This window comes from Kitasatospora sp. NPDC056076 (assembly GCF_042266305.1).
GTDB lineage: Bacteria > Actinomycetota > Actinomycetes > Streptomycetales > Streptomycetaceae > Kitasatospora.
In genome coordinates this window covers 50,577-104,265 of record NZ_JBHJWG010000026.1, presented here as the reverse complement: position 1 = coordinate 104,265, position 53,689 = coordinate 50,577, and the positions used below count along the sequence as shown (strand labels likewise).

Sequence of the window (53,689 nt, the reverse complement as noted above, 5' to 3'; positions counted from 1 at the left end):
CGCGACTGCCCGGGTTCATGGTCCCGGCCGAGCTGGTGTTCCTCTCCGAGCTGCCGCTCACCCGCAACGGGAAGATCGACCGCGACCGCCTCGGTGACCCGGCCCTGCGCGTCGGCGCGGCCGCCGGAACGAGCGGGGCGGTCACCGGCCGGAGCGTCACCGAGCTGGTCGCCGCCCAGGTCCGGGCCCGGCCCGAGGCCCCCGCCGTCCAGGACCCGGTGACCGGCGCCGCTCTGACGTACGCCCAGCTGTGGCACCGGGCCGGCGTGCTCGCCGACCGCCTGACCGCGGCCGGGGTCGGTCGAGGCGCGGTCGTCGCCGTCGACCTGGACCGGTCGGTCGAACTCGTGGTGGCCTTCCTCGGCATCGCCCGCAGCGGCGCCGCGTACCTGCCGTTGGACGCCGGCGCCCCGGCGGACCGGGTGGCCGACATCATCACCGGCTCCGGCGCGGCTGCCGCCGTGGTCGGCAGCCGACGGCGGATGCCCGCCGGGCTCACCGTGCTGACCGCGGACGCCGACCCGGGCGCCGACGAGCCGCAGCCCGGTGAGCCGGGGTCCGGCACGTCGCGGCCCGGCCCCGCACACCCGACGGCGGGTGGCGAGGACCCCCTCTACGTCTGCTACACCTCCGGCTCCACCGGCCGTCCGAAGGGCGTCCTGGTGCCGCACCGCGCGGTCGTGCGCCTGGTCGAGGGGGCCGTCTACTGCCCGATCGAACCCGGCGACCGGGTGGCCAACACCTGCAACCCCGCGTTCGACGTCACCACCTGCGAGATCTGGTCCACGCTGACCTCCGGCGGCACCGTCGTCCCGCTGCCGCTCCTCACCGACCTCACCCTGGACGAGTGGACGGCACTGGTCCGCGAGGCCGGGATCGCCACGATGTTCCTCACCACCTCGCTGTTCCACACCGTGGCCTGGGAGCAGCCCGACGCCTTCGCACCGCTGCGCAACCTGGTGGTCGGCGGCGAACAACTGGACCTGGCCGCGAGCCTGCGGGTGCTGGCCGCCGGGCCGCCCGCCCGTCTGGTCAACGGCTACGGGCCCACCGAGGCCACCGCGTTCGCCACCTGGTTCGAGTGCACCGCCAAGAGCCTGGCCGACCGCCGGCGGGTCCCGATCGGGCACCCGCTGCAGCAGACCACCGCGTACGTGCTCGACGACGACCTCGCCCCGGTGGCTCCGGGCACGCCCGGAGAGCTGTGCCTCGGCGGCCCCGGCGTGGCGCTGGGCTACCTGGGCCGCCCCGAGCTGACCGGCGAGCGCTTCGTCACCGAACCGCGCACCGGCGAGCGGATCTACCGCACCGGCGACCTGGTCCGTGAACTTCCCGACGGTGCGCTGGAGATGACCGGCCGCCGGGACCGTCAGGTGAAGCTGCGCGGGTTCCGGATCGAGCTGGAGGAGATCGAGCAGGCCGCCGTGGCGACCGGGCTCGTCGAGGCCGCCTTCGTGGAGAAACTGGGCGAGGGCACCGCCGCCGAGCTGGCCGGCTGCGCCGTGGTCGGCGCCGCCTCGGAGCCGACCGGCGACGACCTGCCCGACACCCTGTCGGCCCGGCTGGCCGACCGGCTGCCCGGGTACATGGTCCCTGGGCGCTGGCTGGTGCTCTCCGAGCTGCCGATCGGCCCGACCGGCAAGGCCGACCGGGCCCGGATGCTCGAACTCCTGGAGCGGGCCGGGACGGTGGCCGAACCGGCCGGGCAACCGGACACCCCGGGTCGCCGACTGACCACGCCCACCGAGCTGTTCCTCGCCGAGATGTGGACCGAGCTGCTGGAACGGCCGGTCACCTCGGGTGACGCCTCCTTCTGGTCCCTGGGCGGCCACTCACTGCGCGGGGTCACCCTGCTGGCCCGGATCCGCGAGCGGTTGGGCGTGCGGTTGAAGCTGCGCGACCTGTTCAAGCACGGCGTCCTGTCCGACCTCGCGGCGCACATCGACGCCCAGCGGGGCGCCGCGGCCGCACCCGCCGCGCCCGCCGCCGCGCGCGAGGAGTCGGCGGCCTCGGGCTTCCAACAGCAGATCTGGCTGGCCGAGCGGCTCGACCCCGAACCCGGCCGCTACAACGTGCCGTTCGCCTGGCGGCTGACCGGTGAACTCGACCGGGCGCGGCTCGCCGAGGCGCTCGCCCGGGTCGTCGAACGGCACGAGGCGCTGCGCACGACCTTCGAGCAGAGGCCGGACGGCGTCCGCCAGCTCATCGGCGCGCCGTGGCGACCCGAGGTGCACCGCGAGCGCTGCGCGAGCGCGGCCGAACTGGACGGGCTGCTGCGCGCCGAGGCGGACCGCCCCTTCGACCTGACCACCGGGCCGCTGCTGCGGGCGGGGCTGGTCGACACCCCGGACGGCCAGGTCCTCACTCTGACGATCCATCACATCGTCTTCGACATATCTTCGTTGCCGCTCCTGCTCGCCGAGATCCAGCGCTGCTACCAGGGCGCCGGGGCCGCGCCGGGCCAGCAGTACCGCGACCTGGTCGCGGCCGTGGAGCAGAGCGACCCCGCGGGCCTGGACCGCTGGGTGGAGCGGCTGACCGGTGCACCGAGCCGGCTCCCGCTGCCGGCCCCGCACGCCCCGCAGCCGCACGGCAGTGTCGCCCTCGACCTACCCGCGGACCTCCTCCGGCGGATGCGTCCGCTCCAGGAGGAGCTGGGTGTGTCCTGGTTCATGGTGGCCGCCGCCGCCCTGATCGGCACCCTGCACCGCTGGACCGGCAGCAGCGACCTCACCTTCGGCTTCCCGACCGACACCCGGACCTCGCCCGAGTTCCAGGACGTCATCGGCCCCTGCCTGAACACCGTCGTGGTGCGCTCCCGGCACACCGACGGCGACACCCTCGCCGACCTGCTCGAAGCCACCCGGGACGGCATCCTGGACGCGCTGGACGACCAGCACGTTCCGTTCGGGACGGTGGTCACCGCGCTCAACCCACCGCGATCGGCCGGGTCCACGCCGTACCTCGACGTGGTGCTCGCCCCGCAGGCGCACGCCGAGACGCCCGCCCGGCTGGGCGACCACGAGCTGCTGCCCCTGACGGTCGGCGAAGGCACCGCGACGGTCGGGAAGTTCGCACTGACCCTCGGCCTGACCGTGGTCGGCGAGCGGATGACCGGCTCGCTGCTGTACCGGGGCGATCGGCTCTCGGCCGAGTCGGCCGCGGAGCTGGCCCGGCGGTACGCGACCGTGCTGGAGGCCGTCCTGGACGACCGCACCCGCTCGCTCGTCGGGCTGGTGCCGAACGCGCCCGCCGTCGCCGCCCCTGACTCCACAGCGCCGGCCACCCCCACCCCTGGCGGGGCCGCTGCGGCTGTTCCCGCCTCGCCCGGCGAGGACGTGGTCGAACGGGTCACCGCGCTCTGGTCGACGGTGCTCGCCACCGCCGACCTCGGTCCGGACGACAACTTCTTCGACCGGGGCGGCAACTCGCTCAAGCTGGTGACCCTGCACGCCGAGCTGTGCCGCGCCTTCGCGGTGGAGCTGCCGGTCCAGCGACTGTTCGAGAACTCGACGATCCGGACGATGGCCCGCTTCCTCGCGGCCGAATCCGGCTCGGCAGGCGCCGCCCAGGCCGCGCCCGCGCCGGCCGCCGCCCCGGGTCTGGACGCGGACGCGCGCGGCGCCGCCCGTCGGAAGATGCGGCCGCGCGCCGCGGGAAGGTGATCGTGGACACCGAAGCCGAACTCGCCGAGGGGGCCGTCGCCGTCGTCGGCATGGCCTGCCGCTATCCCGGCGCGGAGGACGTGAGCTCCTACTGGGCCGCTCTGCGGTCCGGCACCGAGGGGATCACCCGCTTCGACCCGGCCGCCCTGGTGGCGGCCGGGGCCGACCCGGAGCTGGTCCGGCGGCCCGACTACGTCCCGGCCCGCGGGGTGCTGCCGGCCTCGCGCGGCTTCGACTGGTCCTTCTTCGGCTACAGCCGCGCCGAGGCCGCGACCATCGACCCGCAGCACCGGATCTTCCTGGAGTGCGCCTCCCAGGCCGTCGACGACGCCGGGATCGACCCGACCCGCTTCCCCGGCTGGATCGGCGTCTTCGCCGGTGCCGAGGGCACCACCCTGCCACCGCGCGACGACATCGACCCGATGGCGCAGGTCATCGGCGCCCGGCCGGACTTCCTCACCAGCCGGGTCGCCTACCGACTGGGCCTGCGCGGCCCGGCGATCACCGTGCAGACCGCTTGCTCCACCTCGCTGGTGGCGGTGCACCTGGCCGTCCAGAGCCTGCTCGCCTACGAGTGCGACGCGGCGCTGGCCGGTGGCGTCTCGCTGGCCCCGCACGGCGAGTTCGGCTACCTCTACCAGGAGGGCGGGATCCTCTCCCCCGACGGACACTGCCGGCCCTTCGACGAGGAGTCCGCGGGCACCGTGCCCGGCGAGGGGGTCGGCGTCGTCGTCCTCAAGCGGCTGGAGGACGCACTGCGCGACGGCGACCGGATCGCCGGCCTGGTTCTCGGCTCGGCGCTGAACAACGACGGCGGGGACAAGATCGGGTACACCGCGCCGTCCATCCCCGGCCAGCGGGAGGCGATCCTGCTGGCCCAGAAGGTGGCCGGGATCGACCCGGCCGACCTCGACTACGTCGAGGCCCACGGCACCGGCACCCGGATCGGCGACCCGGTCGAACTCCAGGCCCTCACCGACGCGTTCCGCCGCTCGACCGACTCCGTCGGCCAGTGCTGGATCGGCGCGGTGAAGAGCAACCTCGGCCACACCGGCTCCGCATCCGGTGTGGCGGGGATGATCAAGACGCTGCTCATGATGGAGCACGGCGAGCTGGTCCCCACCCTGCACTACCGGCGGCCCAACCCGCTGCTGCGGTTGGCCGAGACGCCGTTCCGGATCGCCGACCGGCTGCGACCCTGGCCGGAGCGCGGCAGCAGGTTGGCCGCCGTCAGCTCCTTCGGTGTCGGCGGAACCAACGCCCATGTGGTGCTGGGTGGTTCGCCGCAGCGCAGCCGTCCGGCCGCCCGGTCCGGGCACCGGCTGCTCGCGGTGTCCGCCGCCTCCCCGGACGGACGGGACCGGCTGCGCCACGCCCTCGCGGACCGGCTGGAGTCCGACGCCGCCGCGGCCGAGGGCGGTGCCGAGCCCGGCACCGGGTCCGTCGCCCTGGCCGAGGCCGCCCGCACCCTCGCGGGGCGTCGTCGGCACGACTGGCGCCGGGGCGTGGTGGCCGGGAGCCCGCAGGAGGCGGCCCGCCTGCTCCGGGAGGCGCCCGCCGCCCGGACCCCGGCCGCGATCGACCGGGTCGCCTTCCTGTTCCCCGGCCAGGGAACCCTGACCGGACCGGCCGGAACGGCCGCGTACCGGCTGCTCCCCGGTTTCCGGGCTTCGTTCGACGAGTGGTCCAGCGTGGTCCGGGAGACCTGCGGGCTCGACCTCTCTCCCGTCGTCACCCCCGGGCCGGCACCGGCCGGCTGGTTCGTCGACACCGTCAACCAGCAACTCGGGCTGCTGGCCCTCGGCCACGCCCTCGGACGGCAGCTCGCGGACTGGGGTCTCACCCCCACCGCGATGCTCGGCAACAGCATCGGGGAGTACGTCGCCGCGACCCTCGCCGAGGTCTGGACCCCGGCAGAAGCAGCCCGCCTGGTGCACGCCCGGGCCACCGCCATGCGGGACACCGAGCCCGGCCGGATGGCCGCCGTCACCGCCTCCCCCGAAGAGGTGACCCGCCGGATCGGCAGCGGGGGCTCCGTGACCCTCGCGGTGGCCGGCCCCGAGCGGGTCGTGATCTCCGGACCGGCCTCCGCGGTGGACGAACTCCTGGCCGGCGACGCCCTGGCGGGCCTCGACGTACGGCTGCTCGACGTCGGCCGCGCGTTCCACTCCGCGGCCATGGAGCCGGCGAGCCGGGCGCTGCGCGAGGCCGTCGCCGCCGTCCCGGGCCGGGAACCCCGGCTGGGTCTGGTCTCCAACACCACAGGCGACTGGGCCGACCCCACCGCCGTCCGCACGCCCGACTACTGGGCCGAGCAACTGCGCCGCACCGTCCGCCTGGACGACGGCCTGGCCACCGTGCTCGCCGCGGACTGCGACACCTTCCTCGAACTCGGCCCCGGCACCTCGATGACCGGAGCCCTGCGGCGCCACCGCGACTGGGACGCCGCCCGCACCGCCCTGCCGCTGCTCGGCCGGGGCGGCGGGGACGGCGAGCGCGAGCTCCTGCTCGCCGTCGGCGCGCTCTGGGAGCGGGGCGCCGACCTCGACCCGGAGGAACTGCTCGGCGCGGACCGGCCGTTCCGGACCTCGCTGCCGGCGCACCCCTTCGACTCCCAGGACCCGGCCACCGAACCGGTGCGCCCCTCCCGAGCGCGCGCCCGGACCACCGCGGTGGCCGGGCCCGTCCACCAGGTCCTGGAACGGCTCTGGCGGACGGCACTGGGCGTGACGTCCGCGGCCGAGGGCGACGACTTCTTCACCCTCGGCGGCGAATCGCTGATGCTCGTGAACCTGATGAGCGAGGTGCGCCGGCACACCGGGGCCGCCGTCCCGGTCGCCGACTTCACCGCGACGCCGACCTTCGGAGCGCTGGTGAAGCTGGTCGAGCAGCACGCCGCCGAGAGCGCGCCCACCCCGCCCGGCCTGGTGACACTCCGCTCGGGCGTCGGCCGGCCGCTGTTCCTCGCCGCCGACGCGATGGGCAGCACCGGCAGCTACGCAACCCTGGCCTCACTCGTCGACACCACCCGCCCGATCCTCGGACTGGAACCCGACGGGCCCGGCCGACCGGCGGGCGGCACCGGCCGGTTCGGCCGGCCCGTGACCATCGAGGCCGTCGCCGCCCGGAACGTCGCACTCCTGCGGCAGGCGCAGCCCTCCGGCCCGTACACCCTCGGCGGCTGGTCCTTCGGCGCGGTGGTGGCGCACGAGACGGCGCGGCAACTCATCCGGGCCGGAGCGGAGGTCGACGTCCTGTTCTGCCTCGACGGCTTCGCGCCCGACCGGCGCGGCCTACCGATCGCCACCGACCCCGGCTTCCTCGCCGGGAACCTTCGGCTCCAGCTCGACGCCGTACTCGGCACCGGCACGGTCGGCGGCCGGCTGCGCCGACTCCCGGCGCTGCGGCGGCAGTTCGTCGCCAACATCGGGGCCGTGCTGCGCTACCGGCCGCGCCCGATCAGCTCCCCGGCAGTGGTGCTCAAGGCGGCCGCCGACGAGCGGACCGCGGCCGTGCTGCAACGCGGCCTGCGGCAGCTGTACACCTCCGTCGAGGTGTACCCGGTTCGCGGCGACCACTGGTCGGTCCTGTCCGAACCCGATGCCCGTCCGGTCGCCGCGCACCTGGCGACGATCCTGGCCGGGACCACCGCCGTGAACCGAGATGAGTGACCCCGTGAAGCCCGTCGAACCCGATGCCGCCGAACCCGATGCCGCCGATTCCGGTGCTTTCGAGCCGGGCACCGCCGAACCTTCGGACCTCGCATCGGCAGTCCCCGCAAGCGCCGCCCCGGCCTCCCCCGCCCAGGACGTGCCGCTGATCCGCAACCGCGACTTCCAGGCGCTGTGGATCAGCCGCTTCCTCGCCAGTGTGGGCAAGGAGTCGGCCGAGGTCGCCTATCCGCTGTTGATGCTCGCCATCACCGGTGAGGCCGCCTACGCCGGCGCCCTCGGTGCGACCCAGCTCATGGTCACCGGAGCCGTGTCGATCGCCGGCGGCACCCTCGCCGACCGGATGGACCGCCGGAAGCTGCTGATCGCCTGCGACGCCACCCGGGCCCTGATGCTGCTGCTCTTCGGCGCGCTGGTGCTGGCCGACCGGACGAACGTGCCGGCCGTCTTCGTCCTCGCCGTCGTCTCCGCGGTCTGCCTCGGTCTCTCCGAACCGCCCGCCCTCGCCGCGATCAAGCAGGTGGTACCGGCCTCCCAACTCACCCGCGCGACCGCCCAGAACCAGATCCGGCCGCTCGGCGCGACCGTGGCCGGCGCCCCGATCGGCAGCTCACTGTTCGGGGTCGCCCAGGCCCTGCCCTTCGTCGCCACCGCACTGACCTTCGTCTGCTCGGCGCTGACGCTGCTGTTCATCCGGCGCCCGATGCAGGCGGCGCCCACCGGCAACGACGAGCGCCGCAAGGCCCTCGACGGCTTCCGGTTCATCCTGGGCCGCCCGGTACTGGTGATCTGGATCGTCTGGATCATGGGCTCCAACATGGCCTTCAACCACACCGGGGCCTTCCTCGCGCTGATCGCCACCGCCAAGGAGCGCGGCGCCTCCGAACCCGAGATCGGCATGATGCTGAGCATCGCCGGCGCCGGCGGGCTGGTCGGCGCGGCCCTGGCCACCTGGGTGCTGAACCGGCTGCGCCCCGCGACGATCTTCCTCGCCGCGGCCTGGCTGGGCCCGGTCGCCGCCTTGCTGCTGATGACCGTGCCCGGAGTGCTGCCGCTCGGCCTCCTGCTGGCCTGCGTCTTCCTGCGCGGTCCGATCGTCAACGCGCTCTTCTTCGCGTACGTCGCCGTCCTGGTGCCCGACCGGCTCCAGGGCCGGGTGATGGGCGCGGTGATGTTCCTGTCCTACGTCGCCCAGCCGCTGGGCATCCTGGCGGTCGGCTCGATCTTCGACCTCGGCGGCGCGCCCTGGGTCTTCGCCTTCATGGCCCTGGTCTCGTCGCTGGCGGCGCTGCCGACCCTCACCCGGCTGATCCGTCGGCTGCCCCATCCCGACGCGCTGGCGACCGCCCCTTCCTGACACCCGCACCTCCAGCAGTTCCCGCCGTTGCAGCACCTCCTGACCGCCCGCATGCGCCTAGTCGAGGGAATCACCGTGTCCGAAACCCGTTCCGAAGCCCGTCCGGAAGCCCGTCCGGACGGCGCCGTCTGCCCCTTCCGCGTCCCCACCGAGTTCGTCACCGACCCGGGGGCGGACCCGCACCCGGCCACCGCCGAGCTTCGCGCCCAGGGGCCGGTGCACCCGATCGACTTCCCCTCCGGGGCCGACGGCTCCTACGTGGTGATCGACCACGACAGCGTCACCCGCGCGTTCGGCGACCCCCGGCTGTCCAAGCGTCTGGACGCCGCCCCGGCCTGGTTCCGCGACCAGACCCTGCAGAACAGTTCGGTGCTGGCCAGCAACATGCTGCTCGCCGACGGCGCCGAGCACACCAGGCTGCGCAGCCTGGTCAGCCGCGCGTTCGTGCCGCGCCGGATGGAGCTGCTGCGCCCGCAGATCCAACGGATCACGGACGACCTGATCGACGCCTTCCCGGAGTCCGGCGAGCTCGACCTGCTGGACGCCTTCGCCCTGCCGCTGCCGCTGATGGTCATCTGCGCCTTCCTCGGAGTCCCGTACGAGGACCGGCCGTTGTTCCAGCACTGGGGCAAGGTGCTGAGCCAGGACCCGAGCCAGGAGGGCGACGCGGCCCGCGAGCGCAGGTCGGTCAACGACGCGGTGGTGGAGTACTTCACCGACGTCCTGGCGAAGCGACGCGCCGAGCCGCAGGAGGACCTGCTCGGCGACCTGGTCCGGGCCGCCGACGAGGACGGCGTGTTCACCGACGCCGAGCTGATCTCCACCGCGATCTTCCTGATCATCGCCGGCCACAAGACCACCGCCAACCTGATCGGCAACGGCGTGTGGGCCCTGCTGACCCATCGCGACCAGCTGGAACTGCTGCGCTCCCGTCCGGAACTGATGGACCCCGCGGTCGAGGAGTTCCTCCGCTACGAGGGCTCGGTGGACCGCGGCACGCTGCGCACCACCACCGAGGACGTCCGGATCGGCGACACGGAGATCCCCAGCGGCAGCTTCGTCCACCTCTCGGTGTCCGCGGCCAACCGGGACGCGGCGGTCTTCCCGGACCCGGACCGCTTCGACATCACCCGCAGCCCCAACCGGCACATGACCTTCGGTCACGGCCCGCACTTCTGCGCGGGCGCGCCGCTGGCCCGACTGGAGGGGCAGATCGCCTTCGCGACGCTGCTGCGCCGCCTGCCCGAGCTGGAACTCGCCGTCCCCGCTGACCGGTTGACCTGGGTCGCCGACAGTTCGATCAGTCGCGGCCTGGAGGACCTGCCGGTACGGTTCACCAGTCGCCTGCCGCGCTGATCCGCCCGGGCGGCCGTAACCGAGAGCGCCGGACCAACGCGCGCTGAACCGAGGAGCGCTGCACTGCGGAGCGCTGCACCGAGGAACAAGGAGCACCACCTCATGACCGACTCCCCCGTCACCCTCATCACCGGCGGTTCGAGCGGCATCGGCGCCGCCACCGCTCGCCGACTGCTCGCCGAGGGCCACCGGGTGACCGTCACCGGCCGCGACAGCGACCGGCTCGCCCGCTTCGCCGAGGAGACCGCCGCGAAGCCGGACACCCTGCTCACCATCGCCGCCGACGCCGCCGACCACGAGGCCGTCGAGGCCGCTGTCCAGGCCACCGTCCGGACCTTCGGCCGGCTGGACACCGTCGTCGCCAACGCCGGTTACGCCACCCACGACTCGCTCGCCGACGGCGACCCGGCCGGCTGGCGCGACATGGTCCTCACCAACGTGCTCGGCCCGGCCCTGCTCATCCGGTCCTCGCTGGCCGCGTTGAAGGAGTCCAAGGGCCGGATCGTGCTGATCGGCAGCGTGGCCGGCGTGGTCTACACCCCCGGCAACATCTACGGCGCCACCAAGTGGGCGGTGACCGGCCTCGCCGAGAACACCCGCCGGATGGTGACCGCGGACGGGATCGGCGTCACCCTGGTCGCCCCGGGCCGGGTGGAGACCAACTTCTGGGAGGGCGCGGGCGGCGCCCCCCAGGGCCTCAACCTGACCGCCGACCAGATCGCCGACTCCATCGTGTGGGCGGTCCGCCAGCCGGCCGGCGTCGATGTGAACACCGTCGTCATCCGTCCGGTCGGACAGTCCGTCTGACGGCTCGTCCGCCCCTGCGGGCAGGCCGTGCGCAACGGCCTGCCCGCCCCCGCACCCACGTCGCCGAGATCGGCCGCCGCACTTCGTACGCCTTCCGGTGACGCCCAGTCGCCACCCGCGAGACTCCAGGAGCGCCAGCACATGACCACCGACCCCGGGACGACCACGGGACCGGACCTCGCACCGACGTCCCCCGACGGCCTCCAACACGAGCTGGCCCGGCTGTGGGCCGAAATATTCGGGGTGGCGGCCGTCGACCCCGCCGTGGACTTCACCGAGCTCGGCGGGAACTCCCTGCACGCGGCGCGGGTCGCCGCCAGGATCCGCGGGCGCCACGGCGCCGACCTCACCGTACGGGACCTCTTCGAGGCCCGGACCGTCGCCGGCCTGGCCCGACTGCTCGACCAGCGGCTGCGCCACCGCTCGGACGGCTCCCCGGCCCGGGCGGCCGCCCTGCCTCCGGTGCGCCGGGCACCGGGCGAAGGCCCCGCACACTCGCTCGGCCAGCGCCGACTCTGGTTCCTCGACCACCTCAGCCCCGCCGCCGGCGTCTCCTACAACGTGGCGGCGGCCACCCGGCTGCACGGTCCGCTCGACCGGTCGGCGCTGGAGGCCGCCTGGGCGTCGGTGGCCCGCCGACACGAGCAGCTGCGCACCACCTTCCACCTCGTCGGCGGCGAGCTGGGCACCCGGGTGCACGACGCCGTCGCACCGCTGCGCACCACCGACCTGAGCGGGCACCAGGCCCCCGAGCAGGAGGCCCTGGACCGGGCGGCGCAACTGGCCGCCGAACACATCGACCTCGGCCGGGAGCCGCTGCCGCGGCCGGCCCTGTTCCGGCTGGGCGAGGACGAACACCTGCTGGTGCTCGTCCTCCCCCACCTGATCGCCGACGGTCGGACCCTGGACGTCATCGACCGCGACCTCGCCCGCGCCTACCGGCGGCACACCGGCGGCCCGGACGAAACCCCGCCCGAGCCGGCGCTGTCCTACCGGGACTTCGCCCACTGGCAGCAGGAGCTCGCGGCCGCGCCGGACGCCGACGCCCGGCTCGCCCCCTGGCGCGCCTACCTCCAGGACGCCCCCACCACCCTCGACCTCCCCGCTGACCACCCGCGCCCCGAGGTCCGCAGCCACCGTGGCCGCCGGGTCACCCTGCGCACCGGCGCCGCCCTGCTGACGGCGGCCCGCGAGCTCGCCGCCGCCACCCGCACCACCCCGTACGCGGTCTGCCTCGCCGCGTACGGCCTGCTGCTGGGCGAACAGACCGGCCGCCGGGACGTCCTGGTCGCCTCCCCGACGGACGGCCGGCCGGAGCCCGCGCTGGAGGACGTCGTCGGGTTCTTCACCAACACCGTGCCGGTCCGGCTGCGGCCGGACGGCGGCAGCTTCCGGGACGCCGTGAAGGAAGCCCACGGCTCGGCGCTCGACGCCGTCGAGCACCAGTACGTGCCCTTCGAGCGGCTGGCCACCGAGTTCGCTCCGGCCGGTGACCTCTCCCGCACCCCGCTGGCCCAGGTCGCCCTCGCCTACCAGGGGCCGCTGCGCCCGCACGCCGGACTGGCCGGCCTGACCGCGCGGCCGCGGACCGTGGACAACGGCACCGCCAAGTTCGACCTGACCCTCGAAGTCCACGAGGACGGCGAGGAGTTCGTGCTGAGCGCCGAATACAGCACCGACCTGTTCACCGAGCAGCGGACCAAGGCCCTGCTCGACCGGTACGTGGAGCTGCTCGCCTCGGCCCTCGACCGGCCCGACCACGCGACGGGGCCGAACCGGTCCGCCGTTCCCGCGCAGTCCTCGGCCGCGGCCGCGACGCCGAACGACGCGCCCGACTGGCAGGGCCTCTGCCTGCACGAGGCCTTCGCCGAGGTGGCCGCCCGCCACCCGGACGCGATCGCCGTCACCGACGGCACCCGTCGGCTCAGCTACGCCGAGCTCGACCGGGCCGCCAACCGGCTGGCGCACCGCCTCCGCCGGCACGGCGCCGATGTCGAACAGCTCGTCGGCCTGTGCGCCGAGCGCACCGTCGACCTGGTGGTCGGCCTGCTGGCCATCCTCAAGTCCGGCGCCGGCTACCTGCCGCTCGACCCGCGCCACCCGGCTGCCCGGCTCGACGCCACCCTCACCGACGCGGGCTGCCGCCTCCTCGTCGGCGACGCCGAGTCCTGCGGGCCGCTGCTCGGCTCCGCGGAGCGCACCCTCGTCCGGCTCGACACCCCTCACGACGAGGAGTCCGGTGACGACGAGGCCGTACGACCGCCGCGGTCCGAGGTGGGCCCGGGCAACGTCGCCTACGTGATCTACACCTCCGGCTCGACCGGCAAGCCCAAGGGCGTCATCGTCACCCACGCCAACGTGACCAGGCTCTTCACCGCCACCACGGCGGATTTCGGCTTCGGCGCCGACGACGTCTGGACCTTGTTCCACTCGATCGCCTTCGACTTCTCGGTCTGGGAACTCTGGGGGCCGCTGCTGTACGGCGGCCGCCTCGTCCTCGTCCCCTACCTCGCCAGCCGTGACCCGATGGTCTTCCTGGAGCTCCTGCGCACCGAGCAGGTGACCGTCCTCAACCAGACTCCGACAGCCTTCCGGCACCTGGCCGCCGTCGCCGAGGACGCCGGGTTCCCGCCGCTCGCCCTGCGCACGGTCGTCTTCGGCGGCGAGGCGCTCGACCCGGCGATGCTGCGCGGCTGGGCCGGCGGCTACGGCACCGCCCGTCCACGCCTGGTCAACATGTACGGGATCACCGAGACCACCGTCCACGTGACCGTCCGCCCGATCGGTATCGCCGACCTCACCGGCTCGACCAGTCCGATCGGCCGCCCGATCGGCGACCTGCGGGTGCACGTCCTGGACGAGCAGTTGGCCGAGGTACCGCCCGGCTCCGAGGGCGAGATGTACATCGGCGGCCCGGGTGTGGCCCGCGGCTACCTCAACCGCCCCGAGCTGACCGACGAGCGCTTCGTCCAGGACCCGTTCGGCGGCCCGGGCGAGCGGCTCTACCGCTCCGGCGACCTCGCCGTCCGCCTGCCGGACGGCGAACTCGAGTACCGGGGCCGGGCCGACCAGCAGGTCAAGCTGCACGGCTTCCGGATCGAACTCGGCGAGATCGAGCGCGCACTGCTCGACCAGCCCGGGGTGCGCAGCGCCGCCTGCGTGCTGCGTGAGGACACCCCTGGTGTGCCGCGGCTGGTCGGCTACCTGGTGCCCGCCCCCGGCCGACCGCTCGACGCGGAGTCCGTCCGCTCCGCGCTGGCGCAGCGGCTGCCGGCGCACATGCTCCCGGCGGCCTTCGTCCGGCTTACCGCTCTGCCGCTCACCGCCAACGGAAAGCTCGACAAGGCCCAGCTGCCGGTGCCCGGCACCGAGGCGGCGGAGGCCGCACCGGGAACCCACGCCCCCCTGGCCGCCCGCACCGCTCCGCGGACCGAGACGGAGCGCCGGCTCGCCGAGGTCTGGCACACGGTGCTGCGCGGCGACGAGCCCGACGTGCACGCCAACTTCTTCGCCGTCGGCGGTGACTCCATCATCGCCATCCGGCTCGGCGTGGCCGCGCGGGCGGCCGGACTGCCGGTGACCATCGAGAGCATCTTCCGCAACCCCACGGTCGCCGATCTGGCCCGCCACTGCGACCTCACCGCCACTGCCGAGGAACCGGTCGAACCGGCGCCGCTCTCCACCACCCTGGCCGACCTCGCCCCGGACTCGCTGCCCGACGACGTGACGGACGCCTACCCGACCGCGGCGATGCAGCTGGCCATCGTGTACGAGTGCGAGCTCGCGGACGACGAGGAGTCGGGCCTGTACCACGACCTGATCAGCGTCCGGGTGGACGGTGTCTTCGACCGGCCCGCGCTGGAGACCGCGCTCGCCGACCTGGGCCGACGGCACGAGATCCTGCGGACCTCGTTCCACCTCGGCCTGTTCCGCGAGCCGATGCAGCTCGTGCACCGGCAGGCCCTCGTCCCGCTCACGGTCGAGGACCGCCGGCACGGCACGGAGCTGGGCGACAAGGAGCGCGAGGCCCTGCTGCACGCCTGGTGGGAACGGGAGAAGGCGGATCCGTTCTCCCTCGACGAGCCGCCGCTGGTGCGCTGCGCCGTCCTGCACGACGGCCCGCAGGCCTTCCAACTGTCCTTGGCGGTCCACCACTCCATCCTCGACGGGTGGAGCCTCGCCAGGCTGATGACGGAACTCCTGCTGGCCTACGACGCGCGGCTCGGCGCGACCGACGCCGCCCTGCCCGACCTGCCGCGCACCAGGTACCGCGACTTCGTCGCCGCCGAGCAGTCCGCCCTCGCCGATCCGGCGGCCCGGGACTACTGGGCCGAACTGCTCTCGGCCACCGCGCCGGCCGCCGACCTGCCGGTCCTGCCCGGCGGCGGGACCACCGACGAGTTCGCCTTCCACGCGCCGCTCCCGGCCGAGCTGGACGCCGAACTCGACAGGGTCGCAGGCGAGTTGGGCATCCCGGTGAAGAGCGTCTACTATGCCGCCCACGCCTGGGCACTGGGCCGGCTCACCGGCCGTGCCGACACCGTCGGCGCGATGCAGGTCAACGGCCGGATGGAGCAGGAGGGCGGGGACCTCGTCCTGGGTCTGCTGCTCAACATGGTGCCGGTGCACGTCCGGGTCGACGGTGGCCGCTGGGCCGACCTCGCCCGGACCGCCTTCGACGCCGAGCGGGAGCGGCAACCGCACCGGCGGTACCCGCTCGCCGCCATGCAGCAGCTGGTCGGGCGCGACCACCGCCTGTTCGAAGTGGCCTTCAACTACACCGACTTCCACGCCTTCGACGACCTCGACGCGCTCGCCCGGATCCGCACCGGCGACTGGTGGTTCTCCGACCGGCACAGCTTCCCGCTGATGCTGGAGCTCACCCGCTCCCCGCACACCGGGGAGCGTGCCCTGTCCGTCACCGTGGGCGTGGACAGCCCCCTGGCCGGCACCGGTGCACAGCTCGGCGAGCTGGTCCTCGAGGCCCTCCGACGGATCGCCGCCGACCCGCACGCCGAGTACCCCGCCGTCGGCGGGGTGTGACCGGTCCACCCGAACCCGTGCCGGCCCGGCGGAACCCCGCCGGGCCGGCACGGGTGGGCCGGCCCGGGCCGCCGGTGGAGGCGGAGGTTCGGATTCGAAGCTCCGCCGGTCGGCCAGTGTGGGCGCAGTACCGGCCATCCGGCCCGGTTCGGTTCGTGGGCGGCGGCACCCGTGCCAGAGTGACGGTGTCCAGACAAGTCACCCGTCCCGCGGGTGTCCCGAAGGGGGCTGCACATGCGCTCGAACGTTCTGGTGAAGGCGGTCGTCGGTGCCACGGCCGTGGCCTGCATCGCCGTCGGCGGCCTGGCCGGTGCCGGTGCCGCCGTCGCGGCGACGCCGACCGGCGTCCAGCAGGCGGCGGAATCCGGGCCCGCCGGGCTGGCGGCGGTCGTCAACCTCGGGCTGAGCACCTCGCAGGCCGCCAAGCTCCAGGCCCCGCTCAAGCAGTACTGGGGCTACACCGGCGCGATCGACGGCCAGCTCGGCACCGGCAGCTGGCAGGCCATGCAGCGGTTCCTGCGCGCCGACTGGGGCTACACCGACGCCATCGACGGCATCGTCGGGACCCACACGGTGGAGGCGCTGCAGCGCTGGTTGAAGAGCAACTGGGGCTACACCGGCGCCATCGACGGCGACGCCGGCACCGGGACCCGGGCCGCGTTCGCGCGGTACTGCGACTCGCTCTGATCCCGGGCGCCGCAGCGAGGCGCCACCCGGCGCGGGGCCGGGCCGGCCGGCGTAAACTGCCGGCCCGGTCCGTGAAGCGCCCCGCGTCGGCTCCGGTCAGCAGGCCCGCCGGGAGCCGCCGCCCGTACGCCACCAGGAGCAGGTGCTCCGCCCGCCCCTCCACCGGCAGCGGACCGGGGCCGTGAGGAGCCGCTACCCGGCCGCCGCCGCGCCGTCGGCGATGTGGAGCAGCGCGGCGGCGCCGTCGAGGGTCTCCGGGTCGAGCGGGAAGTAGCCCTGGCGCGGGGTGGTGTCGGTCCGGGTGCGGGCCGTGCCCGGGAGCGGCGGGGCGGTCAACCGCCAGCCGCCGGGGCCGGACGGGAGCCGTGCCTCGTACGTCCCGGCCGGCGGCTCGCCGAGGCCGATCGCCTCGCTGCGCCCGAGGCTCCCCGCGACGAAGGCGTAGCGCTCGCCCAGCAGCGAGCCGACGATGTGGCCGGCGCCGTTCCAACCGCAGTCCAGCTCCCCCTGGGACCAGGCGCTGGGGTTGCGCTGGAGGTGCCGGTTGTGGGCGAACACCAGGGTCGGCCCGCGCCGGGCCTCGACGGCGCGGATGTCGAGCAGGTTCTGCGCCATCAGGGCGTCGCGCATCCGGATCAGGCCGGAGATCCGGGCGCTCGCCCCCAGGCCCTGGACGGCCGCCTGGGCGTGGTAGCGCAGCAGTCCGATCCCGGCCCGCAGCCGGACACCGGCCCGGAGCCACTCGGCGTGCGAGGTCGCGGCGATCAAGTCCGGTGCGCGTACGTAGAGTTGGTTGAGCAGGTCGTCGGCGGTACGGCGCAGCCGTTCGGCCTCGGGGGTGGCTCCGGGTGACGCGGCGGCGTCGAGGATCGCCTCCTCGCGTTCCCAGCGCTCGTCCTCCCCCGTCAGCGCGGCGACGTCCAGGTCGAGCCGGAGGAAGTCACGGGCGTGTTCGAGGTAGCGGCGCGGGCTGGGCGCCGTGGTGTTCTCGGTGGGGAGGTCGAAGCCGTGGCACGCCACTTGCTCCCCGGCCTCCCGGTCGCGGTTGAACTCGCGCATCCAGGCGACGAGTTCGCGGTTCGCGGGGTGGGCACCGAAGCCGTGGGTGAAGCCTTCGGCGAGCACCGCGTCGAGGGTGCCCACGCCGTGCCGGACGTGGTCGTCCACCGCCAGTGCGGCCACCCGGTCGGTCTCCAGGGCGATCGAGCGGAAGCCCTGGGCCACGAGTCGGGCGAACAGCCGGTTGCGGACCAGCCCGAAGGCCGGTTCCTGGTGCGTCGGCTCGCCGAGCGCCAGCAGTTCGCAGGAAGGGGTGCGGAAGTCTCCGATGTCCTGGCTCATGAACCTCAAGCGTATCCTTGAAAGCTCGGTTGAGACTTTCCGCGTCTCGGCCCCGCATTTTCGATGAGAAGTCTCAAACCAGGAGGTCACCGCCCTGCGCCCTGCCGACCTCGCCCGCGAGCACGGCCTCTCGACCCAGGCCGTGCGCAACTACGAGCGCGACGGCTTCCTGCCGCCCGCCGAGCGCACCCCCACCGGCTACCGGATCTACACCGAGCGCCACGCCGCCGCGCTGCGGGCCTTCCTCGCCCTCGTCACGGCCTTCGGGCACGCGACGGCGGCCCTGGTGATGTCCGCCGTCAACGCCGACCGTCCGGACGAGGCCCTGACGGCGCTCGACCGGGGCCACGCCCAGCTGCTGCGCGACCGGGAGACCCTCGCCACCGTCCGCCGCGCGGTCGAGGACCTCACCTCGGCGCGCCCGGCCACCCGGGCCGCGACGGCCGTCCCCGGCCCGCTCAGCATCGGCGAACTCGCCCACCGGCTCGGCCTCACCCCCGCCACCCTGCGCACCTGGGAGACGGCCGGCATCCTCACCCCGGCCCGCGACCGCCCCGGCGGACACCGCTCCTACCGCCCCGAGGACGTCCGCGACGCCGAACTGACCCACCTGCTGCGCCGCGGCGGCCACCCGCTGGCCCACATCACCACCGTCGTGCGGCAGGTCCGCACGGCGGGCGGCACCGACTCCCTGGCCGCGGCGCTGGACCACTGGCAGCAGCGCCTCACCACCCGGGGCCGGGCGATGCTCACCGCCGCGGCCCGGCTGGACGCCTATCTGTACCCGGACCCGGACCCGCCCGACGGCCCCGGCCCGCCGGGCAGTTCCGTGCTCGGGACGCGGCGCCAGTCCCACCCGGGGTGACGGGCGAGCAGGCCGAGGAAGTCGTCAGAGGGGATGAGCTCCCAGTGGTCGGTGTCGACGATCGCGGCGAGGCCGGGCAGGACGTGCCGCAGCAGGGCCCGGGCCGCGTCCATCGACTCGCTCGCCACGCGAACGGCGTACGGCTCCCCGATCCGGGCCGTGACCTCGTCCAGGTGTTCCGGCTCGTAGTCGCGCAGCACCTCCCCCGACAGGTCGAGGGAGTACGCGCCGCCTCCCCATTGCACTTGGTCGTCCTGCGGCGTCGGCCAGTGCCAGAACGGGCCGAGCGCGCGGAAGCGCGACTCCAGTTCCGGACGCCGCTCCGCCGGGACGAGAACGATCACCACCGGCCAGGACACCGGCCCACCTCCTCGAACGCCATCCGAACCATCACCGTCAGCCGGCCGTGACCCGCAGGTTGGCCAGCAGCTCCGTGCCGTCCGCGCGCACCGCGAACACCCGCCCGCCGCGGTGCCAGCAGGTCACCGCCCCGGCGTGGGCGCGCAGCCGGAGCGTGGGGTCGGTCGTCGCCCCGGGCAGCAGGGCGGTGAAGGCGGTCCCGGAGGTGCCCCCGACGGTGGCCCGCAGGCCGTCCTCGGAGCGCTCGGTGAACGCCCAGTGGGCGCCGTCGGCGCCGAGCGCCACCGGGGGGCCGGTGACGGTCCGCTCGGCGCTGCCCCGGCCGGTCCAGCTGAGCACCGTCGTCCCGGGGGCTTCGCCCGGCCGGGCGGTCAGCAGCCGTCCGTCGGCGAGCGCCACCCGGTCGTCGGCGTCGTCCAGGTCGACCGCCGTGCGGGCGCGCAGCTCCCAGCCGGGCTGGTCCCAGCGCCACAGTTCGGTGAGTTCGGCGGTGTGGCCGCCGGCCCGGGTGTGGACGACCACGGCGCAGCTCGCGGGGGTGCGGGCGATCCGGCCCACCGCCTGCTGGTCGTTGCCGAGTTCGCGGTGGACGACGGTCGGGCGGGTGGCGTCGGTGTCGAGCACGGCGATGCCGTCCTGGTCGACGGTGAGCAGGTGGCGGCCGTCGTAGGAGGGGACGATCGCGCGCACCCGCAGGGCCGTCCACCGCTCGACCCGGCGGGTGGCGAGGTCGAGCCGGAACAGTTCGCGGACCGCCCCGTAGCGGGCGACCAGCAGCGCGGTGCCGCCGTGGTCGGCGACCACCAGCTGCTCGGCGGGCACGTCCCAGCGGGCGCGGGTGCGGCCGTCCGGGCCGAGCAGCCGTACGCCGGCCTGGCCGCAGGCCACCAGCACCAGGCCGGAGTCCAGCCGGGCCGCGTCCAGGACGGGCAGGGTGCCGGGGCGGTCGGCGGCGGTGACGGCGAGCGCCCCGCCGCGGCCGGGTCCGGTCCGCCGGGGCTTCGGCAGGTCGGCGGCGGCCAGCGGGTCGGCGCGCTTCAACAGCCGGTTGTGGAGGGTGCTTTCGGAGCGTACGGCGGCTTGGCCGGACAGTCCGCCGGTGCGCACCAGGGAGCGTACGGCGAGGGTGGCGAGCTCGCGGTCGAGGGCCGGGTCGGCGCAGCGCAGTTCGGCGAGGGCGGCGACGGCGGCGCCCTGCTCGGTGGCGCCGGGCTCGGTGGCTCCTGGCCCAGCCCCGACGAGCAGGCGGCGGACCGGCTCCGCGGCGTCCTCGCCGAGCGCGAGCAGGTGGACCAGCGCCCTTCCCCGGGCCGCGCCGCCGAGTTCGGCGGCCTCCCGGAGGTCCGGCAGCACGCCCGGGCGCAAGGTCTCGTCCGGCCAGGCCGCCTCGACCGCGCCCAGCCGGTCCCCGGCCCGGCGGCGGTGGTCCACCCAGGCGGCGCGCAGGTCCCGGGCGGCCGCCGGGTCGGTGGCGGTGAGCCGTTCGACGGCGGTGGCGAAGGCACCGCGCCGGTGGGCGATCCGCACGGCCCGGTCCCGGTTCCCGGCACGCCAGTGCAGCCGGACCACCAGTTCCGCGGCCAGGCCGCGCCCTTCGGCGAGTTCGGCGGCATGGGCGGTGCGGCCGTGCCGGTCCAGCAGGGCGACGGCCTCGGCGGGCGCGGCCATCAGGTCGGCGAGCAGGTACGCGGCCTCGTCGATCCGCCCGTCCCGTTCCAGGGCCTCGGCGGCTTCCTGGTAGAGGCCGGTCAGGTACTCGTGGACGGTCGGCCCGCTGAGCGGCGTCGCCATCGGCGCCCCGCCGCGCTCCCGGGGGCTGGGCCGCAGGGCGCCCGTGAAGCGCTCGGGCAGGCGCAGGGTCAGCAGACCCCGCTCCGGGCCCGCGTCGGCGCCGCCGGAGAGCTGGATCGCGTCGCGCAGGGCGTCCTCCCACCGGCGCTGCCGGAAGGACCGGGAGAGCTGGTGCAGGTAGCGGGCGTGGCGCTCCCGGAAGAGCGCCCCGGCGGGGCTGCGCAGGGCGAGCCGGGCCAGCCACTGGCTGCCCGGGCGCCGGGGCGGACGCCGCCGGGCGGGGGCGGCCGGGGCCGTTCCGGGCGCACCGCCGCCTCCGGCGCTCTCCGCCGCCGCCCCCTGGGCGGCGCGGACGCGTTCGGCGAAGGCCGGGATCCTCGGCAGCACCAGCAGGGCGCTGCCGAGTGCCCCGAGGAGCGTCAGCAGGAGCCCGCCGCCGAGGCTGCCGGCCACCAGGGCGAGGACGCCGAGCAGCAGGCACAGCGCGAACGGTACGACGGACGCCCACCACGCCCGTCCGTCGACGGTGCCACGCGTCGCCGCGGCACGGGTGCCGGGCCGGCCGGGTCGGCCGGGCGCGGCGGTCCGCCCGGCCGGACGGGCCCGGGAACGGCGGCGGTACGTCAGTCCGGCGATCGCGCCGATCGTCACCGGAAGGACGATCACGGGCCCCTTGGGCACCCCCGTCGCCACGACCGAGGCCAGGAAGGACAGACCCAGCGCGAACACCAGGCCGGTCACGACCCCGGAGATCCGGCGCGCCTTCGCGGCGCCCGGACGCGGACCGGCCAGCAGCCGCCCCGCCCGCCGGCTGCGCCCGGGGACGCCGGCCGCGGCGCGCAGGTCCACGGCGGCCGGGCGCGGCAGCTCCGTCCCGACCGGTTCGGCCTCGACGGGGCTGCCGACCGGGCCCAGCCGGTGGAGGGTGAGCCCGCCCAGGTCCAGCCAGTCCGAGGGGTCCACGTCCGGCAGCTCCGCGATCGTCAGACGCTCCGTCAGACCACCTCTGGTGAGCACCAGTTCACCGGACCGGCCGGTCTGCCCCGGACTCGTCGCCAGCGCCCCGCCGACGGCGTGCAGCGGCGCGCCGGGAGCCCGTTCGGTGCGGGTCCGCACCGGCTTGGGCAGCTGCAACAGCCAGCGCCCGTCCGACAGTTCACTCAGCCGGGCGCCGAACCGCCAGTGCGCGAGGACGCGTTCGGACGCCTCGGCGACGCCGATCAGCGGCACATCGAGGAGGAACCCGGCCGCGTCGACGACCGGGCCGCCCGTCGCGGTACTGCCCGTCGCGGGGCTACCCGTCGCGGCGCTGCCCGTCGCGGGGCCGCCCGTCACCGCGCTGCTCGCCACCCGGCCGCCGGTCGTGGAACTGCTCATCAGTCGGTGCTCCTGATCACGGCGTGGGTGCGCCCGTCGGTCGCGTCCGCCACCACCACCCGGCCCGGGCGGGGTTCGGCGGCGATCAGCGGCAATCGGGGGTGGACGGCGGGGGCGGTCGTACCGCCGGAGAGCGCGGTGAGCGTGCGGACCGCGTCGGCCCGGACGGCGCGGACCAGCCCCGCGGCCCGGGTGCAGGTGATCAGGACGGGTTCGAAGCCGTCCTCGACCAGTCCGATCACCTCACTCTCCCCCTCCCCGAGGAGGATCCGGCGCTGCTCCCCCCGGCCCGGGCGGACCTCCCAGGTCCGCCCGTCCGCCGACCAGCCGACGGAGCCGCCGCCGTGCACCAGGTGCGGCGCCCCGGCCGCATCGGCGGGCAGCCGGACGGGCGACAGCCGGGGCTCCCGCGCGAACCGGAACGGGTGGCCGCCCGCGGTGGAGACGACCGGTCCGACCTCCGACACCCGCCCGCCGCGCTCGATCCGGCGCCAGCGGCCGGCCACCGGCAGCACCAGGGCGTCGCCCTCGCGCAGCAGCGGCAGCACCGGCCGGGCCATCAGCTCGGCGAACTCCGGGGAGCCGATCTCCGGCAGGCCGACGGCCGCCGACTTGATCCGGTAGCCGTCGGAGTCGCTCAACGCCCGTCCGCTGACGTGGAGTTCCAGCCGGTCGTTGCGCACGCACAGCACCAGCAGCCGCCCGCTGGTGCGCGCGGCCGCGATCACCGGGCCGAACAGCTCGTGGCGGCGCGGGCGCGTGGCACCGTCGGGGGCTCCTGCGCTCGACAGCGCCAGGGCGATCAGCACATCGCTGTGCCGGCCCCGGGCCAGCAGGGTGGCAGCGCCGGTGGTGAACGCGGGCAGCGCCCCGCCGACGGCGGGCAGTTGGGCGTCGAGCTGGGCGGAGGCCCGGAAGCCGCGGCCACGCAGGGCCCGGACCGCGACGCGCGCCGGGGGCAGCGGCAGCTCGACGGCCGACCCGCCGTCCACCCGGACCGTCACTCCGGCGGCGCCCTTCGCGCTCCAGCCCGCCTCCTCGCTCGCCACCGTGCGCCGCCGGGCGGGCAGCCGGGCCGCCAGCCGGGGCGAGGTGAGCAGCCAGCACTGCGCGGCCGGGTCCAGCGCCCGCTCCGCGTACCGGACGTCCTCGGGTTCGGGGTCGGTGTGCTGCCGGGCCTTGAGCCAGCGCGGCAGCAGTTCGGCGAGGTCGCCGCCGATCAGCCGCCCGGGCGGGTCCCCCAGGACGCCGACCAGCAGTTCGCTGCCCCGGGCCGCCGCCCGGCGGTGCAGCACGAGCAGCGCGGCCAGCTGGACCAGCCGCGCCGCGCCCGCCTGGGCCGGTCCGGCGTCCACCAGCACGACCACCTGGCCGCGGCTCTCGGGGGTGCGCAACTCGGTTTCCAGTTCCAGGAGTTCACCCTCGCTCCAGCGGCGCAGGAACTCCTCCGGGTACTCCTCGGCGAGCAGCCACTCGGCGGGCAGCAGCCGCTCCGGCCGTCGGCCGCGGGCCAGGCCGCCGTAGCCGTCCGGCTCGCCCTCGGATCCGGCGACGGGCTCCTGCGCGCCGATCAGGTCGTCCAGGCGGCGCAGCAAGGGGCCCAGCGCGGTGGCGAGTTCGGGGGTGAGCGCGGACAGCGTCCCGGCCCAGGGCGCGAGCGCGGCGGTCACGATCGACGCACCCGCGCCGGCCGCACGCTCTGCCCCTCGACCCGGCCGAGCGCCGGTTCGTCCGGCACCGCCGCCCGCCCGTCCAGGTCCTCGACCGTCGCCCCGCTGGTCACGCTAACGCTCCGCTCCACCTCGTACGGCTCCACCGTCCAGGCCCTCACTGCTCGTTCACTCGTTCCGCGCCGCTGCGCGGGGCCTGCCCTCCCGACTCCTCGCTGCCCGACTCCTCGCTGCCCGGCTCCCCGTTGCCCGGTTCTCCCTTGCCCGGTTCTCCGTTGCCGGGCTCCACGGTGCCGGGCTCCACGAAGCGGTCCAGGTCCGCCGGGTCCCGGACGGGCGCCGGCCGGTCGCCGACCAGCGCGTGGCCGGGGACGAGGACGCACAGCTGCCCGTCCGCCGCCCCGAGCGCCACCCGCCACAGGGCCGCGCCGGGCTGCGGGCGGGCCGTGGTCGGGACCAGCACGCCGTCGTCCTCGCCCAGGTAGCGGGCGCCGTCGGCCCAGGGCAGGTCCGGCGCCTCGCCGAGGACCAGCAGCGCCGTCCCGTCGGCTGCCACGGCGAGCCGGTGCCCAGCTGTCAGCCGGGCGCGCGTCGCGGTCGCGAGGGCGGGGACGGCAGCGCCGAGGGCGAGGACGGCGACCGGTTCGAGCGGTGGTTCACGGCGCTCCCAGCGGAGCGGGGCACCGGTCACGAGGGGGCGACCGCCGCGCCTGCCGTGACGGCCACGCCCGCCGTGACGACCGCACCCGCCGGGCCCGCCACGCCCGCCACGCCCGACGTGACCGCCGCGACCAGCCCGGCCCGGAGCCCGGTCAGCGGCGCCGGCAGGTCCGCCGGGTCGAACCCGGCGTCGATCTCGCGCAGCACGGCCTCCAGCCGCAGCCGGGAGTCCTGGCCGTCCGACAGCCCGCCGTGTTCGGCGAGCAGCGCGGTGCCCGTCCGCAGCAGGCGCTCGGCGCGGGCCGCGGTGCTGCGGGAGAGTTCCTCCGCGGTGTGCGCCAGGCTGCGGTTGGCGGCCCGGTCGATCAGGTCGGCGAGGGCCTCGCGGGCGAGCGCCTGGGTGTCGGCGGTGGGGGCGATCAGCGGGAGCACCCAGAGGTCGCGGGCGGAGGCGGCGGTGCGGCCGTCCAGGACGGCGGCCGCGGCGACCAGGTTCTGCGAGCGCACGGCCCGCCGGTCGCTGACCGGGACACCGGCCGAGCGCAGTCGGCGCAGCGCGGTGGCCAGCAGCGGGGTGACGGCGTCGAGGTCGCAGCGGCGGGCGGCTGCGGTCAGCCGGTCGAGGGCGCCGAGCAGGTCGCCGGTGACGGCGGGCGCGGCCGGGCGGCGGCCGGCCTCCAGGAGTTCCTCCAGCCGGCCGTCGGCGACGGGTTCGACGAAGACCCGGGCGAGGAACCGGTCCGCGAAGGCGGCCAGCGCCGGGTCCTCGGGCAGGTGGTTGGCCGCGCCGACGCAGATCCGCAGCGGACTGGCGAGCACGGTGCCACCGCGCCGGAAGACCCGCTCGTTGAGCAGGCCGAGCAGGGTGTTCAGGACGGCGGTGGAGCCGAGGAAGACCTCGTCCAGGAAGGCGATCTCGGCCTCGGGCAGCATCCCGGCGGTCTCGAACTCGACCCGGCCCTCCCGCAGGCGGCGCAGGTCGACCGGTCCGAACAGTTCGTTGGGCTCGGTGAAGCGGCCGAGCAGGTACTCGAAGTACCGCCCGCCGAGCTGCGCCGCGACCCGCCGGACCGCCTCCGACTTGGCCGTCCCGGGCGCGCCGACCACCAGCAGGTGCTCCCCGGCGACGGCGCACAGCGCCACCACCTCGGCCACCGTCTCCCGCCCGACCATGCCGCGCCCGGCGGCGGACACGGCCGCGGCGACGAGCTCGGCATCGGCGGTCGGCAGCCCGTCCGCCGGCAGCCCGTCCGCCGGCGGCGCGGCGGGCGGCACGTCGGCCCGGCCGGGCGGTACGTCAGCGGGGCCGGGTATCGAAGCGGCGGCGGAGGTCTCGGTCACGAGCACGGGAGTCTACGTTGCTCCGAACGCCCCTCACCAGCGGGTTTCCCCAGCAGCCGGTGCCTCCCCCGCCGTGGGGGCGCGGTGCAGCCGGAAGGCGTCCGCGAGGACGGCCCGGGCCAGCGCCCGGGCCGGGCCGCGGGCGGTGGTGCGCCCGGTGGTGAGGGCGAAGTCGGTGGTGCCCAGGTCCGGCAGGCCCGGTTGGTCGGGCAGCGGCCGCAGGCCCGACGGGATCAGGCTGCGGGCGTGCGGCACCACGCCGAGGCCGGCCAGCGCGGCGGCCCGGACTCCGGAGAGGCTGGTGCTGGTGCAGGCGATCCGCCAGGGGCGGCCGTCGCGTTCGCAGGCCTCCAGGGCGCGGGCCCGGGTGATGCTGGGCGGCGGGTAGACGATGAGCGGCAGCGGCTGCGCCGGGTGGTCCAACCGGAAGTCCTCCGCCGCGGCCCACACCAGCCGGTCCTGCCAGACCAGTTGGCCCTGGGCGTCGCCGCCCGGCGGGCGCTTGCCGAGGACCAGGTCGAGCCGCCCGTCGGCCAGCTGCTCGTAGAGCACGGCGCTGAGTCCGACGGTGAGTTCGAGGTCGACCTGGGGGTTGCGCCGCCGGAAGCCCCGCAGGATCTGCGGCAGTTCGGTGTGGACGAAGTCCTCCGAGGCGCCGAAGCGCACCCGCCCGCGCACCTGCGTCCGCGCGAAGTGGTCGAGTGCCTGCTCGTGCGCCTCCAGGATCGTCCGGGCGAAGCCGAGCATCTCCTCGCCCTCGCCGGTGAGCTGCACGGAGTGGGTGTCGCGCAGGAAGAACCGCCGGCCGGCGGCCTCCTCCAGCCGCCGCACGTGCTGGCTGACCGTCGACTGCCGTAGCCCCAGCCGTTGGGCGGCGCGGGTGAAGCCGCCGGTCTGGGCCACCGCGAGGAAGGACCTCAACTGCACCGGATCGAACATCTGGCCAGCCTATCCGCTGATATCACGAATCATGATGACAGTGAGTGCGGCCAGCGGGATTCCCACTCACCCGAACGGACGGCAGGCTGAGGCCGTCCCAGCCGAACCACCAGCGCGGAGAACCATGCCCCGCCCGAAGACCCCGATCCGCCCGAACACCCCGCTCCGCCTCCTCCGCTCCCGCCTGCGGATCGACCCGTTCATCGCCTCCCTGCTCGGCACCGTGCTGGTCGCCGCCCTGCTCCCCGCCCGCGGCGCCGCCGCACCGGTCGTCTCGGACGCGGCCACCGCCGGGGTCGCCGTGCTGTTCTTCCTCTACGGCACCCGGCTCTCCGCCCGCGAGGCCTGGAACGGACTCAAGCAGTGGCGACTGCACACCACCGTGCTCGCCGTCACCTTCGTCCTCTTCCCCCTGCTCGGAACAGCCGCCCACCTGCTGGTACCGAGCGTCCTGCCACCCGAGCTCTACCAGGGCCTGCTGTTCCTGACCCTGCTGCCCTCCACCGTGCAGTCCTCGATCGCCTTCACCTCCATCGCCCGCGGCAACACCGCCGCCGCGGTCTGCAGCGCGACCTTCTCCAGCCTCTTCGGCATCCTCCTGACCCCGCTGCTCGCCGCCGCCCTCCTGCACACCAGGGGCGGCATCTCGCCGGGCACCGTGCTGGAGATCGCCGAACAGCTCCTGCTGCCCTTCGCCGCCGGCCAGGTGCTGCGCCGCTGGATCGCCCCCTGGACGGCCCGCCACCGCTCCGTCCTCTCCCTGGTGGACCGCGGCTCGATCCTGCTGGTCGTCTACAGCGCCTTCGGCGCCGCCGTCGTCGGCGGGATGTGGGCCACGCTCTCCCTGCCCCGGCTGGCCGCCCTGCTGGCGGTCGAGTCCGCGCTGCTGGCCCTGGTCCTGACCGTCACCCTGCTGGGCGGCCGCCGCCTCGGCTTCGACCGGGGCGACCTGATCGCGATCGTCTTCTGCGGCTCCAAGAAGAGCCTGGCCAGCGGCGTCCCGATGGCCGCCGTCCTCTTCCCCGGCGCCGCCGCCGGACTGATGGTGCTGCCGCTGATGCTCTTCCACCAGCTGCAACTGATGGTCTGCGCCGTCCTCGCCCGCCGCTGGGCCGCCCAGGCCCCGGCCGTCGAGGCCCCGGCCATCGAGGCGGGCCGCCCGAACGAAGCGCTCGCCCGGGCCTGATCTCCGCTGGGGCCCACGACCAGGACAGCAGGAAAAATCCAGGTGCCCCGGCCACCCCTCGTCCCTACGCTTCCCGCCATGGACAGCACCGGGGCCGAGCGGCTCCTGAACGTCGTGGACGTCGAAGCCACCTGCTGGGCCCGCGGCCAACCGGCGGGCGCGGTCAGCGAGATCATCGAGATCGGGCTGACCGTCGTCGACCTGGCCACCGCGGAACGCCTCTCCCGGCACCGGATCCTGGTACGCCCCGCCCGGTCCACGGTCAGCGAGTTCTGCACGGAGCTGACCGGCCTCACCCAGCAGGAGGTGGACAGCGGGGTCGACTTCGCCGAGGCGTGCCGGCTGCTGGCGACCGAACACCAGGCCGGGTCCCGCCCGTGGGCCAGTTGGGGCGACTACGACCGCAACCAGTTCACCCGGCAGTGCCTGACCACCCGGACGCCCTATCCCTTCGGCCGGAGCCACACCAACGCCAAGATCGTCTTCACCGAGGCGTACGGCCTGCGCAAGCGCCCCGGCATGGCGCAGGCCCTGGAGCTCGCCGGGCGGCGGCTCGAAGGCCGTCACCACCGCGGCGAGGACGACGCCTGGAACATCGCCGCCCTCGTCCTCCACCTGTCCGAGCGGGGCGTCTGGCCGGATCCGTTGCCGACCGCGCCCACCTCCTCCGGCCAGGAGCGGGACTGACGGGCCGGGAGGCCGACCGGCCCCGGTTCGGCTCCCCCGCCCCTCCTGAGGTGCCGCGGTCCGGGGGGCTCTGGTTCGATGGGTGCCGTCGTCACCGCCGCCCGCGAGGAGCAGGACCCTGAGTACGTCGTTCGCCGAAGCGCTGTCCGTCGGCCTGCTGGTCCTGGTGCTGGTCGGTGCGGTGGCCCGGCCGTGGGGGTGGCCGGAGGCGGTGGTCGCGGTGCCGGCGGCGGGGCTGGTGGTCGCCACCGGGGCGATCCCGTGGGCGCACGCGGTGGCCGAGGCGGAGCGGCTCGGGCCGGTGATCGGGTTCCTCGCGGCTGTGCTGGTGCTGGCGAAGCTGTGCGACGACGAGGGGCTGTTCCGCGCCTGCGGGGCGTGGATGGCCCGCACCGCGGCCGGGAGTCCGCGCCGGCTGCTGGCGCAGGTGTTCGTCGTCGCGTCGGTGGTCACGGCGGTGCTCAGCCTGGACGCCACCGTGGTGCTGCTGACGCCGGTGGTGTTCGCCACCGCCGCCCGGCTCGGCGCCCGCCCCAAGCCGCACCTGTACGCCTGCACCCACCTGTCCAACACCGCCTCGCTGCTGCTGCCGGTCTCCAACCTCACCAATCTGCTGGCCCTCACCGCCAGCGGACTCAGCTTCACCCGCTTCGCCGCCCTGATGGCGCTGCCCTGGCTGGCGGCGATCGCCGTCGAGTACGTGGTGCTGCGCCGCTTCTTCGCCACCGACCTGGAGACGGGCACCGCACCCGACACCGAGGTGGCGGCACCGCAGATGCCGCTGTTCGCCCTGCTCACCGTGGCGGGCACACTGGCCGGCTTCGTGCTGACCTCGGTCGTCGGCATCGATCCGGCCTGGGCGGCCGCGGCCGGTGCCCTGGTGCTGGCCGTCCGGGCGCTCGCCCGGCGCCGTACCTCCCCGGCGGCGATCGTCCGCTCGGCCGCCGTGCCGTTCCTGGCCTTCGTCCTCGCGCTCGGCATCGTGGTCCGGGCGGTGGTCGACAACGGGCTGGCCTCCGCGCTCGGACACCTCGTCCCGGCCGGCACCTCACTGCCCGCCCTGCTGGGGGTCGCGGCGCTGGCGGCCGTCCTGGCGAACGTCATCAACAACCTGCCCGCCACCCTGGTGCTGCTCCCGCTGGCCGTCCCCTCCGGCTCCGGCGCCGTGCTGGCCGTGCTGCTGGGGGTGAACATCGGCCCCAACCTCACCTACGCGGGCTCGCTGGCCACCCTGCTGTGGCGGCGGATCGTCCGCGAGCACGACACCGAGATCGGCCTGGGCGAGTTCACCCGGCTCGGGCTGCTCGTCGTCCCCGCCGCCCTGACGCTGTCCGTGGTGGCACTGTGGGGGTCCCTGCAGATCATCGGAGTCTGAGCACGAGGAGGCCGACACCGTGACCGTCGTCGTCTGGATCGCCGAAGGCACCTGGCCCGCCTGCGTCGACGCCGCCCGCGTCCACGCGCCGCAGGACGCCGAGCTCGTCCTGCTGCACGTCAGCGGCCAGGACGTCCCCGGCGTCGCCCACGGCGCCTTCGCCGGCCTGCTGGGGCGCGGCCACCGCGAGCGCGACCCCGGCGACCAGGTGGAACGCCTCGCCGCCGCCTCGGGGCGGCACCTCCTGGACGCCGCCGCCGACCGGCTCGGACGGCCCTGCACCCGGGTGGAGCGCAGCGGCCGTACCGAGCGCGAGGTCGTCGCCGCGGCGGAGGGGGCCGAACTGCTGGTCCTGGCCCGGGACGGCGACCGCACCCGGCTGGGGCCCCACAGCCTCGGGCCCGCCACCCGCTTCGTCGTCGACCACGCCCCCTGTCCCGTCCTGCTGGTCTGGCCGGAACCGGCGCCGGGGGCCGACACCCTTCCCCCGCCCCCGCCGAACCTCCGACACTAGGGTCGTCCGCCTTCGAACTCCCATCGGACGGAGCGGCGTTGGGGCGCTCCCGGCGGAAGGCCGGGGAGGCCTCGGGCCGCACGTGGGAGTGCGCAGCCGAAGGCCGTGACCCGTGGCCGCACCGCCGCGGGGTGACCGGTTCGTGCTCACGCGAACCCCACGCGATCTCCGCAGAAGCCCCGCGCCGGACCGGTGTCGCGAGCGGGGCCGACCTGCGTAGGCTCCGCAGACACCCGGCACGGCACGCGGGCACCTACGGAAGATCGAATGAGTTACTGCACGCTCTGCCAACGACACCTCAACGGCGCGCTCTCCTGCCCAGGCTGCGGGCGACCGCAGGAGGCGCTCCCCCAGCAGGAGCCCGAACGCCCGGTCCCGGCCGCGCCCACCGCGGCCCCCGCACCCCGGAGGGCCCGGCGGCGGACGAGCCGGCGGCGCGGCGCCCTGGTCGGCCTGGTCGCGCTCGGCGCGGCGGCGGGCGGACTGGCCACCGCGGTGGTCGCCTTCGGCGAGGGCGACGGCTCTGCGGTTCCGCTCCCCCCGGGCGGTACGACGGCGTCCGCGTCGGTGGTCGCGCCGTCCACCCGAGGGACCGTCAGCGCTCCCCCGACGGCGTCGGCGGAGCCGAGCAGGGCGAGCTCCCCGGCGCAGCCGTCGGTCACCGCCACCCGGCCCGGCGCGTCGCGGACGACCGCCGCCCCGTCCCGCCCGGCGGCCCCGGTCGAGCCGTCCGCACCCCAGCCCGCGCAGCCCACCGCGGCGCCGCCCACCCGGCCCGCGCCCGGCCCGACCGCGCCCACGCCGACGCCGACCTCCACGCCGACACCGTCCTGCAAGCCGGTCCTGTTCTGGTGCGCCTGAGCCTTCGGGCCCGGTCGGCGGCCATCACGGCGGAGCGGGCCCGCCCACGGACCGGACGGGCGGCCTGGTGCGCCCGGCCGGTCCGGCCCCACTGCCCCGTACGCCTCCCCGGGAGCCGGAATCCGTGATCGGCCCGCTCGCCGGTTCACGTGCCCCCGCTATAGTGCGAGCACCCCCGATCCCTCCCGCCCGGGAAAGCTCCGGCGCGCAGGGATGACTTTCGTCATCTCGGGCCGGTGACACGACGGCACTGCCGCGCGCGGTCACCGGACGGGAGTCTGGTGACCATGGCAACGACACAGGCGGTGCTGACGGCCGAAGGGCTGCGGTACCGGTACGGAGAGACGCTCGCGCTGGACGGCGTGGACCTGCGGGTCGGTCCGGGCGAGTGCGTCGCACTGCTCGGCCCCAACGGCGCCGGGAAGTCGACCCTGGTGGCACTCACGGTCGGCCTGCTCGCGCCGCAGCAAGGGACGGTGCGGATCATGGGCGGTGACCCGCGCCGCGCGGCGACCCGCCGCCGTCTGGGCGTGGCGCAGCAGACCCTGGGGTTCCCGAACACGCTGACCGTGGACGAGCTGGTGCGCGGTGCCGCCGTCCGCGGCGGGCTGCGGGCGACGGCCGCCGGTCCGGCCCTGGCGGAGCTCGGGCTGACCGAGCTGGCGCGCCGGCGGGTCTCCAAACTCTCCGGCGGCCAGCGGCAGCGGGTCCAGCTGGCGATGGCGCTGGTCACCGAGCCGGCGCTGCTGGTACTGGACGAACCGACGGTCGGTCTGGACACCCGGGCCCGGCGGCACTTCTGGGAGGTCCTGGCGGAGCGCCGGGCGCAGGGCGCCGCGGTGCTGGTGACCACCCACCTGATCGAGGAGTCCGCGGCCCTGGCGGACCGGGTGGTGGTGCTCGACCGCGGCCGGATCCTGGCGGACGCGCCGCCGCAGGAGCTGGTGGCCCGACTGCCGGACCGTACGGTGACCGTCCGGACCGGCCTCGACCAGGAGCAGCTGGAGCGGCTGCCGGGCGTGCTCCGGGTCGGCCGGGAGCACGCGCTGGTGACGATCCAGACCCGCTCGCCGGAGGACCTGTTGCGCGTGCTGCTGGATCTCGACCCGGAGCTGTCGGAGCTGCGCGTGCAGGACGCCGGCCTGGCGGAGGCCGTGGTCGCACTCACCGACGGCCGTGATGACGCCTCGGAACGTACTCGGGAAGGCAGGGCGGCGGCGTGAACGTGGTACTGGGGCGGGTCTTCCGGTCCGAGTTGAGGGACGAACTCCGGTCGATCGTGCGGGAGCCCACCTCGTTGTTCTTCGGCATCCTGATGCCGGTCGGCTTCTTCGTCCTGTTCAACCTGCTGTACGGGCAGGGCGCCGTGCAGGGCCTCTCGGCCGGTACGGCGATGGTGGCCACCTTCGGCACCTACGGCGTGATCACCGTCGCCTCCCTGCAACCCGGGGTCGGGGTCGCCCAGGACCGGGACCTCGGCTGGCTGCGGATGAAACGGGTCTCCGCGGTCCCGGTCTGGATCAGCCTGGCCGCCAAGGCCACCGCCGCGCTGCTCTACGGGGTGGGCGTGCTGGCGCTGATGGGGGTGGCGGCCGCAGCCTTCGGCACGCTGCACGCCTCGCCCTGGGCGCTGCTGCGGGTGGCGGTGGTACTGCTGCTGGGCACCGTCCCGTTCACGCTGTTCAGCGTGGCGGTCGGCTTCCGGTTCCGCCCGGGGGCGGCGGTCGCGCTGCTCAACGCGGTGCTGTTCCCGCTGGCGGTGCTGTCCGGGCTGTGGATCCCGATCCGGCTGCTGCCCTCGGTCGTGCGGCAGATCGCCGAGTTCCTGCCCACCTACCACCTCGCCCAGCTCGGGCTCGCCCAACTCGGTGACGGCACCGCGCTGATCCACGTGCTCGCCCTGCTGGTCACCACGGCGGTGGCGGCGGGTGCGGCGGCGCGCTCCTACCGGCACGCGCGGATCTGAGGCGGCGGTGAGCGACTTCGACGGCGCCGCCTCCCGGTCCGTGGCCGAACGGCTGCGGACCTGGGAGTGGGTCTACCTCGGCTACCTGCTGTTCATGCCGGCGCAGCCGTACTTCTCGCCGGCGCCGGACCGGTGGGAGTGGCCGCTGGCGATCACGGTGTGCGCGGCCACGGTGCTGCTGTACGCCTTGGCCCTGCTGCGCGGGCGGTCGGCGTGGAGTGTCTGGGCCTCCGTGGTGCCGATGGCCGTGCTGGGCGCGCTGGCCACGCCGTTCAACGCCGCCGCGAGCGTGCTGTTCATCTACGCGGCGGCGGCCGCGGGCAACGCGCTGCCCTGGCCCGTCGCCCGGCGGTGGTTCGCCGGCCTGACCGTGCTGGACTGCGGCACCGCGCTGCTGTCGCAGGTGCCGCTCCCCTACCGGCTGTTGGGCTTCGCGTCGGCGCTCGTGATGATCTGGGTGGTCGGGCTGCTCGAACTCCGACAGCGCGACCGGCGGCAGGAGGCGGAGAACCAGCGGCTGCGCACCTCGCAGGTGGAACTGCTCGCCACGCTGGCGGAACGCGAACGGATCGCGCGCGACCTCCACGACCTGCTCGGGCACTCGCTGACCGCGGTGGTGATGCGCGCGCAGCTGACCAAGGAGCTGGTGCTCGCCGACCCGCAACGGGCGCGCGCCGAGGCCGAGGAGATCGAGCGCAACGCCCGGGAGGCGCTGGCCGCGGTGCGCAGTACCGTCACCGGTTGGCGGCGGACCACCGTCCGCGCGGAGCTGGAGGTGGCACGGCGTACGCTGGCCGGGACCGGGGTGACCTTGCGGGTGCGCTGTGCCGAGGAACCGGCCCTGCTCGCGGCGACCGACCACGAACTGGGGCTGGCACTCCGGGAGGCGGTGACGAACGTGGCCCGGCACGCGCGGGCCGCCACCTGCCGCATCGGACTGGACACGGACGAGGAACGGGTGCGCTTGGTGATCGCGGACGACGGCATCGGCGGCGACGCCCCGGAGGGCACCGGGTTGACCGGGCTCCGGGAGCGGATCGCGAAACTCGGCGGCGCGGTGCAGCGCTCCGGCTCGGCCGGTACGACGCTGGTCATCACGGTGCCGGTGGCGGTGAACGGATGATCCGGGTGGTGCTGGCCGAGGACCAGGGCATGGTGCTGGGCGCGTTCGCGTCCCTGCTGGACCTCCAGGCGGACATCACCGTGGTGGCGACGGCGACCAACGGCGACGACGCGCTGGCCGCGGTGCGCGAGCACCGGCCGGACGTGCTGGTGACCGACATCGAGATGCCCGGCCGCACCGGTCTGGACCTGGCCGTGGAGCTGAACCGCCTGGGCGACCCGACCCGGGTGCTGATCGTGACCACCTTCGCGCGCAGCGGCTACCTGCGGCGCGCGGTGGACGCCGGGGTGTCCGGGTACCTGCTCAAGGACGCGCCGATCGGTGAGCTGGCGGCCGCGCTGCGCCGGGTGCACGCGGGCGAGCGGGTGGTCGCGCCGGAGTTGGCGGTGGCCGCGTGGGACGCCGCCGATCCGCTGACGGAGCGGGAGCGGGAGCTGCTGCGGGCGGTCGCGGACGGGGCCGGCAACGCCGCGATCGCGGCGCGCCTGTGCCTGGCCGAGGGGACCGTCCGCAACTACCTGTCCAGTGCGATGGCCAAGTTGGGCGCGCGCAACCGGACCGACGCGGCCAAGATCGCGCGCACCCGCGGCTGGCTCTGACCGGCGTCCGCCACCGGTGGCGGACGCGGTTCCGGCCGTGCCCCTACCGGTCGTCGTCCCTCCGGTCACGCCTCCGGTCGCGGCCACCACCGTTGGTGGTCACGTACAGGGCGCCGAGCAGCATCCCGCCCACCACGCAGACGCCGACGCCGATCGGGGAGCTGATCATGAAGCCGCCGACCACGAGCGCCGCGTAGACCATCGGCGCGGCGGCCCTGAGGTTCCTGTTCATCCGTCATCCTCCTTGGTTGCCATCTGGTTTCCTACCCCGGGCCGCCTCAGCCGAGCGCCCGGGCCATGAATCCCCTGATCCCGACCGCCACGGTGACCGCCAGGGCGAGCAGCAGCACCGCCAGGTCCGTCCACAGCGGGATCGCCGACGGGGGTCCGGCCTGGGCCGCGGCCCGTAGGCCCTCGCTGACGTAGGTCAGCGGGTTGAGCGCGGAGACCACCTGGAACCACCTCAGCTGGTCGAGGGAGGACCAGGAGTACTGGACGGACCCGGTGAACGTCAGCGGGGCGAGGACGATCGCGAAGGTGACGCCGATGCGGTCCGGCGACACGACCGTGCCGAGCGCCAGGCCGAGGGCGGCACCGGTCGCCGCGCCGAGGACCAGGACCAGCAGCACCCCCGGCCACCTCGTGGGCGGCCAGCCGGTGGTGCCCAGCACCAGGAACCCGACCGGCGCCATGACCAGTCCGGCGAACAGTCCGCACAGCGTGCCGTAGGCCAGCTTGGCGACCGCGACCAGCTCTCCCGGGATCGGTGCGAGCAGCCGGTCCTCGATCTCGCCGGACCACGAGAAGTCCATGATCAGCGGCATCGCGGTGTTCTCCAGGGCGACGAGCAGCGCGTTGAGCGCCATCACCCCGGGCAGCAGCGTCGCCCCGAAGTCGCCCTTGGTGTAACCGGCTTCGCCGAGCACCTTGCCGAAGACGAAGAACAGCAGCAGCGGCTGGACGATCACCTGGAGCAGGAAGGCGGTCGGTCGGCGGGTGGTGGTGTAGACGTCGCGCCAGAGCACCGCCAGGAAGGTCCGCGTCACGGGACCGACGCCGTCCCGGGGAAGCCGGTCGGCGCCTTCGGTCGCAGTGGTCACCGCAGTTCCCTTCCGGTCAGGCTGATGAACACGTCCTGGAGGCTCGGCCGGGCGATCGACAGGTCGACCAGCTCGGCCCCCCGGTCGGCGACCGCGCGCAGCACGTCCGGCAGCAGGGCCGACGGGTCCTTCTCGGTCCGCACCCGGAAGTACCGGCTGCCGCCGCTCCCCTGCGGCGCGTCGTGCTCGACGCCGTCGGCGCCGGGCAGCCCGGTCAGCGCCTCCAGGATCCCGGCGCTCGGCACCTGCTCGCCGCGGACCTGCGCGGTGACGGTGGTGCCGCCCGGGAGGGCCCCGGTCAGTGCCCGCGGGGTGTCCAGGGCGAGCAGCCGGCCGTGGTCGACGATGCCGATCCGGTCGGACAGGCTCTCGGCCTCGTCCATGTCGTGGGTGGTGAGCACCACGGTGACGCCGCGCTCGCGCAGGTCGCGGATGCGCTCGTGCAGGAACAGCCGGGACTGCGGGTCCAGGCCGGTCGACGGCTCGTCCAGGAACAGCACCTCGGGCGCGTGCATCAGGGCCCGCGCGATGACGACCCGCTGCGCCTGGCCGCCGGAGAGCCGCTCGACCCGCTGGCCGGCCTGCTCGGTGAGCCCCATCAGGTCGAGCAACTCCTCGGCGCGGCCGGTCCGTTCGTCCCGGCCGACGCCGTGGTAGCGCGCGTGGAAGAGCAGGTTCTGCCGCACGTCGAGGGAACGGTCCAGGTTCTGCCGCTGCGGTACGACGGCGAGCAGCCGCTTGGCGGCGGCCGGCCGGGCCACCACGTCGGTGCCGAGGACCAGGCACCGACCGGAGGTCGGGCGGATCCGGGTGGTCAGCACGCCGACGGTGGTGGACTTCCCGGCCCCGTTCGGGCCGAGCAGGCCGAAGACCTCGCCCCGCTCGACGGTGAAGCTCAGGCCGTCCACGGCCGCCGGGGCGTGCGGGTGGTAGCGCTTGACGAGTTCGCTGACGGTGACGGCGTGCGTCATCGCGTCGTCCTTCCTCGGGTGCCCGGACCGGTCACAGCCGACCGCCGCTGTCGACGAACCCGATCAGGTCCTCGATGCGGTCCATCGCGGTGACTCCGTGGACGTCCTCCACGGCCCGGGAGACCACGTGGCAGATCAGGTTGCGTTCCAGCTCGCCGATGCCGAGCCGGTACATGTTGAGGTACATCCAGTTGAGGACGACCCGGTACCGCTTGAAGGTGTGCCAGCCGCCGAGCTGCTCGGCCGCCGGGCGGTGACCGCCGAGCACCCGGTGGAACGGGCTGCGGTCGGACCAGGCGCTCCAGGTGGCGCCCCAGGCCTCCGGGTCGCCGTTCGGGTCGGTGTCGAGCGCCAGCTCGCCGGTGCCGATCAGCCCGTCGGCCCGGTCGCGGTAGCGCAGCAGGACGTCGAGGAGTTCGCCGAAGCGCACCGCGTCGTGGTGGTCCGCGGCCGCGGTGATCTCGACGACCCGCTGCCGGAAGGCCCCGGCGTTGGCCTCGTAGACCTGGTCGAAGCGGGCGCGCAGGCCGTCGGGGTTCTTCGCCAGGAAGGCGTCGGCGTGTCCGCGGTAGGACATGTACCCGTACGTCACCGGCGGGAGGAAGCGGTGCGCCGCCGCGATGAAGAGGTCCACCGCGAGGGCCGTCTTCGAGCCGCCGTCGCGGATCCGGTCGAGGATCCCGAACACCAGGTCGTTGCTGTCGACGTAGTAGTCGGCGAGCAGGTCGGCGGCGGCCGGTCCGCCGAGCACGTGCTCGCGCCGGTCGTACGGCTCCGTCCCGACGCTGTTGTCGGGCGCCCAGGGGGTCAGCGGGCCGCGTTCGCGCTCCACCGCGGCGAGCCGGACGTGCTCGGCGTGCGAGGCCCGCTCGTCCAGGACCACGGTCGACGGGTGCGCCCGCAGGTAGGGCTCCAGCACGTCGGCCACGGCGGGTGCGACGACGCCGTCGAAGACCTCCGCGCTCGCCTGGACCACGATCCGCACGTGCGGCCCGCGCCGCCAGTGCGGCTGGAAGTACACCCGCCGCGCCGCGGGGGCCACCTCCGCGACGAACGGGCGCACCGCGTCGAGCAGCAGATCGGTGCGGTCGGGCTCGTGGTGGAACACGTTCACCGTGCGCCACACGGTCTCTGTCATTCCCGGTCTCCTCGGCAGTTGAGCTCGATGACGTATTCGGTGACTCTGGGCACCCCCTGGTGGTCGAGGAGCGCGGCCTCGGGCCTCGGCGCGACCTCCTGGAACACCGCCGCGTTCGCCGGGTCCCTGGCCAGTCGCTCGAAGGCCAGGACGAGGGGTGGTGAACCGATGTCGACGTACACCGGCTTGCGGCTGCGGTCGCTCGCGACCGACCCGTCCGCGACGACGCCGGTCGGCAGCACGGACACGAAGAACCTCGGGGGCATTCCGAGTTCGGTCAGCCAGGTGGTCAGCAGGAGCAGGAAGTCCGGGTCGGACTGCCCGGCCGCGCGGCACGGCAGCGTCCCCGGCTGGGCCACCCAGGTCGCCCGGCGGAGCACCACCCGGCCGATGCTCAGCCGCGGCGCGTGCAGCACCCGGCCCTGCCCGCTGCCGGCTGCCGCGTCGTGCTGGAGCGGCTGGTCGGGGCGCAGCAGCAGCGGGTTCTCGCCGAACGCCTCGACCAGCAGGGCCATGACCGGCGGGAACTGCCGCTCGTAGGAGAGTCCGCCGTGGACCGGCCTGACGGCCGCGCCGTCGTCGAACAGGGCCGGCAGTCCGTCGCCGTCCAGGCCGACGGTCAGCCGGGCGGGCGGCGGGTAGTCGAGCCGGTCCGGCAGGGCGGGCTCGCGCTGGTTGAGCGAGGTGGCCAGGGTCTGGGTGAACTCCGCGTAGGTCGGCGCGTCCGGGTACACCGCGTCGACCGGGAGCGGGTCGTCCCCGAGGTGGCGCAGCAGCCGGCGCACCTGCGACCGGGCCCGGCCGAAACCGGAGTTGACCGCGTTGACGATCAACTCGTCGGCGTCGCCCTGGGCGTAGACGGCGACCGAGCCGACCGGACGCACCCAGGCGGGCAGCGCGTCGAGCACCTCCTCGATCCGCCGCCGGTCCGGCAGCGCGCGCCGGAGGTCGGCGACCAGGTCCACCAGCCGGCGCACTTCCGCGACCGGGCTGGCGGCCAGGGCCGCGGTCAGCCCGGTCGGGTCGAAGGCGACGGCGGCGGGGTGCAGTCGCCTGGCCTCGTGGCCGTCGCGGAGGAGTTCGGCGTAGAACCGGTCGAACGGCACCGTGGCCCCGTCGCCGAAGCGCTCCCGGATGAACGCGGCGACGGCCAGTTTGAACGGCAGTGCGGAGTCGAAGACGGCGAGCAGTCGGCAGGCGAGCGCCAGGTCGTCCAGGGCCTCCTGCCAGGACGGCAGGCCCGCCTCGACCACGACGCCGGGGATGACCGACTGCTCGGTCAGCACGTCCCGCAGCTTGCCGGTGACGCCGACGCCGCGCAGCCGCTCGTGGAGCGCCTTCCCGAGGACGACCCGGTCGGCTCCCCCGGCATCGCCGTAGGCGCGCAGCTCTTCCCGGAGGGGAGCCAGTGCGGGGACCGTCCCGGCCAACTGCCCCAGCGGGTCGATCCCTTGGTCGTCGAAGTCCGGTTGGAGCAGGAGCAGTCCGCCGGCCACGAGGGAGCGCAGGTATCCGGCCGTCCGCTCCGGCGGCGCGGGGAAGCCCGCCGCCAGCGCGGCGAGGGTCGGGCGGGCGACCGCGGCGCGCAGGCAGTGGCGCAGCGCCGGGGTCAGCGGCAGGGTGAGGAGGTCCTCCGCCGGCGCCGGGCCGAGGAAGCGGACGGTGTCGCCCTCCAGGCGCGCGCTGGGGTTGATCCGGACGGTCGGCTCGGTCGCGCCGGCGGCCAGCGGGGTGAGGACCGACAGGTCGAGATCGACGATCGACCGCGCCCGCTCGGTCGCGGCCCAGCGCAGGGCGGGCCCGTCCGGGACGAACCGGCCGAGGCCGCTGGCGGTGAAGGTGCTGAACGGGCTGGTCTTGACGGCGGCGCGGGCCGCGTAGGCGGCCAGCCGGATCAGCTCCTGCCGCCCGGGCCTGCGGCCGAGCACCTGGTGCAGGGTGGGGCTGGCGTGGGCGAGGCCCTGGTCGAAGCGGGGGTCCGCGCCGAGTTCGCGCAGCGCGGCGTCGACGGCTCGGCCCGCCTCGGCGTACACCGTCGGCAGCTGCGCCCGGTCGGCCCGGTAGCGGCCCAGCGCTCGACCGAACTCGGCGATGTCCGAGGCGAGTTCGGGGCCGAGGGCGGCGGCGGTCCGGGGGTCGGCGAGCAGTCGGGCGGGGTCGCGCAGCTGGTGCACGGTGCGGCGCAGCGCGACCAGCCTGGGCTTGGCCGCGGGGTCGCGCAGCTCCCCGATCACGGTGTGGCAGCGCTCGGACAGCGCCCCGGCGCCGCTGCGCAGTTCGGCGGCCGTACGGGAGAGCGCGAGCAGTTCGCGCCGCAGTCGCCGGTCGGCGAGCTGCTCGACCACGTCGGCGGGCAGGCCCGCGACACGTACTCCGAGGGTGGTGGCGTGGGTGGTCACGGGAAGGGGTGGGGGTGGGGGTTGAGGTCGGCCTCGGTCAGCGGGTGCGGGGCGTGGCCGAGCCGGTACGGCACCTCCAGCGGCCGGGACAGCCCGGTGGTGCGGCGGTTGCGGTGGCCGAAGGTCATGGACAGGGCGCCGGGCGCGATCACCTTGACGCAGGTCAGGCCGGCGGCCTCGTGCAGGGGCGAGGTCTGGTCGACGACCACGACGTCCATGCCGCCCGCCAGCATCCGGTCGACGGCCTCGGTGAGGTCGTCCCGCAGGTCGGTGTGGAGCGGCCAGGGGTTGCGGGCGATCACCTCGTCCCAGCCGGTCAGGCGGTCGCCGTCGAGCAGGAAGGACCAGCGGTCGAGGGCCTCGGGCGTCGCGTTGCCCAGCGAGTGGTCGGTCATGATCCGCACCAGTTCGGGATCGGCGGCCATCCGGCGGGCCCGTTCGGCCTCGGCCGGGTACCTGGCCTGCTCCTGTTCGACGATGGGTGCCAGTTCGCCGAGGGCCGTGAGCACGGCGGCGACCGGGTCCAGGGCCGAGCCGCTGGTGCAGACGACCTTCGGCCGGGTGTCGTCGCCGGTGGTGTCCTGGGCGAGCACCCAGAACGCGCGGATCCCCTCGGTCAGCGTGATGTCGAAGGCCCGCACCCGGCAGCCGGTGCGCTCGATGCGGTCCGCGAGGACCCGGATGCGCGGATCGGGCGCCCGGGCGAGGTCCACCTCGGGCACCGGCATCCGGGCGTACCAGGTCATCAGGAAGGCGTCGCGCTCGACGACTTCGAGGATCCCGTGCAGGATCGCCTCCTCGACGCAACCGCCGAGCGCGCAGCCGTTGGAGATCTCGAAGGTGAAGGGCTTGTCCCTGCGGTCGTCGGGGCGGGCCCTCGGCTGGAACCGCGTCCGGTAGTACGCGTGGGTCTCCGGCACGAGCACCGGGCGGGCCCGGACGAAGGAGTACGCCCACACCCAGTCCACCACCGCGTCCTCGGTGAACGGCTGGTAGGCGCAGTCCGGCTCCCGGTAGCGCTCGGGAGCCAGCAGGCCGAGCGACCGCGGGTCCAGGGCGTCCCCGGCCAGGTCCGCGTAACTGCCGCGCACGGTGGTGCGCTTGCCCCAGGGCCACTGGCCGCCGAGCCGCTCCAGTGCCTCGGCGACGGCGGTGGCCCGGCTGGAGGCGAAGTCACGGGTGCGCCCGAACCCCGCCTCGCCCTGGTAGCCGTACTCGGCCAGGACGGATTCGGTCAGCGGGACCATCGAGTCGCGCATGCCGCGCGGCGGGGCGACCACCCCGGTCTCGGCGTCCACGTAGAGCTCGGTGAGCCGGGCCTCGGAGAGTTCGCCGATCCGGCTGGCGCGGGCCCGCGGCTTGGGCCGGGGGACGGGGGCGATCACCGCCCGTTCCGCGGTGTCCTCGGGCAGCACGCCGCAGACCGCGCACAGCGGGTCCGGGAGGAACGCGTGCCGGGTCAGCGACAGGTCGCGCAGGTCGAGGTACCAGCAGCGGTCCGTGGCGACACCCGAGTGCAGCAGCTCGCGCACGGCCTCGGCGGCGAAGCCGGACAGCCAGGCCGACGGGCTGGCCGCGATCCGCCCGTCCGCGCGCAGTTCGGCCGTCCAGGGCGCGCGTTCGGGTGCGACGGAGCGCCAGGTCTCCAGGCACCAGGCGCAGCCGGGTTCGCCGGGCCGCACCAGCGGGCCGATCACGACCCGGTCGAGTTCGGTCCACACCGGCAGCCAGGGCTCGCCCCGTTCGTGCGCCTCGGTCCAGCCGCCGGTGTCCCAGCCGTCGCGCGCCACCACCAGCATCGACGGCGGGCGCCGGGCGATGGCGTCGGCCAACAGGCCCTCGCCCAGTACGGTGTCGCTCACGAGCCGTTCCTCCTCACCAGGTCAGCCGGAACTCGGGGCGCGGCCCGGCCGGGTGCTCGGTGCCCAGCTGCGCCACCAGCAGACTGCGCCTGCGCCCCTCCAGACCGAACCAGGCGTCCAGCAGGTGGGTGAGCACGTCGTTCTGGATCCGGCCGGCCACGCCCACGGACGCGGCGGCCAGGCAGGCCCGGTGCAGGGCGGCGCCGGCCGCGGCCTGCTGCAGGCGGTACCAGCGCGCACCGAAGCGCTCCTCGGCGGCCTCGGCGTCGCCCACCGGCAGCAGCCAGAGGTTCGCCGTGCGGGCGCCCTGCTGGGTCAGGGCTGCCAGCGCGGCCTCGCGGAGCCGCTGCCGGGGGTTGCCCTCGCCGACCAACTCCAGCCGGTGCTCGTCGGGGAGGTAGCGGTACGCGCCGTCCGGGACTCCGGCCACGTCGGCGACGACGCAGTAGAACTCGACCAGACCGGCCGGCAGGTCCCAGTTCTCCTGCCGCCCGTAGGCGGTGAGGACGGTGGCCAGGGTGCCGATCGCCATGGTGTCGGCCTTGAAGCCGCGCACGGCCGCCCGGCGGTTGCGGGTGCCGGCCCGCAGGTCCGGCTCCGCGTGCGGGAGGCTGATCCACTCGCGCTCGGCCTCGGTCCCGCGCCCATCCTCTCCCTCTGCCTCGGTCCCGCTCTCGCCTCCGCCCTCGCCGGGGGGCGCGGTCAGCAGCGGCTCGGGGGCGGGGCGGCTCTGCCGGAGCACGGACGCGTGCGCGGCGGAGGCGCGCGGGAAGGCCGCCAGCGAGGGGCCCTCGAACGCGGCGGGCACCGGGGCGACCAGCTCGACCACGGCGTGCACCCCCTCCGCCCTCGGGTCCAGCCCCAGCAGCTCGGTGAGGTCGGCGTCGGGGAAGCACAGCCGGGCCGAGGCACCGTCGTCGGCCCCGACCACCAGGGCCTGGGCCACCTGGATGCCCGCCTCCAGGCAGGCGAGGCGGTAGTACATCTCGCCGTACTTGGCGGCCAGCCGCCAGAACACGTTGGTGTGCACCAGGACGGTGCCGGCCGGGCGGGCGGCCACCCAGCCGCAGTAGTCGCCCGAGCGCAGCCGCACCAGGTCGTGCCGGGCCGGATCGTAGTAGTGGACGCCGGTCGGGACCTCCGAGTCGGGCCCGGCGATCACGTACCACTCGGCGCTGTACCGGGCGCCGCCCGAGGGCGTCGGGCGGCGGGTCACCAGCCACTGCAGCGGGTCGTCGTCCGGGATGGCCTCGAAGCTGTCGGTGAAGGGCAGCATGTCCAGCGGGGTCAGCCACTGGGCGCGGGTGATGCCGCCGAGCTCGGCCAGCAGCCGGCCGAGCCGGTGCTCGGACTTCTCGGGCGGCCAGGGCAGCGGATGCCTCGGCGCGCCCGGGTAGCTCTTGACCAGCCGGGGCGGGAACGCCTGCGGGTCCGCCACCTCCGTCGGCGTGTGCACGGTGTCCTGGTAGCGGGTCGCCTCGTCGCTCATGGGCTTCACACCGCGCACAGGTCGAAGGCGGCCCTGGTCAGGAGCAGTCGCAGGTGGGACTCCTGGGCCAGGCTGATGCCGAGCCGGTTGCACATCAGGTGGGTGCAGCGCTCCACGATCAGCTGCGGGACCAGGTGGTTGATGTGCTGGAGCACGTCGGCCGGGGCCTCGAAGTCGGGGTAGGCGTCGAGGCGGCCGAGCAGCTCCAGTTCGACCAGGGTGTCGTTGGCCTCCCGTACGGTCCTGAGCCAGCTGCCGGTCACCGACCCGGCGGGCAGGGCCGTTCCCCTGGTCACGGCCCAGACCGTCTCCAGGGAGGCGCGCAGCTGGGCCTTGTTGGCCTCGAAGTGCTTCTCGAAGTCCGGCGATCCCAGCACCTCCGCCGCCGCTCCGCCGCTCTCCACCAGGAACCGCGCCTGGTAGGCGAGTTCGGGCAGGATGCCGGTGAAGACCGTACGGTTGGCGGCCATCATGGCGAAGGCGTCCATGGCGCGCTGCCCCGCGGTCCGGCCGCGGGCGATCAGTTGGAGCGCCAGCACGCTGGACGCCATGAACTGCTTCTCGACGGCCTCCAGGGAGCGGCCGGTGCCGAACGCCCCGGTCTCGGGCACGTAGTCGACGAACGCGACCGAGTTGTCCGGGTGCAGCACCGTGTCGTGGTCGGCCATCCGCTCCAGGGCGGCGAGTTCGGCCGCGGACTCGGCGTAGGCCCGCTCGGTCAGCCCGGAGGTCGACGGCGTCGTCCGGTAGAACTCCGCCGCGGTCTCCTCGACGGCCGAGCGCGCCTCCTGGACGTGCTCCGGCCGGGTCCGCAGCCGCAGCCGCACGTGCGGGCCGCCCTCCCAGTAGCGGAGGAAGAAGAAGCCGTCGACCAGTCCGGCCCGGCTCAGCCGCTCGACGACGGGCTTGACGACACCGGTGATCACGGCGTCCTGGTCGCCGTGGTAGAAGAGGTGGGCGCTGACCCAACGGTGTGCTGAGGTCTCAGACATAAGTGACTCCGGGCTCGTTCAGTTCCACGATGTACTCCGCCACGTGCTCGCCGCGGACCTGGCCGGGGTCCGGCAGCATCTCGCTGATCTGCACGATCGCGTCCGGCTCGGTGAGCCGGCGTTCCAGCCCGAGCAGCAGCAGCATGCTCGCGAAGTCCACGTAGTTCGGTTTGGTGTCGTTCCCCGGCCGCGGGCCGTTCCCGCCCGCCACCAGCGAGGCCGGGTCGAGGACGGTGACGAAGCACCGTTCCGGGATGCCGTGTTCGGCCAGCCAGTCGGCGACCTTCAACATCCAGGCCGCGCCGGTCGCGGCGTCGGCCCGCCGGGGCAGCCGGTCCGCGCGGGTCATCCACATGGCGCGGCGCAGCACCACGTCTCCGACCGTCAACCGGGGCAGGCGCAGGACGCCGTCGTCGGCGCGCGGGTCGGAGGTCATCCTGAGCTCGGTGTGCGCGCCGAACCAGGTGTTGGACTCGCCGAACGCCTCGATCATGAACCGTGCGGCGGGCGGCAGCAGCCGGTCGGCGCCGAGGCCCGGGTGCACCGGGCGGATCCGCCGGCCGAGCCGCCGCGACACCAGCGCGAGCAGCCCGTCGTCGCCGCACTCCACGTGGAGGTCGTTGACCGGCAGCCGGTCGTCGGCCGCGCGCGTGCTGCGGACCCCGGGGTAGTCGACGACCAGTCCGACGCCGGGCCTGCGGACGTTGACGGCGGACCGGGCCACCGCCTCGAACTCGGCGAACAGCACGTCGTCGTGGGACGCCGCCAGGCCCGGTTCGTCCGGGACGTCGGCGCGCAGGTCGAGGACGTCCAGGATCTGCCGCACCCGGTTGCGGCCGCGGCCGAAGCCGCAGGCGATGCTGTTGACCACCAGGGCCGGGCCGTGCTCGGCGTCGGCCAGCTGGCAGTAGACCGCGAGCGAGGTCGGGGTGCGGACCCACTCCGGCCACTCCTCGGCCAGCTTGCGCACCTCCTCGGGGTCGACCCTGACCACGCCGTCCCGGTCGGGCGTCCGCTCGCCCAGCAGCCGCTTGGCGGCGGTGCGCAGGCGGTACAGCTTGCGCACGGCCGCCACCGGGCTGTCGGCGTCGGCGAACCGGCTGTGCGCCGGACGGGAGCGGCGTCCGGCCGGGCCCGGGGCGGCGTCGGCGGACTGCTCGGCCAGGACGTCGCGGTAGAACACCACCAGCGGGACCCGCGCGCCGGCCGGGTACCTGCGCCGGAACCACGAGTCGAGGGTGAGCTTGAACGGCAGGTCGGGGCCGATCAGTCCGAGCAGGGTGCGCACCGCGTCGAGGTCGTCCAGCAGCGGACGCCAGCGCGCGCGGTCCAGCACAGCCGTCGTGCCCGGGTGCACCGCGTTCTCGTAGAAGCTGTACCGGGCGAACTCCTGGGCCAGCTTCGGGCTCTGGACGTGGGCGTGGTCGCCGACCTCGCGCAGCGCGGTGTCCAGCGCGCGGACCACCGTGTCGCGGACGGCGACCCGGTCTGCGGGCTCGGCGACCGCGGGGTAACTCGACAGCGCCTCGGCCATCTCCTGCAAGGTCCGGTCCAGCCGCTCCAGGCCGGGCTGCCGACACCGCTGGAGCCACTCGCGCAGGTCGCCGACCGGGTCCGCGGACTGGTCGGCGAGCGGCGGGACCAGTTCCAGCAGGCCCAGCGTCACCAGGCGGCGCAGGAACACGTCGACCTGGCGCCCGTCGGCCGCGCGGGCCAGGAGGGTGCCCCGCAGCTCGTCGAAGGTGAGGTCGCCCGTGGTCAGCTCCAGCACCCCGCGCAGGGTCGGGGTGAGCGCGAGGCTGTGCACGTACTCGTCCGGCCGACGGCCCAGGAACAGCAGGGCGCCGTCCTGGACGGTGGCGCTGGGGTTGGTCCGGATCCGGCAGCCGCCGAGCAGCTCGGGGCGTTCGCTGACGGCGCGGGCGATCCGGTGCAGCGATCCGACGCTGACCTCGGTCGAGGTCAGCGAGGCGCTCCGCGGCCCGGCCGGCTCGACGATCTCCCGGCCGGTGCCCCAGGCGGCCAGGCCGCTGCTGGTGAAGGTGGAGTACGGGCTGGTCTTGGAAGCGCAACGGGCCAGGTACTGCGCCAGCCGGAGCACGGTCTGGCGCTGCGGTGGGCGGCCGGTGTCGAACCACTTCCGCAGGGCCAGGAACAGGTCCGGATTGGCGTGCACGAGGCCGAGTTGGAAGGCGGGCAGCCGGGCGGCAGCGAGCAGGGCCTCGTAGCTCGCGGCCCAATCCTGGTCGAGGTGCTCCGGCAGGGCCGCCAGCAGGCGGTCGCGTTCGTCGATCCGTGCCGTCCAGGAGCGGACCGGCTCCGCCAGCTCGGCGGGGACCTCGGCCAGCCGGGCCGGGTCGACGTGGCGGCCGCGGTGCACGGCCCGGCGCACCGCGACCAGCCGGGCCTTGAGCTCGCCGTCCCCGGTGGCGCCGATCGCCGCGTGCAGCAACGTCGACAACTCGTCGGCCCCGGCGGCGATCTCGGCGCGCAGTGCCAGCAGGGCGGTGGCGGTGCGCCAGCTCTCCGCGCAGCGCAGTCCGTCCAGTACGGCGACCGGGCTGCCGGCGAGGCGGACCACGGTGGCCGGGCCGGGCAGGTACCGCACCGGCTCGGGGCCGGCCTCCCACTGTCCGTCCGTCATCTCGTCCGTCGTCCCGTCCGTCACTCCGCCGCCTCCGGCTCCACCGGCACGATCACGCGGCCGCCCGGTCCGGTCCGGGCCAGCAGGATCTGGAAGACCGGGGCGTAGCGCTCCTCGGTCAGTCCGAGCACCGCGCGCACCCCCTCGGCGTGGTAGGCGTTGACGATCCGGCCGGAGAGGCCCTGCGCGGCGGCCGCGACGCAGACCCGGTGGGCGAGCAGGCCCGCCTCCTGGTTGAGCACCCGGTAGCCGCGGTCCCCGAAGGTGTCGAACGCCCAGTCACGGTCGACGACCAGGTGGACGACGGCGTTCATGTGCTGGAAGACCGGTCCGGGGATGGTGACGCGTTCGATCGCGGTGAGGGCGTCCGGGCCGGGGCCCGTCGGGCTTCCCGGGCCGACCGGGTGCAGGGCGCCGGTGGCCGGGTCGAGCCGGTAGCAGCCGGCCGGTACGCCGATGAGGTCGGCGACGGTCAGGTAGACCTCCACCGGCACCGGCGCTCCCGCCGGGACGGCATCGCTACCGACCCCGGTACGGGTGCGGGCCAGCCGCGCCCACAGTGCGAGGCCGTCGACCCGCGAGGCGACCGGGCGGAAGATGCCGGGGCCGGAATCACGGCTCCGCAGCACCTGTGCCAGGTCCGGGTCCGGGACCTCGGTCGCGGGCAGGGCCAGCGGCTCGCGGCCCGACCCGGCGGCCACGGCGGGCCGGACGGGCGGGGCCGGCTCGGCGGCGGCGAAGCCCGCGGTGTCGGTGCGGAAGGAGGCGCGGTTGACGGCCGTGAGCCTCGGGCAGGCCCGCGCCACCGCGAGCCCGCTGCGGACCACCTGCGGCTCGATCGGGTCGACGGTCGCGGACAGGGCCGCCGCCGTCTCCGTCTCCGTGCGGCGGGGGTCTCCGGCGCCCGCACCGGCGAGGTGGAGGGGCAGCACCACGAGGGCCGGCTCCTCGTCGGGGTCGAGTCCGAGCAGCTTGTTGACCGGCTCGTCGAGGAACTGGTGGTGCACCCGGGCCCGCAGTCCCATGGCCCGCGCGACCAGGTCGAGGTTGCCGGTGAGCAGCCCGGCCTCCTGGGTGCACAGCCGGTAGGCGTAGTCGCGGTAGATGTAGGCGGCCTTGGCGAACAGTCCGGAGAGCACGAACACGGCCTCCGGCGGCGCGCCGGCGGTTCCGGTCGCCCTGGCCAGCAGCGGCCGGTGGTCGCCCTCGCGCAGCAGCACCAGCGCGTGGTGCGGGGCGTCGTAGTGGTAGACGCCGTCGGCCAGGCACACGTACAGCTGGACGGCGAACAGGCAGCGGGCGGAGGCGACCATCCGGTGGTAGGGCCAGGTCCCGTTGGTGTCGAACTCCTGCCGGGAGATGCCGTAGCCGTAGCGCAGCAGCGTCGACAGCGCCGGGTCGTCGAGCGCCTCGACCGCACCGAGCACCCCGGGCACCCGGGTGGTCAGGGGGCGTCGGGGCAGACCCCGGTAGATCTTGAACTTCAACGGCTCGTCCGGGTTGGCGTACTCGGACTGCCGGGTCTCCATCGCCTCGGCGAGGTCCTCCAGGCTGACCCGCAGGAACTCCCGCCCCACGCCGGCCTCCTGCGCGGCCGCGGCCCCCTCGGTCATGGTCTCCTCGTCACTCACGGTCGGATCGGTCACGGCCGGATCGGTCACGGCCGCGTCGCTCACGGGAAGGGATGCGGGTGCGGGTTGCGCACCTCGGGCAGCCGGGGCAGTCCGGTCACCCGCCGGGCCGCGTGCCCGAAGGTCATCGGCACCGAGCCCGGTGCCAGCACCTTGACGCATCTGAATCCTCCCGCTGTGTGTTCCATGGAGGTGGTGTCGACGGCGACGACGTCCATCCCGGCCGCCGCGAAGCGCCGGACGGCCTCGTCGAGGTCCGCGCCGATGTCGGTGTGGCTCGGCCACCGCCAGCGTTCGAGCCCCTGCTGCCAGGTCGACGTGACCGGGTCGTCGAGCAGGAAGGCGTACCGGTCGAACGAGCCCGGATCGGCCGCGCAGAGCAGGTGGTCGGCCATCGACACGACCTCGTCCGGGTGCTCGGCCAGGTGCCGGGCCCGCTCGCCCCATCCCGGGTCGAGCGCGAGGACGCCCACGTACTCGACGGTCTGGCTCAGTTCGTGCAGCGCGGCCAGCATCGCCTCCGCCGGGCTCAGTCCGCTGCCGCCGGTCGACACCGCCCTCGGCCGTCCGGTGCCGCTGACGTCCTCGGCGAGCGTCCAGAACGACGGGATCCCGTGCTCCCGGGTGCTGTCGAGGACGTGCACCCGGTAGCCCTGGCGCTCGATCCGCTCGGCCACCAGCGGGATCCGGCGGTCGGGCACCGTGGCGAGGTCGATCCGGGGCAGCGGCGTCCGCCCGTACCAGGCCAGCAGGAAGGCGTCGCGTTCGGCGACTTCGAGGATCCCGTGCAGCACGGCCTCCTCGTAGCAGCCCCCGAGCGCGTTGCCGCTGGAGATCTCACTGGCGAACCTGCGCTCCCCGGCGGGCAGCGGCAGGCGGTAGTGGACGAAGCTCTGCGGCACCAGCACCGGTCGGCCTCGGCCGAAGGAGTAGCCCCACACCCAGTCGGTCTCCGCGTCCTCGGTGAACCTCCGGTACGGGAAGTCCGGGAGCTGGAACCGCTCCTCGGGGTACAGGCCGAGCGTGCGGGGGTCGATCGCGGCCTCGGCCACGTCGGCGTAGCCGGCCCGGACCCCGGTCCGCTTGGCGGGCGCGTACGCGGCCAGCCGTTCCAGCGACTCCGCCACCGCGATGGACCACGCGGAGGCGAAGTCGCGGGTGCGGCCGTAGCCGGCCGGTTCCGTGGCGGTGGCGCCGGGCACGGCCAGGACGGCCCCGGTGAACGGGAACGCGTGCTCGGTGTACGAGGTGACCGAGGGGACCAGGCCGCTCCGCTCGTCCACGTAGGCCGCCCGGAGCGCCTCCCGGTCCAGCGGGCGGACCCGGCTGGACCCGGGTGACGGCTTGGGCCGCACCTCGCGGACGGGTTTCGCGCCCTGCTCGGTGTCGGCCACCGGCACCGAACAGGCCGGGCAGTGCGGATCGTCGAGGAAGGCGTGCCGGGACAGCGCCAGCGTGGCGGTGTCGACGGTCCGGAACCGCCGCGCCCCGGAGTGCGCCGAGGCCAGCCCGGCGACGGTGTCGGCCAGGAAGCTCGGCAGCTCCCGGTCGGGCGCCCCGACGGCCGCTCCGGCGGCCAGCTCGGCGGCCTGTTCGGCGGAGGCCGCCGCGGTGCGTCGGGTGCGCAGGCACTCCGGGCAGCCCGGTGCCCACGGCCCGACGACCACCTGTCGCGGTTCGCGGAGCAGCTGCGGCGGTTCGAGCAGCGCCTGCGGCTGGTCAGCCATGGAGGACCACGGCGCGCACCACGAACGGACACGCGCCGGCCACGGCGGCGTCGTGGTCCAGCGGGACGGCGACCACCCGGCCGCCCTCCCGGGTCAGCCCGGCCACGGCCTCCTCCAGCGTCACCGAGCGGGGCGCCGCGGCCCGCTCCGGCGCGGCGGTTGCGCGCAGGTGCGGGGGCAGCTCGGGCACGGGTGCCGGCGCGTAGGCGGGCTGCTCGGTGGCCCGGGCCTGGTAGGCGAGCAGCGTCCGCTCCAGGCCCTGTTCCAGTGCCGCGGCGACGTCCAGGTCGCTCACGTGGGCGACCGTGCCCGCCGGGGTGGTGAAGGCGAAGGTGGGCAGCCCGAGCAGACCGGACAGGTCGTGGACCTCGAAGGACTCCTCGACGATCGCCAGCAGCTTCCGGTAGCGCTCGGCGCGCGGGGTGAGCTCGGCCGTGTCCAGGTCCAGCAGGGGCAGCGGTCCGGTCGCGGTCGACAGGGCCGCGCCCACCGCGTCGTTGGCAGCGGCCACCACGGCGGCACGCACGGCGGCGGCCCAGTCGTCGCCGGAGGCCACGGTCCGCGCGGGGAAGACCTGCGCGGCGTCCACCGCGACCGGCTCGCCGGTCAGCACGTCCAGGCCGTGCAGCCGGTCGCCCTTGCGGGCGTCGACCATGACGGCCGCGTAGCGCTCGAACGCCCGCCGGACGGCGCGTTGGCGCGACTCGACCACGGTCTCGCCGCAGCCGTGGACGGCGAACGGGCCGCCGGCCAGGCCGACCGGGTCCGAGACCACGACCTCGCTGACGAACAGCGGCAGTTGCTCGTGGTCGCGCTCGGTGACCTCGGCGAGGACGCCGGTCCGGGGGTCGACGAAGTCGACCGCGCGCCGGGCCAGTTCCTCGTCGCCGACGGGCGCCGCGGTCGTCAGGGCGGCCAGCCGGGCCGGGTCGTCCGGCACCACGGGCCGGGCGAGCGGGTGCGGCAGGAACGCGTGCTTCGAGGTCTCCAGGCTCTCCAGGTCGAACCGGACCAGGTGGTCGGACCGCCGGCCGGCGTCGGCACCGGTGCCACCGTCGTTGCCGGGGCCCCCGTCGATGCCGGTGAGCTGGCGGAACGCCGCGAAACAGAGCTGGTTGGCGACCAGCGCGACGGTGGGGCCGCGCAGGAACCCGCTCGGGGCCACCTCCGGGTGGTCCCGCAGATCCGCGCCGACCAGGTCGGGTGCGAGCGCGGACAGTCGACGCCACGCGGACTCCCAGGCGGTGGGATCACCGTTCCCCGCGATCACCGGGCCGATCCACGCCTCGTCCCCCGCCACGACGGTCTGGGCGAACGCGGCACCCGCGGCGACCGCGGCCCCGGGGAGCCGGCGGGCACGCTCGACCATGGGCCGGTCGGCGACGTGCAGCACCATGGTGGCGTCGGCGGCCAGCAGGTCGAGGCGCTCGACGTCCGCCTCCAGGTCGACGATCCGCTGCTCCGGGTCCAGCGCCCGGGACGCCTCCAGGTGCTCCTGGACGCGGTCGCGGTCGAACGGCGACTCACCGAACGGAGCGAGCGGGACGGTCCGCACACCCGCGCGCAGCTGGGAGTTGGCCAGCGCCTGCAGCAGCGGGCCGGAACCGGTCAGCACCACGGGGCCGTCGCGGTAGGTCTCGAAGCGCAGTTCGGGTGAGTCGGTGAAGTACTCGATGAAGGAGATGTTGGCCGCGTAGGTGGCGGCCAGCTCGTCGGACAGGGTGTGCGGACGGTCGTCCAGCACGTTCTTGACGTACCCCTTGGCGAGCAGCAGCATGATCATCTTCGCCGCCGCGGCACGGCTGGACTCCGGTACGACGGCGCACAGTTCGCCGAGCGTCCTGGTGCCGTCCAGCATCGGCGCGATCCGCTGGACGAACTCGTAGGTCGAGGCGCCCTTCAGAATCGACCCGCCCAGGTTGCTGCGGATGTACGCACCCTCCGGAACGCGCATGACGTAGACGTCCCCGCGCAGTCGTGGCCGTACCCGCTCGACATCGACTCCCATGACCACCGCTTCTTCACTCACTCATTGATGACTGGCCAGCAGGAAGGACCGAGAGCCACCCGGTCCTCTTTGATGAACACGCACCGGCTAGAGCACATGTGCCAGGAGATCAGCACCGGATCAGGTGCAGGAGCAGCACGGGCAACAGCAGCAGCAGCTGCTCGCCCCGCCGGACGCGGACAGCTCGGTCAGGCCGTAGCCGGCGGTCACCGAAGCGGGGACCACCTCGCCCAGGTCCACCAGCTCGAAGGCGCTCTCGTCCAGCACCAGGTCGAAGTCCTCCATGTCGTTCACCTCCTTCGTGGGTCTCGTGCGGAACACCTCTCCCGCGGCGTCGTGCACCGGATCAGGTGCAGGAGCAGCACGGGCAGCAACAGCAGCAGCTGCTCTGGCCGCCGGACGCGGACAGCTCGGTCAGGCCGTAGCCGGCGGTCACCGAAGCGGGGACCACCTCGCCCAGGTCCACCAGCTCGAAGGCGCTCTCGTC

Annotated in this window: 38 protein-coding genes; 16 read left to right on the top strand and 22 right to left on the bottom strand. The window is 74.9% G+C overall.

The annotated features are described in order from the left end of the window. The 7 genes from ACFC1T_RS22185 to ACFC1T_RS22155 form a co-directional block, all read left to right on the top strand. On the top strand, positions 1-3,665 hold a 3,665-nt coding region (locus tag ACFC1T_RS22185), incomplete at its 5' end, for an amino acid adenylation domain-containing protein (RefSeq protein WP_375891092.1). 2 nt (positions 3,666-3,667) lie between these two features. After that, the gene (locus tag ACFC1T_RS22180; protein ID WP_375891091.1) at positions 3,668-7,336 is read left to right on the top strand and encodes a type I polyketide synthase; all 3,669 of its coding nucleotides are present in this window, start codon (positions 3,668-3,670) and stop codon (positions 7,334-7,336) included. Beyond that, the gene (locus ACFC1T_RS22175) at positions 7,329-8,693 is read left to right on the top strand and encodes an MFS transporter (protein ID WP_375891089.1); all 1,365 of its coding nucleotides are present in this window, start codon (positions 7,329-7,331) and stop codon (positions 8,691-8,693) included. Before ACFC1T_RS22180 ends, ACFC1T_RS22175 begins: the two co-directional genes overlap by 8 nt. Positions 8,694-8,768: 75 nt before the next feature. Next, positions 8,769-10,049, top strand: coding sequence for a cytochrome P450 (locus ACFC1T_RS22170; RefSeq protein ID WP_375891087.1), 1,281 nt, complete (start codon positions 8,769-8,771; stop codon positions 10,047-10,049). Between the two features lie 102 nt (positions 10,050-10,151). Next, positions 10,152-10,856 (top strand): SDR family oxidoreductase, encoded by a 705-nt coding sequence (locus ACFC1T_RS22165; RefSeq protein WP_375891086.1) that lies wholly within the window; start codon positions 10,152-10,154, stop codon positions 10,854-10,856. A gap of 141 nt (positions 10,857-10,997) precedes the next feature. Beyond that, the gene (locus ACFC1T_RS22160) at positions 10,998-15,899 is read left to right on the top strand and encodes an amino acid adenylation domain-containing protein (protein ID WP_375891084.1); all 4,902 of its coding nucleotides are present in this window, start codon (positions 10,998-11,000) and stop codon (positions 15,897-15,899) included. Between the two features lie 234 nt (positions 15,900-16,133). Then, positions 16,134-16,586, top strand: coding sequence for a peptidoglycan-binding protein (locus tag ACFC1T_RS22155; RefSeq protein WP_375891083.1), 453 nt, complete (start codon positions 16,134-16,136; stop codon positions 16,584-16,586). A gap of 192 nt (positions 16,587-16,778) precedes the next feature. On the opposite strand, the gene ACFC1T_RS22150 is transcribed toward ACFC1T_RS22155, so the two are convergent. Continuing rightward, complete coding sequence (locus ACFC1T_RS22150; protein WP_375891081.1) at positions 16,779-17,927, bottom strand: erythromycin esterase family protein; 1,149 nt, start codon at positions 17,925-17,927, stop codon at positions 16,779-16,781. 94 nt (positions 17,928-18,021) lie between these two features. On the opposite strand from ACFC1T_RS22150, the gene ACFC1T_RS22145 reads away from it, so the two are divergent. After that, complete coding sequence (locus tag ACFC1T_RS22145) at positions 18,022-18,792, top strand: TioE family transcriptional regulator (RefSeq protein ID WP_375891119.1); 771 nt, start codon at positions 18,022-18,024, stop codon at positions 18,790-18,792. Here the strand turns inward: ACFC1T_RS22145 and ACFC1T_RS22140 are convergent. From ACFC1T_RS22140 to ACFC1T_RS22115, 6 genes are all read right to left on the bottom strand, one after another. After that, positions 18,702-19,151 (bottom strand): hypothetical protein, encoded by a 450-nt coding sequence (locus ACFC1T_RS22140; protein ID WP_375891079.1) that lies wholly within the window; start codon positions 19,149-19,151, stop codon positions 18,702-18,704. The two genes, ACFC1T_RS22145 and ACFC1T_RS22140, sit on opposite strands and share 91 nt — an antisense overlap. A 37-nt stretch (positions 19,152-19,188) precedes the next feature. Further along, a complete protein-coding gene (locus ACFC1T_RS22135; protein WP_375891077.1) occupies positions 19,189-22,320 on the bottom strand; it encodes a bpX6 domain-containing protein in 3,132 nt (1,043 codons plus the stop codon). Next, positions 22,320-23,990, bottom strand: a complete 1,671-nt coding sequence (locus ACFC1T_RS22130) for a hypothetical protein (protein ID WP_375891075.1) — start codon at positions 23,988-23,990, stop codon at positions 22,320-22,322. Before ACFC1T_RS22130 ends, ACFC1T_RS22135 begins: the two co-directional genes overlap by 1 nt. Positions 23,991-24,147: 157 nt before the next feature. Next, the gene (locus ACFC1T_RS22125) at positions 24,148-24,681 is read right to left on the bottom strand and encodes a hypothetical protein (protein WP_375891073.1); all 534 of its coding nucleotides are present in this window, start codon (positions 24,679-24,681) and stop codon (positions 24,148-24,150) included. After that, positions 24,678-25,991 (bottom strand): AAA family ATPase, encoded by a 1,314-nt coding sequence (locus tag ACFC1T_RS22120; protein ID WP_375891071.1) that lies wholly within the window; start codon positions 25,989-25,991, stop codon positions 24,678-24,680. Before ACFC1T_RS22120 ends, ACFC1T_RS22125 begins: the two co-directional genes overlap by 4 nt. A 33-nt stretch (positions 25,992-26,024) precedes the next feature. Next, a complete protein-coding gene (locus ACFC1T_RS22115; protein WP_375891069.1) occupies positions 26,025-26,930 on the bottom strand; it encodes a LysR family transcriptional regulator in 906 nt (301 codons plus the stop codon). Positions 26,931-27,054: 124 nt separating this feature from the next. On the opposite strand from ACFC1T_RS22115, the gene ACFC1T_RS22110 reads away from it, so the two are divergent. From ACFC1T_RS22110 to ACFC1T_RS22095, 4 genes are all read left to right on the top strand, one after another. Further along, positions 27,055-28,116 carry a bile acid:sodium symporter family protein gene (locus ACFC1T_RS22110; RefSeq protein ID WP_375891067.1) on the top strand — a complete coding sequence of 354 codons (1,062 nt, stop codon included), beginning with the start codon at positions 27,055-27,057 and terminating at the stop codon, positions 28,114-28,116. Positions 28,117-28,194: 78 nt separating this feature from the next. Further along, positions 28,195-28,803, top strand: coding sequence for an exonuclease domain-containing protein (locus ACFC1T_RS22105; protein ID WP_375891066.1), 609 nt, complete (start codon positions 28,195-28,197; stop codon positions 28,801-28,803). Between the two features lie 118 nt (positions 28,804-28,921). Continuing rightward, positions 28,922-30,178 carry an arsenic transporter gene (locus ACFC1T_RS22100; RefSeq protein WP_375891117.1) on the top strand — a complete coding sequence of 419 codons (1,257 nt, stop codon included), beginning with the start codon at positions 28,922-28,924 and terminating at the stop codon, positions 30,176-30,178. Between the two features lie 19 nt (positions 30,179-30,197). Continuing rightward, entirely contained in the window at positions 30,198-30,692 is a 495-nt protein-coding gene (locus ACFC1T_RS22095) for a universal stress protein (protein ID WP_375891064.1), read from the top strand. Positions 30,693-30,964: 272 nt separating this feature from the next. On the opposite strand, the gene ACFC1T_RS22090 is transcribed toward ACFC1T_RS22095, so the two are convergent. Next, complete coding sequence (locus ACFC1T_RS22090; RefSeq protein WP_375891062.1) at positions 30,965-31,528, bottom strand: hypothetical protein; 564 nt, start codon at positions 31,526-31,528, stop codon at positions 30,965-30,967. A 312-nt stretch (positions 31,529-31,840) separates the two neighbouring features. Here ACFC1T_RS22090 and ACFC1T_RS22085 point away from each other — a divergent pair, with 312 nt between their 5' ends. The 4 genes from ACFC1T_RS22085 to ACFC1T_RS22070 are packed head-to-tail and all read left to right on the top strand — an operon-like array spanning position 31,841 to position 35,241. Beyond that, on the top strand, positions 31,841-32,776 hold the full coding sequence (locus ACFC1T_RS22085; protein WP_375891060.1) for an ABC transporter ATP-binding protein: 936 nt from the start codon (positions 31,841-31,843) through the stop codon (positions 32,774-32,776). Further along, on the top strand, positions 32,773-33,519 hold the full coding sequence (locus ACFC1T_RS22080) for an ABC transporter permease (protein ID WP_375891059.1): 747 nt from the start codon (positions 32,773-32,775) through the stop codon (positions 33,517-33,519). Before ACFC1T_RS22085 ends, ACFC1T_RS22080 begins: the two co-directional genes overlap by 4 nt. Positions 33,520-33,526: 7 nt before the next feature. Then, the gene (locus tag ACFC1T_RS22075; RefSeq protein ID WP_375891057.1) at positions 33,527-34,642 is read left to right on the top strand and encodes a sensor histidine kinase; all 1,116 of its coding nucleotides are present in this window, start codon (positions 33,527-33,529) and stop codon (positions 34,640-34,642) included. Further along, the gene (locus tag ACFC1T_RS22070; RefSeq protein WP_375891055.1) at positions 34,639-35,241 is read left to right on the top strand and encodes a response regulator transcription factor; all 603 of its coding nucleotides are present in this window, start codon (positions 34,639-34,641) and stop codon (positions 35,239-35,241) included. The genes ACFC1T_RS22075 and ACFC1T_RS22070 overlap by 4 nt, the downstream gene beginning before the upstream one ends. Before the next feature lie 43 nt (positions 35,242-35,284). Here the strand turns inward: ACFC1T_RS22070 and ACFC1T_RS22065 are convergent, their stop codons facing one another. The 14 genes from ACFC1T_RS22065 to ACFC1T_RS22000 form a co-directional block, all read right to left on the bottom strand. Continuing rightward, positions 35,285-35,473, bottom strand: coding sequence for a hypothetical protein (locus ACFC1T_RS22065; RefSeq protein ID WP_375891053.1), 189 nt, complete (start codon positions 35,471-35,473; stop codon positions 35,285-35,287). 46 nt (positions 35,474-35,519) lie between these two features. After that, on the bottom strand, positions 35,520-36,341 hold the full coding sequence (locus ACFC1T_RS22060; protein WP_375891051.1) for an ABC transporter permease: 822 nt from the start codon (positions 36,339-36,341) through the stop codon (positions 35,520-35,522). Next, positions 36,338-37,312 (bottom strand): ATP-binding cassette domain-containing protein, encoded by a 975-nt coding sequence (locus tag ACFC1T_RS22055; RefSeq protein ID WP_375891049.1) that lies wholly within the window; start codon positions 37,310-37,312, stop codon positions 36,338-36,340. The genes ACFC1T_RS22060 and ACFC1T_RS22055 overlap by 4 nt, the downstream gene beginning before the upstream one ends. 31 nt (positions 37,313-37,343) lie before the next feature. Further along, the gene (locus ACFC1T_RS22050; protein ID WP_375891047.1) at positions 37,344-38,450 is read right to left on the bottom strand and encodes a thiopeptide maturation pyridine synthase; all 1,107 of its coding nucleotides are present in this window, start codon (positions 38,448-38,450) and stop codon (positions 37,344-37,346) included. Next, the gene (locus ACFC1T_RS22045) at positions 38,447-40,849 is read right to left on the bottom strand and encodes a lantibiotic dehydratase (protein ID WP_375891045.1); all 2,403 of its coding nucleotides are present in this window, start codon (positions 40,847-40,849) and stop codon (positions 38,447-38,449) included. The genes ACFC1T_RS22050 and ACFC1T_RS22045 overlap by 4 nt, the downstream gene beginning before the upstream one ends. Beyond that, positions 40,846-42,711 (bottom strand): TOMM precursor leader peptide-binding protein, encoded by a 1,866-nt coding sequence (locus ACFC1T_RS22040; protein ID WP_375891043.1) that lies wholly within the window; start codon positions 42,709-42,711, stop codon positions 40,846-40,848. The genes ACFC1T_RS22045 and ACFC1T_RS22040 overlap by 4 nt, the downstream gene beginning before the upstream one ends. Positions 42,712-42,724: 13 nt before the next feature. After that, positions 42,725-44,200 (bottom strand): nitroreductase family protein, encoded by a 1,476-nt coding sequence (locus ACFC1T_RS22035; RefSeq protein WP_375891042.1) that lies wholly within the window; start codon positions 44,198-44,200, stop codon positions 42,725-42,727. Positions 44,201-44,205: 5 nt separating this feature from the next. Next, the gene (locus tag ACFC1T_RS22030; protein ID WP_375891040.1) at positions 44,206-45,192 is read right to left on the bottom strand and encodes a thiopeptide-type bacteriocin biosynthesis protein; all 987 of its coding nucleotides are present in this window, start codon (positions 45,190-45,192) and stop codon (positions 44,206-44,208) included. Beyond that, positions 45,185-47,836: a lantibiotic dehydratase gene (locus ACFC1T_RS22025; protein ID WP_375891038.1), complete on the bottom strand. Its 2,652-nt coding sequence runs from the start codon at positions 47,834-47,836 to the stop codon at positions 45,185-45,187. The genes ACFC1T_RS22030 and ACFC1T_RS22025 overlap by 8 nt, the downstream gene beginning before the upstream one ends. 20 nt (positions 47,837-47,856) lie before the next feature. Continuing rightward, positions 47,857-49,482: a SagB family peptide dehydrogenase gene (locus ACFC1T_RS22020; RefSeq protein WP_375891037.1), complete on the bottom strand. Its 1,626-nt coding sequence runs from the start codon at positions 49,480-49,482 to the stop codon at positions 47,857-47,859. 26 nt (positions 49,483-49,508) lie between these two features. After that, the gene (locus tag ACFC1T_RS22015; RefSeq protein ID WP_375891035.1) at positions 49,509-51,194 is read right to left on the bottom strand and encodes a TOMM precursor leader peptide-binding protein; all 1,686 of its coding nucleotides are present in this window, start codon (positions 51,192-51,194) and stop codon (positions 49,509-49,511) included. Further along, entirely contained in the window at positions 51,187-53,202 is a 2,016-nt protein-coding gene (locus ACFC1T_RS22010) for a hypothetical protein (RefSeq protein ID WP_375891034.1), read from the bottom strand. The genes ACFC1T_RS22015 and ACFC1T_RS22010 overlap by 8 nt, the downstream gene beginning before the upstream one ends. Positions 53,203-53,322: 120 nt before the next feature. Next, complete coding sequence (locus tag ACFC1T_RS22005) at positions 53,323-53,487, bottom strand: thiomuracin/GE37468 family thiazolyl RiPP peptide (RefSeq protein WP_375891032.1); 165 nt, start codon at positions 53,485-53,487, stop codon at positions 53,323-53,325. 61 nt (positions 53,488-53,548) lie between these two features. Then, positions 53,549-53,671: a thiomuracin/GE37468 family thiazolyl RiPP peptide gene (locus tag ACFC1T_RS22000; RefSeq protein ID WP_375891115.1), complete on the bottom strand. Its 123-nt coding sequence runs from the start codon at positions 53,669-53,671 to the stop codon at positions 53,549-53,551. Positions 53,672-53,689: the final 18 nt, after the last annotated feature.

Coding starts and splice junctions, on each gene's coding strand:
- ACFC1T_RS22010 (WP_375891034.1), bottom strand. CDS start 53,202: ATGGGAGTCGATGTCGAGCGGGTACGGCCACGACTGCGCGGGGACGTC.
- ACFC1T_RS22155 (WP_375891083.1), top strand. CDS start 16,134: ATGCGCTCGAACGTTCTGGTGAAGGCGGTCGTCGGTGCCACGGCCGTG.
- ACFC1T_RS22050 (WP_375891047.1), bottom strand. CDS start 38,450: ATGACAGAGACCGTGTGGCGCACGGTGAACGTGTTCCACCACGAGCCC.
- ACFC1T_RS22150 (WP_375891081.1), bottom strand. CDS start 17,927: ATGAGCCAGGACATCGGAGACTTCCGCACCCCTTCCTGCGAACTGCTG.
- ACFC1T_RS22105 (WP_375891066.1), top strand. CDS start 28,195: ATGGACAGCACCGGGGCCGAGCGGCTCCTGAACGTCGTGGACGTCGAA.
- ACFC1T_RS22025 (WP_375891038.1), bottom strand. CDS start 47,836: ATGACGGACGGACAGTGGGAGGCCGGCCCCGAGCCGGTGCGGTACCTG.
- ACFC1T_RS22015 (WP_375891035.1), bottom strand. CDS start 51,194: ATGGCTGACCAGCCGCAGGCGCTGCTCGAACCGCCGCAGCTGCTCCGC.
- ACFC1T_RS22175 (WP_375891089.1), top strand. CDS start 7,329: ATGAGTGACCCCGTGAAGCCCGTCGAACCCGATGCCGCCGAACCCGAT.
- ACFC1T_RS22165 (WP_375891086.1), top strand. CDS start 10,152: ATGACCGACTCCCCCGTCACCCTCATCACCGGCGGTTCGAGCGGCATC.
- ACFC1T_RS22055 (WP_375891049.1), bottom strand. CDS start 37,312: ATGACGCACGCCGTCACCGTCAGCGAACTCGTCAAGCGCTACCACCCG.
- ACFC1T_RS22070 (WP_375891055.1), top strand. CDS start 34,639: ATGATCCGGGTGGTGCTGGCCGAGGACCAGGGCATGGTGCTGGGCGCG.
- ACFC1T_RS22085 (WP_375891060.1), top strand. CDS start 31,841: ATGGCAACGACACAGGCGGTGCTGACGGCCGAAGGGCTGCGGTACCGG.
- ACFC1T_RS22005 (WP_375891032.1), bottom strand. CDS start 53,487: ATGGAGGACTTCGACCTGGTGCTGGACGAGAGCGCCTTCGAGCTGGTG.
- ACFC1T_RS22115 (WP_375891069.1), bottom strand. CDS start 26,930: ATGTTCGATCCGGTGCAGTTGAGGTCCTTCCTCGCGGTGGCCCAGACC.
- ACFC1T_RS22135 (WP_375891077.1), bottom strand. CDS start 22,320: ATGAGCAGTTCCACGACCGGCGGCCGGGTGGCGAGCAGCGCGGTGACG.
- ACFC1T_RS22065 (WP_375891053.1), bottom strand. CDS start 35,473: ATGAACAGGAACCTCAGGGCCGCCGCGCCGATGGTCTACGCGGCGCTC.
- ACFC1T_RS22035 (WP_375891042.1), bottom strand. CDS start 44,200: ATGAGCGACGAGGCGACCCGCTACCAGGACACCGTGCACACGCCGACG.
- ACFC1T_RS22160 (WP_375891084.1), top strand. CDS start 10,998: ATGACCACCGACCCCGGGACGACCACGGGACCGGACCTCGCACCGACG.
- ACFC1T_RS22030 (WP_375891040.1), bottom strand. CDS start 45,192: ATGTCTGAGACCTCAGCACACCGTTGGGTCAGCGCCCACCTCTTCTAC.
- ACFC1T_RS22110 (WP_375891067.1), top strand. CDS start 27,055: ATGCCCCGCCCGAAGACCCCGATCCGCCCGAACACCCCGCTCCGCCTC.